The sequence below is a fragment of the Gordonia jacobaea genome (assembly GCF_001186365.1).
Classification (GTDB): domain Bacteria; phylum Actinomycetota; class Actinomycetes; order Mycobacteriales; family Mycobacteriaceae; genus Gordonia; species Gordonia jacobaea.
Genome location: NZ_LDTZ01000020.1, coordinates 1 through 55283, shown reverse-complemented (window position 1 = coordinate 55283; position 55283 = coordinate 1). Strand labels below are relative to the sequence as shown.

The window sequence follows — 55283 nt, the reverse complement described above, 5'->3', positions numbered from 1 at the left end:
TGGGACGGCGACAAACCCGTCGCCGTCTATCGACGGTTCGCCGAGCAGTGCCAGGTGATGTGGGTGATCACCGACAAGGACCGCGACCACGGCTACGTCGCCTACCCCGGCGCCATCGGCTACTGGGTGTTCTCACCCAGCCACTTCACCTCGACGCCGCTCTACCAACAACTTTCGGCCGCCGGACTGCACGTCGTGCGCCAGGTTCCCTTCAACAACACGCAGGTCGTCGAGATGCGCCGCTGACGTCGAGCGTGTCGACTGGGCGCTTGAGCGCGTCGACTGGGCGCCTCATCCCGTCGAGTGGGCGCTCCAGCGCGTCGACCGTGCGTCACGTCGTGCCGACTGGGCGCTCCAGCGTGCCGACTGTGCGTCAGCCGTTCACCTTCGCGATCACGTTCTCGGCGTAGGCGTTCAGATGGTCGATCTTGGTCGCGAGCGGCTCGGTGTCGTCGCCCATCACGTACGGAAGGCGGAAGCCGACGATCACATCGGTGATTCCCTTGTCCTCCAACCTCTTACATCCGTCGACCGTATAGGCGTCGAGTGAGATGACGTGGATCTCGAAGGGGTCGTTGAGTTTTCCCTCCGCTTTGCGGATGTCGGTGATCTTGTCGAGCAGGGCGTCGAGTTCCTCCGCGGGGCCGCCTCCGTGCATCCATCCGTCGCCTCGGATCACGGCTCGACGCAGCGCGGCGTCGGCGTGCCCTCCGACGAGGAGTGGGATCGGCTCTGTGGGTGCGGGGGTCATCTTGATGCGTGGAATGTCGTAGAACTCGCCGTGGAATTCGAAGTATTCACCCGACGTCAGGCCACGGAAGATGTCCATGCATTCGTCCATGCGCTTGCCACGTCGCGCGAAGTCGACGCCCATGAACTCATAGTCCTCCGGCCACGGGCTGGTGCCGACGCCTAGTGCGAGTCGGTTGTTTGTCAGGTACGCAACAGAACTCGCCTGCTTGGCCACCAGCGCCGGCGGTCGCACGGGGAGTTTGAGAACGAACGGCGTGAAGCGGATCGTCGACGTGACGGCACCGAGCGCCGCGGCCTCGATGAACGTCTCGATGAACGCCTTGCCGTCGAGGAACTCACGATTGCCGTCCGGCGTGTACGGATAGGTGGCGTCGGACTCCTCTGGGTACGCGAGCGAGTCGGGAATCGTGAACCCCGCGTACCCGGCCTCCTCGGCCGCCTGGGCGAGTGGTGCGTAGAAGCTGGGATCTGTCATCGCCTCGGCGAAGGTGAACCGCATGTGTCTCCCCTGTGGATCGGTGTCTGATCACAGAGTAGAACACGTTCTAGTTTCGGCGAGGGTGGTCGGCGAATTGCGCCCATTCGGCACGACGAAGCGCCCAGTCGATGAGACGAAGCGCACTGTCGGCAGGCTAGAGCGCCCACTCGGCACGACGAAGCGCCCACTCGACGCGACGAAGCGCCCAATCGACGTCAGTCGGGCCGCACGAACCGTTCGCGGCGGCCGAGTTGCTGCAGCCGGAACCACTCGCGGAAGCCCGCGACGTCGCGCTGCTGCACCAGGAAGTACCAGCCGAATCGTGCGTACTCCTGTGGGAGCAATTTGCGCATGCCGGGCTGGTTCATGAGGAAGCCGCGGTTGCGGTAGGTGAAGAAGCGCTTCACCGAGTTGTCGGGATACTGCGTGTGCATGCGGCCGCCGAGGATCGGGCGGAACTCGTCGGAGCCGTACGGGTGTAGATATGCCGTGGTCAGGCACGTGCCGAAACGTAAACCGGAGCGCACGAGGCGGCGGTGCACCTCGACCTCGTCGCCGCGGAAGAACAGCCGGAGGTCGGGGACGCCGACGACGTCGAGCGCGTGCGCAGAGAACAGTGCGCCGTTGAACAGCGACGCGATGCCCGGCAGCAGGTCGTCGTCGCCGTCGGGCTCGCCGTCGCCCTCGAACAACTCCGACCGCTTGCGCCGCCACGCCACGCCGCGGCGCAACGGGAAGGCGAGGGTGTCGGGGTCGTCGATGTTGACGACGACGGGTGAGACCTCGTCGAGCCGATGACGTGCGGCGCACTCGAGCAGCGTCGACAAAACTTCGCTGTCCTCAGGGCGTCCGTCATCGTCGGCGCACCACACCCAGTCGGCGCCGAGTGACAGCGCGGTCAACATGCCGAGCGCAAACCCGCCCGCGCCCCCGAGGTTGCGCTGCGAACCCACGTAGGTCGTCGGAATGGGTTGTGCGGCAACGAGGTCGGCGACCTGTTGTTCGTTGCCGTTGTCGACGACGACGAGGTGGTCGACAGGTCGGGACTGTGCGGAGACCACGGCAAGCGACTCGGCGAGCAACTCCGCTCGACGATGGGTCACCACAACGGCAATGACACGCGAGGCAATGACGCGCGAGGTCGAGCCCGTGGAGTCGCTCATGCGGGCTTGCCGTCGGTCCGATGCATCTCGTCGAGCACTTCGCGCACGTGCGCTGCGGCGGTCGGACCCTCGTAGGCGCCGACCACCTCCTCGATCCCGCCGTCCATCCGGATCTCGCCGTGGTCGATCCAGAGCGCGCGGTCGCACAGTTGGGCCAAGAACTCGTTGGAGTGACTGGCGAAAACCAGGATTCCCGAGCGCTCGACCAGCGACTGCAGCCGCGTACGCGCCTTCTTCATGAACTCCGCGTCGACGGCTCCGATGCCCTCGTCGAGGATCAGGATCTCGGGATCGATGCTGGTCACCACACCCAGGGCGAGGCGCACGCGCATACCGGTCGAGTAGGTGCGCAGCGGCATGTTGAGGTAGTCGCCGAGCTCGGAGAACTCCGCGATCTCGTCGGTCTTGCGCAGCATCTCCTTACGGCTCACGCCCAGGAACATGCCGCGGATGAGGATGTTCTCGTAGCCGGAGATCTCCGGGTCCATGCCGACGCCGAGGTCGAAGACCGGGGCCACGCGACCCTTCACCCGACATGAGCCGCGCGTCGGTTCGTAGATGCCCGACAGCAAGCGCAGCAGCGTCGACTTACCGGCACCGTTGTGACCGACGAGCCCCACGCGATCGCCGTGTTCGAGGTGCAGGTTGATGTTCTTGAGTGCTTCGACAACCACCACGTTCGACGCATTGGCGCCGATCACGCCGCCCGCGGCACCGAGCACCGACTTTTTCAGCGACCGCGTCTTGGCGTCGAAGATGGGGAAGTCGACGCAGGCGTCCCAGGTGTCGACGCGGACGGCGTCGTTCTTGATCTCAGGTTCTCTGGAGCTGGTCACGACTCACACCCAATACGGAACTCGGGCGCGGTAATTGCGCATGATGAACAGGGCGAGAAGGCATCCCGCGACGGTGCAGCCGATGACGATCGCCCAGTGATAGAAGGCGACCGATTCGCCGAGCAGCGGACCGCGCGTGATCTCGAGATAGTGGAACATCGGGTTGATCTCGAAGATCCGTGCCCGCGACGAGCCCTCTCCGGTGACCTTGTGCAGCGACGACGCGCTCCAGATGATCGGCGTCATGAAGAACACCAGGCGCACGGCGGTGCTGAGTAGCTGTCCGATGTCGCGGAATCGGGTGGTCAGGATGCCGAAGACCATCGCGACCCACACGCTGTTGATGACGAACAGGATCATCGCCGGGATGATCAGCACGACGGTCCAGCTCAGGTGGATGTGCTTCCAGAAGATCGCCAGCAGCACCAGGTAGATGACGATGTTGTGCGCGAAGATGATGAGCTGCCGCCACGCGAGTCGGTAGACATGCACCGACAGCGGTGACGGGATCTGCTTGATCAACCCCTCGTTCTTGGCGAACACCTCCGAGCCGTCGAGAATCGATCCCTCGATGAAGCCCCAGAAGATGAAGCCGAGCGTCACGTACGGCAGGAACGTTGTGATGTCCTCGTCGAACAGCTGCGAATACAGCAGACCCATCGCCACGGCCGTGATGCCGGTCGCGATCGTGATCCACAACGGTCCGAGCACCGAACGCCGATACCGCTGTTTGATGTCCTGCCATCCGAGAAGCGCCCAGAGCTCCCTCGCGCGGAGTCCGTCCGAGAGGTCCTTGAACGCCCGCCGAAACGACCTCGAATCCGACGTCGTGGGTGGTGGCGGAACTTCCCGCTCGTTGACTACCGCTGACACGGGGATTCAGCATACAAGCGAGCAGTTCGACGATCCGGAACGGGCGGTGTCGAGCGAGGAGTCCGCGGCCCGATACTCAGAGGTACTGACCGGTGCTCGGTCCGCCGCCGGGACCACCTGGACCCACGATTCCGGGAGGCAGAGCGCCCTGTCGCATCTGCTCGAGCTGCGCACGCGCTGCCATCTGCTGGGCGAACAGCGCTGTCTGGATCCCGTGGAAGAGTCCTTCGAGCCACCCGACGAGCTGTGCCTGCGCGATACGCAGTTCGGCATCGGAAGGCGTCGAGTCGTCGGAGAAGGGGAGTGCGAGGCGTTCGAGCTCTTCACGCAGCTCGGGGGCGAGGCCGTCTTCCAGTTCGCTGATCGACGTCTGGTGGATCTCGCGGAGCCGGTTGCGCGACGCCTCGTCGAGCGGAGCTGCCCGCACTTCCTCGAGCAACTGCTTGATCATCGTGCCGATCCGCATGACCTTGGCGGGTTGCTCGACCATGTCGGCCACACTGTCTTTGGATTCGGCGTCTTTCCCGGTCTCGTGGTCGTCGGGCCCGACAACCACGATGTTCTCGTCGGCGGTTGCCGGAGAACCGAAACCGCGGGGATCAAACGCTCCGGACGATGTGCCTTCGCTAGCCATGTCCCCATTGTGCCGAAAGCCGCCGACACCCGTCAGCAGTAGTCGGTATTGCTCCCGACGCCAGGGGACGCCGTCGCCGCGCGGCGTTCGGCGACAACCCGTCCGTTCGTCGAGGGCGGGCCGTCTATCGTGGCTGGCATGAGTCTCGACGTCGCCGCCGTGCGAGGACTGTTCCCCTCGCTCGGCGACGGCTGGATTCATTTCGACGCGCAGGCCGGGATGCTCATCCCCGACTCTGTTGCCAGCGCGGTCTCGTCGGGATTCCGCCAGCTCGGCGCGGCGCCGGGCGGGGTCTATCCGGGTGCGGTCCGCACCACCGAAGCCATCGACGGCGCACGTCGAGCGGTCGCCGATCTCGTCGGCGCGCAGGCCGCGGGAGTGGTCCTGGGACCCTCCCGATCGGCGCTCGTGTGGACCCTGGCGGAGTCGATCGCCCCCAACACCTGGCTCGGCGGCGACGTCGTCGTGAGTCATGCCGACGACGAGCCGAACATCGTGCCGTGGCTGCGGGTCGTCGGACGCTATGGCGGTTCTGTGCGGTGGGCCGAACTCGACATCGAGACGGGTGAGCTGCCCGCGTGGCAGTACAAGAATCTCGTCGGTGCGCGAACGGCAGTCGTCGCCGTCACCTTGGCGTCGTCGACTCTCGGTGCCATCACCGATATCCCCGCGATCGCCCGCTTCGCACACGCACGTGGTGCGATGCTCGTCGTCGACGCGACGAATGCTGCTCCCTACATGCCGCTCGACATCGCCGAACTCGGTGCGGATGTGCTCGTGGTGTCCGCCGAGCGGTGGGGCGGTCCGCGGGTCGCGGCAATGGTGTTCCGGGATCCGAAGGTCATCGATCGGCTCGTCCCGATGTCGGTCGACCCGCGTGCGGTCGGCCCCGCACGTCTCGAACTCGAACCGCTACAGGGCGGACTGCTGACCGGGCTGGTCGCGTCGATCGAACATCTCGCCTCGCTCGACGCCGACGCGATCGGCAAGCGGCGCCGACGACTTGTCGCCTCCCTCGACGCGGTCAACGAGTATCTCGACCGGCTGATGGTCTACCTCACGACGACTCTGGAGCAGCTCAGTCAGGTCTCGGTGGTCGGGACGCCTGGTAACCGCGTCCCGACGCTCAGCTTCACCTTCGATCAGGTCTCGGCGGACAAGGTGGTTCGACGCCTCTCCGACAACGGGATCTGTGCGCTCGCCGACCTCCCGTGCCGAGCGCTGACACGCATGGGTGCAAGCGACTTCGGCGGCGCGGTGACCGTCGGTCTCGGACCCTATTCGACGCCGTACGAAGTTGACCATCTGGTCAGAACTCTCGGGTCGCTCGGTTAGGCAACGTCGCAGCGTATTGCGTGTGGGTCGACCGATCCACACGGTTTCGCATTTAGCTACAACGCATACTAAGTTGACCAATGTGAACGACCCCGAACCCCGCCCTCCCGCGCCTGATACACCGGAGCTGACCGCCGATCAGGTCGCGCTCTGGAACTCGTTCGTGGATGGCGGATGGGCGCTGATGGCTCAGGTCAACAGCACGTTCGGCGCAAACGGCTGGACTACAACCGACCTGCGCATCCTCGAAGTTCTCGCGACGCGTGAGCAGTTCGGCATCAGTGAACTCGCGGCGACCGTGCACATGGGCGTCAGCACCATGTCCCGTCAGATCGGCAGACTGATCGACACCGGCGACGTCGTCCGCGTACGTTCGGACCTCGACGGCAGACACCGACTCGTCCGCATCACCGACACCGGCCGCAGCACGTTGGCCCGGATCTCGCGGGTGCGCAACGGCGTGATCCGCGAGTACGTCTTCGACGTCCTGGGCGAGGAAGGCTTCACCACCATCTGCCTCGCCATGCGGAAGGTCCGGGGCTCCTGGTCCTGACGGTTACGCCCGTTCGACGCCACTTTCGGGCAGCATCGATGGCATGCGTGCAATCACCGTCGAGTCCGATACCGCCACATTGTCTGTCGCCGAAGTACCCGATCCGACGCCGGGACCCGGCGAGGTGCTCATCGAGGTCGCGGCAGCCGGCGTGAACCGTGCCGACCTACTCCAGAAACAGGGCCTGTATCCACCGCCGCCTGGGGCGTCGGAGATTCTCGGTCTCGAGGTGTCGGGCCGGATCGTCGAACTTGGTCCAGAGGTGACGGAGTGGTCCGTCGGCGACGAGGTGTGTGCCCTGCTCGCGGGCGGCGGGTACGCCGAGCTGGTGGTGGTTCCGGCCGTGCAGGTGCTGCCGAAGCCGTCGAATGTGGACCTGATCGAGGCAGCGGGACTGCCGGAGGTTGCGTGCACGGTTGTCTCGAACCTGCTGCTCACGGCGCACCTGCAGCTTGACGAGCTGGTGCTCATTCATGGAGGCTCCAGCGGGATCGGCACCCATGCGACGCAGCTGTGTCGCGCGCTGGGAGCCAGGGTCGCGGTGACGGCGCGGACGAAGGAGAAGCTGGCGCGCTCGGCGGAGTACGGGGCCGAGATCCTCATCGACTACTCGTCGGAGGACTTCGTCGAGGTGATCTCCGGGCACGGTGGCGCCAACGTGATCCTCGACATCATCGGCGCGGCCTATCTGCCGCGCAACGTCAAGGCTCTCGCCACGGGAGGGCGCCTGGTCATCATCGGCATGCAGGGCGGCGTCAAGGGTGAGTTACCCATCGGCGCAATGATTTCCAAGCGGCTCTCGGTGTACGGCACCGCGCTGCGCTCGAGGCCGGTGACCGGGGCCGACGGCAAGGCGTCGATCGTCGAGAAGACCTACACGCGAACCTGGCCGTTGATCGAGGCCGGCTCTGTGGTGCCGGTGACCGACTCGGTCTTCGAGCTCGCCGACGCCCAGGCCGCCCACGAGCGACTCAACAGCGGCGACGCGATCGGCAAGGTGCTGCTGCGCGTTGGTTGATGAGGGAACGGGCTGATGGTGGTCTCGCGCTGCGGGTCACGTACCCTTTTCGGCAGGGAAGCGTGGCAGAGCGGCCGAATGCACTCGCCTTGAAAGCGAGCGTGGGTAAAACCACCGGGGGTTCAAATCCCTCCGCTTCCGCAGAAGAGGCCGAGTTGCGTGGGATCCAGAGGGGCATTTTTGTACCCCTGCGTCCCACGCAACTGAACCTCATTTCGGCGAACGACGGGTCCAAGTAATCGCTGAGACCTTATGGCACAATTCCGGCCTGTGAAGAAGCTGATAGCAAGTGTAATGATCGGCGGCGCCGCTGCCGCAGGAGTTCTCGTGGGTGGCGGAGCGGCGCACGCCGACGTCTCGCCTGGCAACTATCGATACTGCAACACCGAGTTCCAGGGTTTCCACGTTCCGGTGCCGTGGTGTTCGGACATGACGGTTCGCAATCACCGGTTAGGGGTCACCCCAAGCTTCCGTGGCTACCCCATCACAACCGTTGGCAAGTACGAGTACGTCAACATGGGCCAGGGCAACGGACTCAAGATGTACAAGACGCGCAACGGATATGCGGGCTCGCAGTATCAGGGCAACAAGGTCATCGCCAAGTTCGTTCTGACGCGCAAGCGCTGAGCGCGCGGTCAACCTGCCAGGAACTGATCGATCTGGTTGAGCGACTGCGTCGCGCCCTCGGCCATGCCCATGTCGAGGACCTTCTGCAGTCCCTCAACCGTTTCGTACGTACTCACGTAGGTGGCGATGGTTCGGCCATCGTTGTCGGCGAACGAGTATGTGCTGTGCGACAACGGAAGTGAATCGATCGGCGTGAAGTTTTCGTCGGCGAAGCCGTCGCGGAAGCTGAAGTTCGACGGCTTGTCGACGGAGTCGACGAGCCAGTAGCCCGCGTACTTTTCGCCGTCGGGTCCGGTCATGTAGTACGTGACACGCCCGCCCGGCGCCAGGTTGTGGTCGACGAACGTTGCGGGGTATTCCGGTGGGCCCCAGACCTTCTCGAGCTGACGCGGATCGGCGTAGATCTGCCAGACGCGTTCAACCGGAGCTGCGAACTCGGCTGTGATGGTGAGGGATCGGTCGTCGAGATTCTTGGTGACGTCGATGACGGGCATTGTCTTACTCCTCTTTGTCGGCAGCTGTCGACGGAGTGTCGTCGACAGCAAGTAGTGCGTCGATTCGGTCGATCCGGCCGCGCCAGACCTGCTCGAGCTCGTCGAGTAGGTCCGACACGGCGCGCACGGCCTCGACGTCGCCGGAGGCAAGTTGTTCACGCCCTCGGCGACGTTTTGTCAGCAGTCCGGAGCGTTCGAGCACGGCGACGTGTTTCTGTACCGCGGCGAAGCTCATGTCGTAGTCGGCGGCGAGTGTCGACACCGACTGCTCCTGCGCGAGCACGCGCCGCATGATGTCGCGGCGGGTTCGATCGGCAAGTGCGTGGAACAGTGCGTCTGCCTGGTCCTCTGCCGTTGTGCTCACGATGCAAACGTACAACTGATTGGTTGTACGTGTCTACCCTTTCGTGAAATTGGCCTGTATTGCGCACCCCGGGTCCTGCGCCCCGAGCGCTAGCGGAGGACACTGGTGGGATGCGCGACGACGGGAGAGGTGTAGACCGCGACGAACTGGACCCTCGGCTCGCGGACTCCCTTCGTGGAATCGAACGCAGGGTCATGGCAGAGGTCCCGCTCCGCGGGCGTGCGGTCGCCGCCATCTGGGTGGCCGTCGTGGTACTCGCGGGCATGAGCGTCGTGACTGCCCTGACCGGAACGTCGACGCCGCTCTCGGAACTCGCCGTCATCTTCGGCGCCGCCGCCGTGGTGCTGTCCATGGTCGCGGTGATTGTTCGACGTTTCGCACCCTGCTGGATCGCAGCAGCGGTCAGCGCCGTCGCGGTGCCGATCTCGATTCTGGGCTACTGGGCGGATCAGACTGCGCGCCAACAGACTTCGCTTGGGCTGTTGGTGGCCGCGCTGTGCCACATCGCGCTCGTGGTCAACTGGGTGCAGTGCGTGCGCCCGCCGGCGGGGCACAACGGAGGTCACGCCTCGTAGCTGTGGCCGTGGGTGATCTCGACAGGCTCGATCAGCGGGGTGGGCTCGGTCGGCGAGGCGGGTTGATCTCGACAAGCTCGATCAGCGAAGGGGCGCTCGATCAGCGAAGGGGCGCTCGATCAGCGGGGTGATCTCGACAGGCTCGATCAGCGAACGGGCGCTCGATCAGCGGGATGGGCTCGATCAGCAAAGAGGGGCGCTCGATCGGCGAAAAGGGCGCTCGTTCAGCGAAGAGGCTCTCGGTCAGCGCGAGGCGCCTACACAACTCGGTCGTGAGCGCGGCGCCATCACAATAATCTCCTCGGCGGTCCGCTCAGGTACGAGTTGTGTACGTACCGGCGGTCGTCAGGACGGGGCCATGGCGCGCTGAGCCTTCTCGAGCGCGGCGAGGGTGCGTAGTACGTATTCGCGACGCGAGGTCAGGTCGGCGATGCGGGCCTTGGCGGAGAGTCCCGATTCCTGCTCGGCGGCGGCCAGGCGCCCGTCGATGTCGGTGAGTTCGTTCAGCAGACCCTCGGCGCGGCTGAGAAGCTCCGCGCGGTCGGGCCGCGAAACGTCGTTGCGTCGTGTCGGGCTCGTGGTTGCCGTGCTCGCCTTGTCGCCCGCGCTCTTCACGGCGCCCGACTTCACAGCGCTCGACTTCACCGCGGCCGCAGACGTTCGCGACGCGGATCGCTTGGGTCGAGGAGCAGGGGTGCTCGTGCGGATCCGGTTCAACTCGGTGTACGCGTCGCGAGCGCCGACACGGTGCTCGCGCTCCTCCTCGTCGTCGCATTCCACGGAGCCGCCGAGCGGGCGCAGACCGTAGAAACCCAAGAACTTGCGCGCCTCGGTGATCGTCACCTCGAGCTCGCGGCACTTGCCGCAGCGCACTTCGTCACGGAAGTCCGCGACGTCATCGGTGGAGGAGCACCACTCACACGGGGTGGCAGTGTTTTCGGTCACGACAGCTTCGGCAGTTCTGGAGAGCACGTTCGAAAACAATACGGGACAAGAGGTTTCAGATTCCAATTCGAGCGTGTCGCACACCGACACCCCGCGTGACTACAGCCAATCCCGCTTGCGGAAGTTGATGTAGAGCACGATGACAGACCCGACGATCAGGATCGCACTGACCCAGACACCCCACGACGTGCTGTATCCGGGGAACAGCACGTTCTGTCCGTAGTAGCCGGTGATGAGGGTCGGCACAGCGATGATCGCGGCCCACGCGGTCAACTTCTTCATCACGGTGTTGAGCCGCGCGTCCATCAACGAGAGGTTCGTCTCGAAGACGCTGCTGAGCATGTCGCGCAGTGACTCGGTCCACTCGGCGGCGCGCAGCACGTGGTCGTAGAGGTCGGAGTAGTTGGGGTCGAGCTCGGCCGCGTGTTCTCCGCGATCCTGGTAGCGGTGTCGCTGGATGGTGCCGACCACCTCGCGCATCGGGAGCACCACCCGCCGCAGCACCACGAGATCCTTGCGCAGGTCATACGTCCGACGTTGCAGACTCACGTTGGGAACGGACTCGTCGAACAAATAGTCCTCGAGCTCCTCGATCTGGTCGTCGAGTACCTGGACCGCGTCGAAGTGGCCGTCGACCACGACGTCGAGCACCACGTAGAGCAACCCGCCGACCCCGAGCGACGCGGCGTTCGTGTCCTCGCAGCGTTCCACCACGGTCTTGATCCCGTCGCCCGGATGCATACGCACCGTGATGACGGCGTTGTCCTTGATGAAGATCGAGATGCGGTGCAATGTAAAGGATTTGGCGCGCTGATTCTGCCCGTTGTTGGCGACCACCCCCGACCTCGGAGGTGGTGGATCGTCGGAGTCGTCGTCAGCGTCGTCGTCGGAATCGCTGTCGGAGCGTCGAACATTCTGTGTCGCAGACGTTTTCATCTCGATGCCGTACACCATGATGAAGGTGTGGTCGCTGTAGGTGACGGTCTTGACGCGCTCGGCGGCCGAGATCGTGTCTTCGATGGCGAACTTGTTCAACCCGAGTTCGTCTGCGAGCGAAGAGAGCGTCTCATGGGTCGGGCACTGCAGGTCGGCCCACACGACGGTGTCGGACTCGCCGATGAGGTCGGAGACCGATTCGAGGGAGAATCCGTCGACCTTCTTGCCATCGCGCCAGATCTGGCCCTGGATGCGCTCGTCTCCCATGACGTCATCCTGCCACGCGACGAGAGGTCCTCGACGCTGCCGCGCTCGCTCGACCTGGCAGGATCGGCCCATGGCCCACCGCATCCCGTCTCTCACCGGAGTGCGTGCGCTGGCTGCGGCCGCGGTCTGCCTGACACATGCGGCCTTCTGGACCGGCAACTACACCGACGACTACGTCGGACGCCTCTTCTCTCGGTTCGAGGTCGGCGTCGCCATCTTCTTCGTGCTCTCGGGGTTTCTGCTGTTCTCGGAGTGGATTCGGCCGCTGCAGAAGGGCTCGGCCCCACCGTCGACTCGACGCTACTTCTGGCATCGCGCACGGCGAATCCTGCCCGCGTACTGGATCACGGTGATCGCGGTCTACCTCATCTACGGCTGGTATTCGCCGGGTGGCGAGGCCGCGGTGACAGGCGTTGGCTGGTCGGGTTTCTGGCGAAACATGACCCTGACGCAGGTCTACGGCATCGGCCACCTGCATGCCGGCCTGACCCAGATGTGGAGTCTCGCAGCAGAAGTCGTGTTCTACCTGCTCCTGCCGGTGATCGCCTGGCTGCTGATCGTCGTCGTGTGCCGACGTCGCTGGCGACCCGATCTGCTCATCGGTGGGCTGCTCGTGATCGGGCTGGTCAGTCCGGTGTGGTCGGTGCTCGTCGACGGCAATCCCGACGCCGATCCGACAGCCCGACTCTGGGCGCCTGCTTTCCTCGGATGGTTCGTCGCCGGCATGGTCCTGGCGGTCTGTGCGCCGCTCGTCGCCAAGTGGAACACCTGGTTCTGGCTCACGGCCGCGGGTGTCGCGTTCCTCGTGTCGGGTCTGCCGCTGGCAGGAGAGCCGACGATCACGCCGAGCACGGCGTCGGCCACCATCGTCAAGCATCTGCTCTACCTCGTCATCGCCGTCGGAATGGTTGGTCCGCTCACCGCCACCGACCAGTCGTCGCCGTGGGCTCGGCTGTGCGGCAGCCGTCCCGTCGTGTGGCTCGGCGAGATCTCCTACGAGTTCTTCCTCGTGCACGTACTCGTACTCGAAGTGGTCATGGACCTGCTGAACTATCGCGTGTTCAGCGGCAACGTCGTGGTGGCGTTCGTGGTGACAACCGCGATCAGCATCCCCGTCGCGTGGGCGCTGCACCGCGCGACCCGACCGCTGTGGCGTGCGCCGACGCCTCGGGCACCCGAATTGCGCAGGTAGAATCTGGGAACGCGGCGGGGTGAACTGACTACTCTCGCCCGCAAGACGGTCCCGAACCAAAGGCGTTACGACGATGATCGACAAGAGCGCGGCCCAGCGGGGTGGCGACAGCAGTGCTCAGATCCGCAGCTGGTGTGAGCGATCGGCCGTCGCCGGTGAACGCCCCGAACTCTCCGATGCCGCCGCACTGCTCGTGGCGTCGGGGTATCTCACCCCGGCAGGCCGGGCGATCCTGGTCCGCCGAATCTCTTCCGGATTGCCTGTACCGACGCTGCCCACGGGTTTCGGTGAGTTGCGTCGACTCCAGCGGGCGATCGTCCAGCTCGAAAGCCAACTCGACGCCCCGATGGTGCCCGGAATGGTCGTGACGCTGATGCGCGGGCGTCTCAACGGGCTGCTGCGTCGGCGCGACGACTCGCGCAAGCTGATCGTGACCGCGAAGGGTGTTTTCGCAGGTAGTACGCGCGCCATCCGTAGGGAACGTCGAGAGAACGTGTACCTCGAGATCGAAGAGCGGGAGCGCCTGTTCGCCGGACTGCTCTGCACACCGACCCCGAACGTGAACACGTCGAACCCGATGCGTCGTGCGGGAACGGCGGCTGTCGAACGGATCGCGGGCGTCGTCGGACAGGTCGCCGCCCGCTCGGGATATCCGCAGGCCGGGGAGTGGGCTAACCGCGTCGCCGCCGTCGACGGAACTCCCGCTTCGCCGAGAAACCCCGCCTCACCGCTGTCCGGTGTGGCGAACTTCGTCGACGGCTACGAGACGCTGATGTTCCTCGCCGCCCACTACTACGACCGCATCATGCGCAATCCGGCGTGGCGGTCCGACCACTTCGCCGTGCAGCGCACGCAGGTCAATCTGCACGCCGAACTCGCCGAGATCGTCGCCGACGTCATCGCGCTGCGCTCGGTGCGGATCGACCTCGACCGCGCCAAGCGAAACGGCGGATTCGACGCCTCGTTCGCCGCCCAGATCGATCGTCGTGAAACGGTATTGCGGCCGGTCTGGACCGAGCTCATCGACCGTGTGCAGGCGCTCGGCGACGTCGCGTACGTCGTCGAGTCGGCCGCCGTCGAACTGCAGATCCTGTCCGAATACAACAGGGCCGCAACCATCGACGACCGGATCGACGCGCTCATCGCCAGGTCGGGCGACCGGGAGATCTCCGTCGACAACGCCAAACGTCTGACCGAGCAGGTGCGCAGCGGCGAGGAGCAGTTGCGTATCTACCGCGACGTCCTCGAGGGCAACATCGCACGCATTTCGCCTGCCGTGCCGCGGGAGCTACCCGCCCGCTACGAGCCGTCCTGACCCGCGTCGCTTCAGGCGCGTGACCAGGACCGCAGGTGATCTTTTTCGACGCCGGTGAGTCGTCGAAGCGAGTGTGCCTCAACGTCGACGACGGCCATCTGGGTGCTCGCGACACAGGCGGGTTTGGAATCGTCCTCGGCGTGCGCGCCGCGGATCTCATAGCCGATGGTGAAGTCGACCGATCGAAAACCCTTGATCCACATGCCAATCCGCAACGGCGAATCGTCGTGCCGTAGTTGGCTCTGGTATCTGATCTCGACGTGGACGATCATCGCGCTCTTGATCAGTTCCGCCTGGGACCCGGTCGGTGTGTCGGCTTCAGCAGCCAGAGTGGTTGCCATGACCAACCATTGGATGCGGGCCTCCTCCATGAGGGTGACCATCCGCGCGTGGTTGATGTGACCAAAGGCATCCATGTCCGACCATCGCACGGGGACCTCGGCGACGAATGCGAAATCTCCGACACCCATACCGCGCTCACCTGCGGACTTCGTCGAACTATCCAGATCCTTTGGTGTCGTCACAATAACAACCTTATGTCGACGTTGCGCGAAGACGGTTCGGGGATGTTGGTTGCCAGGAACGACACGTACCCTGTGGACGACACCGGCCGCAGTGGGAGGGGAACCCACTGATGCGGGCCGTCCTGACATTTCAAGATGTGCGCACGACGATGAGATGCGCACGATCGCGAGTGCCCGACCTGGATGGTCGGTGCACTCCGAAGAGTTCGAGGAGACACTTGCATGGGTGGGCGTTGGAGGATCACGGCTGCGCGTCGGCGCACGGGAGGTAGTGGGTCGGTGATTCGACGATCTGCCGTGCTCGCGACCGCGCTTGTCGGATTCTCCGCGCTACTCACCGGCGTTCCCGCCGTGGCGGACGCAGCACCCGTGCCCGTCGCGAAGATCGCGAAGGTTGAGAAGCTGGGACCGCTCAGGACCGACGTCTGGGTCACGTCGCCGTCGATGAAGACGAAGATCAAGCTGTCGGTGCTGACCCCCGCAAATGCGTCGGGTCCGCGACCAACCGTCTACATGCTCGACGGCGCCGGAGCCGAGGGCGACGTGAGCGACTGGATCACCAAGGGCCACGCGGGCCGCTTCTTCGCGGGCAAGAATGTCAACGTGGTGCTGCCGACCGGCGGTAAGGGCAGCTTCTACACCGACTGGCAAAAGCGCGATCCCAAAGTGGGACAACCCATGTGGGAGACCTTCCTGGCGAAGGAGCTCCCTCCGCTGGTCGACAAGAAATTCGACGGCAATGGGCGCAACGCGATCATCGGCCTGTCGATGGGCGGCCAGGCGGCTTTCGCACTCACCATCCGTCATCCGTCGACCTACAGCGGACTCGCCTCGCTGTCGGGCTGTCCGCCGGTCTCCGGCGCTGCCAATGAGGCATACGTACGCACGACGGTCGGCCGCGACGGCGGCGACGCGACGAACATGTGGGGCCCGTTCGGCTCCGCAGGCTGGGACGCTCACGATCCGGCCAAGCACCTCGACGCACTGCGCGGCAAGGACATATTCTTGGCCGCCGGATCAGGCGCCATCGGCCCGCTCGACCTGCAGCGTCGGATCGAACCCGACGAGGGCCCACCCGAGGCCGTGACGGCGTCGTCGTCGGCGCTCGAGCTGGGGGCCTACCGCTGCTCGCTGGAGTTCGCCGCGACGATGCGCGCCAACAACGTGCGCTACACCGACGGCTTCCGCCTGATCGGCACGCACACCTGGGCCTACTGGGAGCAAGACCTCCCCGCCGCCTGGCGCACCGTCTCGCGCGGCCTGTACTGAGCCGCGCGGCGCCCACTCGGCCGTTTTAGGCGCCCACTCGGCCGTATGGGGCGCCCACTCGACGGTGACCGCACGGTCGACTGGGCGCTCGGGACCGTCGACTGGGCGTCTTATCCCGTCGACTGTGCGCTCGGGACTGTCGACGGTGCGCTCGGGACCGTCGACTGGGCGCTCCAGACCGTCGAATGGGCGTCTTATCCCGTCGACTGTGCGCCTTATCCCGCCGAGTGGTCCTCGGCCCAGCGGGTGGCGAAGGTTAGGAAGGCGTCGTTATCCTCGGCCTCGGTGACGGTCACGCGCACGCCGTCGCCGGCGAAGGGTCGGATGATCACGCCTGCGTCGCGCGCGGCGGCAGCGAAATCGGTTGTCGCGTCGCCGAGTTCGATCCAGACGAAGTTCGCCTGCGTCGCCGGGACGCGATATCCCATGTCGCGCAATTGCTCTGCGACTCTGGTGCGCTCCTCGACGATCGCCTCGGTGCGCGCGAGCAGCTCGTCGTCGGCGTCGAGGCTTGCGATGGCCGCGGCCTGGGCCACCGAGTTCACGGAGAACGGTACGTGAGCCTTGCCGAGCGCGGTGATGACCTCGGGATGCGCGATCGCATATCCGACGCGCAGCCCCGCGAGTCCGTACGCCTTCGAGAATGTCCGCAGCACAACCAGATTGGGATACTCGCGGTGCAGTTCGATGGCGTCGTACGCCTGCGTCTGCGACGGTCGCATGTACTCGAAGTACGCCTCGTCGAGAGCAACGACGACGTCGCTGGGAACCTTCGCCAGGAACGTCCGCAGGCTGTCGGCGTCGACGATGGTCCCCGTCGGGTTGTTCGGGTTGCAGACGAAGATCAGGCGTGTGCGGTCGGTGATCGCGTCGGCCATCGCGGGGAGGTCGTAGCTGAGCTCGTCGGTCAGTGGGATCTGCACGGGCACAGCTCCGACGAGACGGGTCGCCAGGGGATAGGTCTCGAACGACCGCCACCCGAACAAGACCTCGTCGCCCGGCTCGCACGTGATTGTCACGAGGTTCTGGCACAGGCTGACCGAGCCGCAGCCGACCTGGATCTCGTCCTCGGTCACGCCCAGACGCTTGGCGAGCGAGGCCGTCAACTCCACCATGCCGTTGTCGGGGTAGCGGTTGATGGTCTGCAGCGAGTCGGTGATGGCCTGCTCGACGCTGGGCAGCGGCCCGAACGTCACCTCGTTGCTCGCGAGTTTGATCGCGCCGGGAAAAGTGGCACCGGGCACGTAGACGGGCAGTTCTTCGAGGTGAAGGCGAAGGCGGAAACTCACACGTCAAATGTAGGACGCGAGCGTGCCCATGCCGAAACCGGCTCATGCGAGACGCCGTCTGCCCGTGCTCCACGACGCCTTTGCGAGGGTCTGTCCATGCAGGTCGTCGCGCCCCGTAGCTCGCGGTTTGCTTCGGACTGATGACCGTGTGTAATCTTTCCACTCGGCAGTTCGAAAGGACTCCGCCAAGGAGGCGTGCCAGAGCGGCCGAATGGGACTCACTGCTAATGAGTTGTCTCGCTAAAACGGGACCGGAGGTTCAAATCCTCTCGCCTCCGCCACCGCAGTCAGCCTCGACCGCGGAGAACTGAATAACGCTACGCGCCCGTAGCTCAACGGATAGAGCATCTGACTACGGATCAGAAGGTTTGGGGTTCGAATCCCTACGGGCGCACCACACACTCCCCGTCACCGGTACTCGGTGGCGGGGAGTTTGTCGTCGACGGATCGCGTCCGGCGTCGACCGGAGCGCAGGTCTGCACATGGTCTCGCCGAGGTCACTGTTGTGAATCGGACACTGAGAATCTGCAATCATCGGTGATGTACTGAAGTGGCAGAAGTGCTTGATGTGACATCCGGTCCCGAGTCGTACGACGAGAGGAACTCTATGCCTTCGCCCATTGCAAAAATCACTGCCGAGTTGTTCGGCACGTTCTGGCTGGTCTTCGGCGGTTGCGGTACCGCGATCTTTGCCGCGAAAGAGGTGGCCGTCGGTGACGACACCGGCACCCGAATCCAGGTGGGTGTCGGCTACCTCGGCGTCGCCCTCGCCTTCGGTCTCACCGTGGTCACAATGGCGTACGCCCTCGGTCACATCTCCGGAGGCCACTTCAATCCCGCCATCACGCTCGGTGCATGCGTCGGCGGACGTACTCCGTGGCGCGACCTGCCGGGCTACTGGGTCGCGCAGATCGTCGGCGGTCTGCTTGCGGGCCTCGCCCTCTGGGGTATCGCCTCGGGCAAACCGGGGTGGTCGCGTGAGGGGAATATGGCTGCCAATGGCTACGCCGAGCACAGCCCCGGCAACTACACGCTTGTCGCGGTCATCGTGGCCGAGATCCTGCTGACCGCGTTCTTCCTGATCGTCGTGCTCGGCGCGACGGACGTCCGTGCACCAAAGGGTATGGGCGCCTTGGCAATCGGCTTGGCGCTGACCCTCATCCACCTCATCTCGATCCCGATCTCCAACACGTCGGTCAACCCCGCACGCTCGACGGGCGTCGCCTTCTTCAACGGCAACGGCGCACCGGGACAGTTGTGGGTGTTCTGGGTTGCCCCGCTCGTCGGTGGCATCATCGGCGGCTTGCTCTACCCGCTCCTGTTCGAGGACGGACGCTTCAAGTTCGCGCCCGTGCAGAACACCGTCTAACCGAACACACACGACGGCCGGCCCGGGCGCGATGCCCGTGGCCGGCCGTCGCGTCGTCGTGGCGGTCCGTATCGTCGGGATCAGGGATTGCGGCGTCAGGGATGTCGGCAGGCAGTGGAGACGGGAGCGTCAGCATGGGACAGCAGGAGGCGGGGCCGCGGCCCGAGGACCTCTATCGCGCGCCGCTGATGCCTGGCCTCTACCCGCCGCTCGGATTCGCCCCCGACGGCACGCCGCGGTTCGTGCCCGGCCAGCAGCCCTCGCAGACTGCCGCCGGACCCCAGACCTCCGCGCCCGGAGGCGCGACACCCCCACACGGTGGACCCCCACCCGACGAAACAGGACCCGACCCAACGGACTTCGACGACGAGCGGCGTCAGCCGAAGTCGCCGGGAAAGTTCGGCACGGGAGTGGTGTTCGCGCTGGTCGCAGCCGTCGTTCTCGGTTTGGTCTTCTACGGATTCTCGCTGATACGGCAATCCGGCGCACAGTCGCAGGACGCGCCCGCGACCCTGACGATCGTCGACCCCACCGTTCCCGACGTCCCGACCCAGCAACAGCAGCCGGGCAACCCGATGCTCCCGCCCGGCGCGACGCCTGCACCGCGCGACAGCGACACCGCGGGCCGATCCGTCACCTACGACGCGACCATCGAGGGCAGCGGGACCATCCTCTACGTCGACGACGTCGGCCTGCGCAGCGAGTTCACCCCACCGCCCACGTGGCACCTCGAGTTCACCGCGGGATCGGCGCCGCTACGACTGCTGGTCCTCGCCGGACAGAACAGCTCGGCGTCGTGTGAGATCAAGGTCGACGGCCAGAGCGTCTCGATTGATCGGGTCGACGCAGGGTCTGCCCGACGGACCGCTTCGTGCCGCGCGTGACCGTAACGAAGTGATGGAGACCGGCATCCGATGTGTGTAGCGGCCTCTCGCTCGCTACCGTAGACGCGTGAGTACAACCCCAGCCCCTGATCACGACACCGCAGCGAGCGGCGGATCGGTCGACACCGCTCCGGTTCGGGAGTACAAGACGATGATCACCTGGCGTGGTGTCGGAGTCGACAGACTCGAGCAGGTACGCCTGCACGTGTCCGGGCTGCGCATCAAGGCATACGGTCGGATCATCTCGGCGGCTACCGCCGACTCGGAGGCGTTTTCCGCCTCGTACGAGCTGATCACCAACGACGCGGGCGTGACGAAGCGACTCTCCATCCACCTCCTCCGGGAGAGCGGCGAGAGCCAACTCGGACTCTCCCACGACGACGAGAACCTCTGGCTCGTGCGCACCAACGGAGACACCATCCGCAGTGACTTCGACGGCGCGCAGGACGTCGACCTGGCCATGTCGCCGATGTTCAACGCGCTGCCCATCCGTCGATTCGGCCTGAACACAGCACCGACCGACGTCGAGATCCCGGTGGCGTACGTCTACCTGCCGACCGGCGAGGTCAAGCCGGCGCAGATGCACTACACCTCGGGACCCGACGGCATCGACGTCGTCTCGCCGATCGCGACGGCCAAGATCACCGTCGACGACAACGGCTTCGTCGTGAACTACTCGGGACTGGCCGAGCGCGTCTGAGGGGTCACCCCAGCCAGACTCGCCCCTCGTGGGCCTGTTTACGCATGTCCGACGCCCAGCCGGGCGCGCCGACGCTGACCCCGACAATCGGCTCCCGACCCCGCGCCGCCATCTCCTCGTAAGCCATGCGCGCGCGATGTCCGTCGTCGATCAGAGCGGCAACGCTGCCGGAGTCGCGCAGTTCGTCGCGTGCCTGGACGAGACGGTCGATCGCCTCGCTGAGTGCGTTGAGTACGGCGATGTCGTTGGCCTCGATCATGGCGCGCTGCAGCGTGGGTTCGGTCGCGGCAACGCGCGTCCCGTCCCGGAAACTGCCTGCTGCCAGGCGTAACGCAAGGTTGCTCTCGCCCGCGCCGACGGCGGCGGTGTCCGCGGCAAGCAGGTGTGGAACGTGCGAGATCGCCGCGACGGCCCGGTCGTGTGCGTCCGGCGCCGCGGGGACGACAACCGCTGACACCTCCAACGCGAGCTCTGCCACCGCGGTCCAATCGTCGGCGTCCGTGTCGTCGGACGTGGTGACCATCCACATCGCATCGGTGAACAGCGTCGGATCGCATGCGTCCCATCCGGACCGGCTCGTCCCGGCCATCGGGTGCCCTCCGACGTAGCGCGCGTGTGGATGAAGCCTCGAAACCTTTTCCGCCACAGCCTGTTTGACGCTGATGACGTCGGTGAGCAGGCATCGCGGTGCCGTTTCGGCGATTGCACTCAGCAGCGGCTCGATCGTCGTGACCGGGGTGGCCAGCACGATGATCGCGTCGTCGGCTGCCGCGCGTTGCAGCGTCGCAACCAGATCCGACGAGGCGTCGTATCCAGAATTCGACGCCGCGTCGACGGTTGCCTCGGAGCGGTTGTAGCCGAACACGTCACGACCGGCCGCCGCCAGGGCCTGCATGAACGACCCGCCGATCAGTCCGAGGCCGAGGATGCAGACCGGTCGTCGAGTCGTCGCCGTCGTCTGTGATTCCTGCGCGGTCTGCGGTTGGCTGCCCTGCTTGTCTTCGGTCACAAGGTCCAGATTCGCACATCGGTCTCGGGTCTCGGAGCGCGTGGCGACGGAGTGTAGGCGACCTGAGTCGGAAGGGGATTGGGGCGGGCGTCGATTCTCGACTACCGTGAGCGTCATGGCAGGTGCCGGCGCTGGGGTTTCGGACTCCAACAAGCAGCAAGCGATCGACGATATCGAGGGTTTCGCGGTAGCCGTGGTCCGCGAGGATGCCGCTTGGAAGGTCAAGGCGCTCGACGAGTCTGCCCTGACCGACCTGTCCGCCGCCGAGACGCAATTGCGTGAACTGCGGGCAGCGGGTGCCGTGTTCGGGCTCCTCGACATCGACGACGAATTCTTCATCGTCGTCCGCCCGGCCCCCGGCGGTGCGCGACTGCTGATCTCCGACGCGACCGCCGCGATCGACTACGACATCGCCGCCGACGTCCTCGACGCCATCAACGTCGACGTCCCCGATCTCGACGACGACGAGCTCGACGACATCGACCCGTGGGAGGAAGGCGACCTCGGCGTGCTCTCCGACCTCGGACTTCCCGACGCGGTGATGGGCGTGATCGTCGGCGATACCGACCTCTACGCCGACGAGCAGATCGGCATGATCGCCGCGCGACTCGGATTCGCCGACGAACTGTCGAAGGTGCTCGACTCGCTCGGACACTGAAGGCTCCGCAGGTGAACGGCGGGCGTGACGCGTCGCGCGTTCGGGATCAGATGAGCCTGTGGGATCAGATGATCGGTGAGGCGCTGTCTGCTGCCGTCGACTCCTCCGGACCCGACGACGTCCCCATCGGAGCCGTGGTCTTCGACCCGGCGGGCGTCGAACTCGCGCGTGCCGGGAATCGCCGTGAACTCGACGCCGACCCGACCGCCCACGCCGAGATCCTCGTGCTACGTGCCGCCGCGCGCGCCTTCGGTGACGGGTGGCGGCTGCCCGGATGCACAATCGCGGTCACCGTCGAGCCATGCACCATGTGCGCCGGAGCGATCACGCTCTCACGCGTCGACTCACTGGTCTTCGGCGCTTGGGAACCCAAGACCGGCGCCGTCGGGTCGCTGTGGGACGTCGTCCGCGACCCTCGCCTCGCCCACCGCCCGCAGGTCCGCGGCGGGGTGCGGGAGGCGGAGTGTCGAGAGCTGATGGTCGGCTTCTTCGACACGCGTCGCGAGGGCTGAGCCGTCGACTGGGCGCTCGAGACCGCCGACTGGGCGCTCGAGACCGTCGAGTGGGCGCTCGAGACCGTCGACTGGGCGCTCGAGACCGTCGACTGGGCGCTCGAGACCGCCGACGGTGCGCCCCTGGCCGCTCCCGTCCCGGCGTGACGACGGCGCGCTCCGGTCCGTCGTAGCTCCACGCCTTCTCGACGTCGTCGATCCCGAACGCTGCGTAGGGCACCTGCAGGGCGCCGGACGCGATCGCATCGATGACCGCTGGTATCGAGCGCATCTGCTGCTCGGCCGACACCGAACCCGCCCCGCTGCCCGAGATGGTGATGTTCCGCGATCGCAGGAGCGTCGACGGTACGGCTGCATGCGCCCCGGCGAGCGACCCGATCTGGACGTACGAGATGTGAGCGTCGTCTTCGTGCAATCCCTGCCGTCCGAGTGCCGCGAACGTGGCCTCGGCGATCGGGCCCCAGACGTAGTCGAGGACGAGGTCGGGCGTCGACGCGGCAACGGCCTCAGCTAGCGCGCCTGCCGGATCGTCGACATCGAGTTCGACGACGTCGACGTCGGGCGCGCGCAGGCTGCGCAGCACCGCCTGGTTCCGGCCGGCGGCGATGATGTGCTCGGCACCCAGGGCCCGAGCGCTCTGAACCGCCAGGCGACCCGACATCCCCGTCGCGCCCAGGATCAGCACGGTCCCTAAACTGCCGCGCGCGTCGCGGTGGGCGTGCAGCGGAAGCCATCCGGAGCCCGCAGGATTGACCCCTGCGGCCACTGCGAGCGGGTCGGCGTCGTCGGGAACAGGAAATCCGTCCTGTGCCGCCATGCGCTCGGCCATCGTGCCCCACGGAGGTGCGATGCGTCCGGTGTAGCGCAGAGAACCGTCCGCTGCGCGCACCACGGCGTCGATGCCGGGTACCTGGGGATATATGCCGGAACTTCCGTAGTGGCGGCCCGCCGCCAATGACCTGACGATCTGGTGCAGGCCTGCGCCCACGAGCTCGAAGAGCTCGGTTCCCGCGACGACCTGCGGTTCGTCGAATGTTCCGGGCACCGGGGTCCGTCCGGCGTCGGTGATGATTGCTGCCTTCATGACGAGTCTCCTTAACTTTGTTAAATCGGGTCTGCATCCAGACTCCCTTAACTTTGTTAAGCTGTCAACCGTGCCAACAGGAAGACCCAAGGGGCTGAACCGCGCCGACATCGTGCAAGCGGCGTTGGACCTCCTCGACGAGAAGGGCATCGACGCCGTCACGGTCCGCGCCGTGGCGACCCGACTCGGAGTCAAGGCGCCCGCGCTCTACTGGCACGTCGAGAACAAGCAGGCGCTGCTCGACGAGATGGGCACCGAGATTCAACGTCGGGTGATCGCCGAACTCCGTGCGCAACCGATGGGGGTTTGGCCCGAATCGGTGGCGACCTACGCGCGCGTACTTCGTCGCGAGTACCTCGCGCATCGCGACGGAGCGCGCACGTTCAGCGGAACGCGATTGACCGACCCGGAGGTGCTGCGCGCGCAGGAACCGTGGCTCGAGCAACTCGTCGCGTCGGGCGTCGATCTGGAAAGGGCTGTGAGCGCGGTCGAATTCGTGACAGCTTTTGTCGTCGGATTCGTCATCGAAGAGCAGGAGCGCGCTCAATCGGGGGAGCCGCGCTATTCACTGTCGGATCGGACCGAGATGCTCGGGGACGACGTCCCGCTGGTCGTGGAGGCCGGTCGAGTTCTCTTTGGCGATCGTGAGCAGCGATTCGAGCGCAACCTCGATGGCATCGTCGACGCGCTGCGGCGGGCTACCACCTGATCGCTGGGGGTGTCGAGACGTGCACAAACCAGGGTTCTCACCGAAAGACACAGTCGCCGCGGTGTGGCAGGTTGGTAACCGAGCGTGGAGCATCGGGCTCTGCATGGCGAGGAGTCGACATCATGAGTGAATCAAGCGACAAGATCAACGAGGCCGTGGAGTCGGTCAAGGGCAAGATCACCGAGTTCACGGAGAACGAGAAGGTTCAGGATGCGGTGGGCACAGCGAAGGAGAAGTTGACCGAGTTCACCGAGAACGAGAAGGTTCAGGATGCGGTGGGCACAGCGAAGGAGAAGTTGACCGAGTTCACCGAGAACGAAAAAGTTCAGGGCGCTGTGGGCACGGCGAAGGAGAAGTTCGGCGAGATCAAGGACAAGCTCCTCGGCAAGTGAGACCTGCCCTCGATCGAGAACGTCATCGGAGTTCAGGTGTGTGCGAGGGTGATTCGGACAGGCTTCGACGCGGACAGATTTCGATCTAACAGGCGTACTTCGACGGTGTGTACGGTGGGTTTCAGGAGACGCGAAAACCGCGCTCTGGTTCGCACACGCGAAGGAGAGTTCTATGGCAACCACTGATGATGCACAGAACAAGGCAGAAGAGCTCAAGGGTCGGGGCAAGGAAGCTGTCGGAAGCCTGACAAACAACGACGACCTCAAGAATGAGGGCAAGGGCGACCAGGCTGTAGCCGAAGGCAAGCAGAAGGTGTCTGAGGTTGCCGACAAGGTCAAAGAAGGCGTCGACGGCCTGAAGAACAAGCTCACCGGCCACTGAGCCGTTTGGCGCGGTGAGTGACATGCGCTTCGCTGACCTGCTGATTTAGTGTCAGACGCCAGCTGCGGTACAGTCTTCCGCGGTGGCGTGTCCGAGCGGCCGAAGGTGCAGCACTCGAAATGCTGTGTGCGGTAACCCCGTACCGAGGGTTCAAATCCCTCCGCCACCGCCAGAAATGGCCTCCTATCTTCCCAGGTAGGGGGCCATTTTGGTGTCTACGGGGAGGTGTCGGTGGTTCCCTCTGCCCACACTTTGCCCACACTCTGCGGCGAGTAGCGCTGATTCAGGGTGACCGCGACAGCATCAAGATCGTCGTCAAACAGGTCTGCGTAGACGTCGAGCGTCACCTTCGCGGAGGTGTGCCCGAGCATCCGTGCGAGCGCCAGGACGTTGACGCCGGCCGACACCGCGAGGCTCGCTGTCGTGTGTCGCAGATCGTGCGGCGTGATCGTCTGAACTCCTGCCCGCTGCACCGCTCCGGCGAACCACCCTCGAGTGGACTTCGGCCGCGGCAGGTACCGACCGTTCGGACCCGGGAACACCAGCTCGTCGAGATCCTTCCCCTGACATTGCACCGAGAGCTCATCAAGGATGAACTGGGGGACAGGTACCGATCGAGTCTTGCGTGACTTCGTGCGCCCAACCGCGTGCTCTACACCAAGCTGCACCGCATTGTCATGCACAGTGAGCCGCTTCCGCAGGAACTCGACATCGCGGACCCGCAGGGCAACCAGCTCGCCCCAGCGCAGACCGCAGTAGGCCAGGGTGAGCACTAGGGCGCGGTGCTCACCCGACTCGACGGCGAGACGTTCGACGTCGGATGCTGACAGGTAGACGTGCCGCTTGCGGCCCTTCTTCGGCAAGTTCTCGACCCCACGGGCTGGGTTCACTGCGAGTCGCCGAGACTTCACCGCGTCGTCGAGGATGCCGGCGAGTACGCCGTAGGCGCGGATGATCGTCGTCGCGCCGGCGCCCTTCTTCACCACTTCGCCCTTGGCGTCGGTGATGGTGCGCCCAAGATCCGCGATCCACCGCTCGACCTCGCCCAGTTCGATGTCGGCGATGCGACGCCGACCCCACTTCGGTTCAACGTGTGTGCGCCACGCACTCTCGAGTGTCCGGTAGTTCGACGGCGCAACGTCAGATTCCTTGCGCGACAACCAGTCGGGTGCGAGCTCGCTCACGGTGATGCGCCCCAGGGTCGGAGCGACGTAGGAGCCGGTCAGCTTCTCGAGCTCGACGGTGGCAGCGAACGCCTCGGCGTCACGCTTGGTTCGGAAGCCACGCTTGTCTGTCTGGCGATGGTCCGGCGTGCGGTAGCGGACGCGATATCGCTTGCCGCTCTTGGTCGTATAGCTCTCAATCGTCGCCATCTCAGCCCCTGATCGCTTGCCTCAACTCGGACTTCAACGCCCGCATGATATGGCCGCGCCTCTGTGGAGTGGCGTGTTCGCCGGCACGTGAATTGCGCTCGTCCTCGACTGACCAGCCCCAGAGACTTGCGCTGGCTGCGTTGATCATTTGGACGGAGGTCTCTAGGTCGGCAGCAAGTCGTGAGGTCGCCAGTCCAGAGTGTTCTTCCACACTCTTGAGTGTGCGCACGTCGACATCGGGAAATCTAGCGGCAGCCTCCCGAAAAGCGTTGACTGAGCCCGCGAAAACCTCACGGATCTCATCAGGGCTCTTCGTGTCGCCGGCCAATGGCGTCGGGTTGCCGCCAGACAGAATCTCCTTTAGCCGATCGGCAGTGAGTCTGAGCTCTGAGGTGAGGTCAAGACGGTGCTCTGTAGTGAGGACGGCAGAGACGGTCAACGGGTCGCCGGTCGCTTCGCTGTACGCCATGCATGCGGCAACTACGGTGCCGATCGTTGAACTGACTCGGCCGGACTCAAAGTCTCCGGTACGCGAACTAGTCCACCGCAACCCGTAGGACCGAGCCACCTTTGCAACCTCGTCGAGCGTCACGCCGTGACGTTTGCGATGCGCTCGTGCGTTCGCCCCGATCGCCTCCGATAGCTCCATAGCTCGCAACGATACGTGATTACCAGTTACTTGACATCAGTCCTGTTCTTTGTGTATCTGTTGAAGTGACGCAAAAACGCGTTCCTTCAACCAAGAGGAGAAGACCGAATGTCGAATACGAAGTCAGTGGCAACTCCACCGTTACTTGGAACACCGGGCGAGGTAGCGGAGGTCTTGCACACCACAGTCGAGGCACTCAGCCAGGATCGCTATCTCGGTCAAGGGATTCCGTACGTGAAGCACGGTCGCCGGGTTCTCTACCGATGGGCAGACGTTCACGCGTACATCGAGAGCAACACAGTGAATCCGGGCGCCGCCTGATGGGCATCACCCAACACGACCGAGACCGCATCGAGGATCTCGGCCTGGACCCGGAGGCCGATCACACGGAAGACCTCCGACAGAACAATGCCGCCGACACCGCAGATCTTGGCGGAACGGGTGTCGACGGCCGGATCAACTCTCACTAAGGAGAACCGATGACAACCATAGTACCCACCGTCGCTGACGTGCTGGAAGAGCGACGTCGCCACGTATATGACTTGCTGTTGGCAATCTGCACTGTCTGCGCGCAGCCTCGCCAGGCCAAGCGGCCCCGCAACCGCGACTACCGCACCGAGACAGGCGACCTCAAGTGCGAAGGCTGCGGCAAAGTCACGCGGCACGCACTGATCAAAGGACTTAGCCACGATGAGCGTACGTGGGCGTTTGCCTACGGAATGCCGGACGACTACGGCAACGTCCACACCGACGAGTTCATGGATCGTATGCGCGCCGGGATGCAGCGAAACCCGCGGCTGAGCCACATCTGGTACTCGTCCGTCGAAGCGAAGGCCATTGCCGCGGGGGCGCCAATGATGCGCACATTGTGCGGGGAACTGGTACCCACCCCTGCGAGTGCAGACGACACGAACCATGTCCCGAAGGCTTCGCTGGACCCGATCGCGTATGGCGAGTCTCGGCACCACCGAGAGTTCGATTCGAGCGGGTGGCGAATCATGGATTGCGTCAACTGCCTTCGCGTGCACAACCACGGCGAGGCTGTACGTCGTCGCAAGCACCTGGCGGAGTTGATGACGACTGCGCTCACTGAACTCCTCGATCCGCCGCGTGCCGGAATCTACGACGACCACTCGGAGGCGCTGATCGCTGCGTTGAGGGCCGTTCACGGGGAGGTGTCCCGATGACCGTCATCGTCGCATTCGCCTTCATCGTCGGGTTCGTCCTCGCTTACCTGATCGGTCGGGAAGACGGCGCAGAAGCAGAGCTCGAATTGTGGGCGAGCGACAGCAATTCGCCCGTATGTTGCACGTCTCGGAGTATTCGAGATACGCGCCGGACGATAGGGCCGGATTGTGATGCCTGATTCCACACAACCACCGCAACAAATCCTGGTCACTGGAAGTGACGGCAACGTCGACTCATTCATCGACGCGGACCAACTGCAATCGGACGCTACCCGGTTGATGTACCAACTCGCAGCCACCGCAGGTGATGACGAGGCCACCGACAAAGTTTCCAAGCGATGGGTGACGGAACACGATCCCGACTATTTCGGGTTCCTCGCCGCCGCAGCCCTCTCGTTAATGACGCGCTGCATTCTTGGTCCCATTCTTGAAGTCACTGACGAAATGGGTGTGAACCTGCGCGACGGTCTCAATAATGCGGCCAACAATGCCGAAAGCACTCTCGGCGACAACTGAATACAAGAAACCCCGGCATGGGGTGGGCGGAAGTCTCGCACTTCAACCGCACTCGTTCACCCCAGCCGGGGAATCCCAACCAGAAAAGGAGCACCACCACTGATGTCCACCACCAGTATCCCAAAGGTCGGGGCTGATCCCGGTCGAATTTCGGCGAGGTGCGGCGCCGACCCCATGGGCAACCGCATCGTTGCGCTGACGCCCAGCAGCCGCGAAGTCTCTTGGTCACTGACGCACGAAGCGCTGTGGCCCGTCGTCGAGCGCGCTCTACGAGTTGGGCCGCTCCCATTGATCGGCACCCACGACTGGATCGACCTCGGCGCTAGTGATCCGCGACGCGTCGGCGCGATCTACCTCGCCGCCGACCAATGGGCACTGCACTTGGAAAACCACGCCACAGCAATGATCGACGCAGCCGCCGAAGTTTCAGCCGCTCTCGACTGGTCCGCGCAAGCGCAACGCCAACTCGAGCACGAACGCTGGATCGAAGCGAATCCGTGGGCTGTTAGGAGGTCGGCATGAGCGACAGCGAAGTGTCGATGCCGAAGGTGTGGAAGGCGACCGATCTGAAACCAGCGGAACAGCCGAGGCATCTAGCCAGAGGTCATCTGATTCGCGCGGCGATCAATCTCCTGGTCGGTGACGAAGGAATCGGGAAGAGCCTTTTTTGGGTGCTGATCATCGCGGCAATCACCAAAGGCCGTGCTGTTCCGGAACTCGGTATACCCGCCCGCGCCCCGCAGCACGTCCTACTGGTGATCACCGAGGATGCGTGGACCGACACTGTGCTGCCACGCTGCGAGGTTGCGGGGGTGGACCTGGACTACGTGTCGGTGATCTGCGCCGAGGACGACGGTAGCGGTGCGCCAGTGTTCCCCCGAGACATGGACCTTGTGCGCAACGCCGACCCCCAGCCGGTGCTGATCGTCGTCGATGCCTGGCTGGATACCGTCGCAGCGAACCTGTCGGTCAAAGACCCGCAGCAGGCACGTCGTGCACTGCACCCGTGGAAAGAGGTGGCGACTCACACCAGCGCCGCGGTGCTGCTGTTGACCCACACCAATCGCCTCGACACAGGCAATGCTCGCGACAAGTACGGCTCTACCGGCGAGCTGCGCAAGAAGGCGCGCCTAACACTGTTCGCTCAGCAGGATGACGACGGCAACCTTGTTGTTGGTGTGGAGAAGGCCAACACCACCAAGGCATTGCCGGCCTCTATGTTCACCATTGACCCGATCCAGCATTTCGATGCGACCGACGAACACGACGGCTCGGTGCCTCGACTGCGCTACATCGGCCAGTCGGATCGGACCGCACGCGACCATATCGCCGATCAATTCGACGGCGAACACGGTGACGACCGCCAAGAGCGTCAGGACGCCGCGACGTGGCTTCGCGGGTATCTGGAAGTTGAAGGCCCCGATGCGCACTCAGCAGAGGCGAAGAGAGAGGCCAAGAAGGCGGGGATCTCTGAGCGCACCCTTCAGCGGGCCCGGAAGAAGTTGGGCGTGGTGATCGGATACACGGGGCAACCGCCGGTGTCGACGTGGTCGTTACCCGACCAAAGTGACCGTGTCGTCGATGGGGAAGTGGTCGACTCGACCGTTGTGCCACCCGAGGCCACTACCTCTACGGGTGGCACAGCTGGCACAACTGGCATATCCACTGGTCACAACGCTATGCCAAAGGGCGAAAACCCTAGTTGTGCCACACCCACCGACACGGGGCACGAGGTGGCACAACGGGGTACCGCGCGCCCGACGATCTGCTCGGTGTGCGGTTTCGCCATGACGTTCCCCGCCGATGTCGACGCAGGCCACCACGACGCGTGCGTTCCGCAACCCGCCGTGATGAACATCTGCTCGGTGTGTGGACGCCCCTGCAAACCCACCATTGCGGCTCACGTCGAGTGCCTGACGGGGAAGGCGTCGTGATGCGAACCGATTACAACTCGGGTGCCCTTGGTCTCCTCGCCGCGATCCTCGCCGACAGCCCTGATCTGAGTGGAGCAAACTGTATCGGCTCGCCAGAGCTATTCGATCCGCGTGACCCCCGCGAGAGCGCCGACGAGGTGCGCTACCGCCACGATGCGGCCGAAGCGCTATGTCACCAGTGCCCTGCGCTCGAACGGTGTCGGTCATGGACGTCGAGCCGCCGCGATGACGGATCAGTGGTTGCTGCGCAGGCGCCTCGACTTCCCGGTCGACCACGGAGCGGTGCCGCGTGAGGCGCTACGGCAGAGGCGGTTCGGCGTCGGTCTACGTCACCCGCGACTATGCGCGGCCAGTCGTCGTGACGCTGGTCGGTGACCGCTACGGCCTCGACATCGACGAAGCAACTCAACTCGCAATCGATCTCGCCGCAGCCATTGAGGAGGTACGCCATGTCTCGGCGCCGTGAACAAGCCTGGCCCACACATCGACGGAAAGCCCGAGCGCGCCGCAAAAGCCAACACATCTACCCGACGAGGAAACCGAGACCATGAATCCGAGTGATGACATTCGTGCCCGCCGTCTGTTCATTGCCGCAGCAGATGGAGACAACGCCGCACTCAACGAAGTTCTTACCGATGCACTCGAGGCGGGTCGATGTACTGAACTGCTGGTCGGCATCGCAACATTGGCCGCTGAACATGCCCGACCGGGCACGGTTGGCATTGTGCGACAGGAAGTCCTGAATTTGACGATGGAGCAGCTGCCGTGAGCGAGATTATCGTCGTTGACGGGGTGGTGATCTCCGCCGATGACGCCCTCTACATTGAGGCCGCGCTACGACTTCTGGACAAGGTGATGAGGCAACGTGGTCTTGGAGTCAAACGCCGTGTCCTCATCCTCGCTGAACAACTCGCCGCTGCTGGCGAACGTTCCGATACCCCAACAGCGGCACACGACACGGAACTCGTTGGGGCACAGTCGAACGTAGATGACCTGATCGGCACAGAACAAGCCGCACAGCGACTCGGATGCTCACCGGAGAATGTTCGAGCCTTGTGTCGACGAGGATCACTACCCGCAGTGCGCCACGCAGGACGGTGGATGATTCCCGACACGGTTGTCGCAGAACGGATTACGGAAAGGACATCACAACAATGCCGAACCTCAGTATCGACGTCTACGGCCCGGGCCACGACGTCACTGGCCGTGCCTCAGCGACCGTCGCTGCGTCTCAGTTCGTGAAGATCAGCGGCAACGCCGACGAGGGAGTCATCGCGGTAGCACCTGCAGACGCCGGTGGTCGCGTCGCTGGTGTCGCCAAATACGCTGCCGCACAAGGTGAACTAGTCGGACTCGCCCGAGGTGCCTCACGCGTCGTGCGGGTCACCGCTGACGGCGCTGTCGCCGCATTCTCCGAGATCGAAGTCGGAGCCAACGGCAAGGCCAAAACCAAAACCTCCGGCGTCGCAGTCGGATACGCCGTCACCGCAGCAGCCGCAGGCTCGCTGGCCCTCGTCTCCCTCTACCACTGAACGGAACACACCATGTCCATCCTGATCCCCAGCATCGACGGCCCCAACGTCACAGTCGCAGCAGTCATGGCCCAGCCCACCTGGCTGCGCGCGAAAATCGCCGACCTCACCGAAGGCAACGAACTACTGTCGACCTTCTTTAGTCCTGCCGGCGCAACCGTCACAGGTGGCGGCATCCTGCACCCACGACTGACTGGCGCCGATCGCTACACGGCCGACGACGTCGTCGAGCGCGGTCCCGGCGACGAATACCAGCGAGTCCGCGCCATCGACCCCGACTACCGTCTCGCGCTCGTCAAAGACTACGGCGCGACCGTCGAGATCACCGACGAGGAAATCGACCGCGGCGACATCTCAGCACTCAACAACAAGGTGAGCCAACTCAGCAACACCCTCACCCGCAAACTCAACGTCAAGGCTCTCGAAGCGATCGACGATGCCCAACCTGACGAGATCCCCGCATCAGCCGCGTGGACCTCGTTCATCACAGTCGGACCCGCCGACCAGATCACGCCGCACGTGCTGCGCCCCCTCTCCGACCTGCTGCGAGCTCGCAACGCATTCGTCGAGGACCGCTTGGGCTTCCTGCCCGATACGTTGCTCCTCTCAAGCGACGACGCCCTCGCACTGTCCATCGGGTACGCAGAAGACCTATCCAACGTGCTCACCGCTGCAGGGCTGACAATGGTCACCAACCCGTACGTGCCGGCCGGACGCGCCTACGTCGTGCAGAAGGGCAAACCCGGCATCGTCGGATACGAACGACCGCTGACCGTCGACGTCATCGACCAACGCGAAAAACGGCAGAAGCTCATCCAGGTCTACGCCGTACCCGGATTCGCAATCGACCGACCACAGGCCACCAAGGTTGTGACCGCAACGGTGCAGCCATGACATTCATCGACTCCGACTTCGCCCAACGGCACGGCCTGACCGGCGCCCTCGCAGTAGCAGCCGCACACGAGACCGCACGCACCCACGCGCAACTCGTCGACGCCGCAATCGCAGACGGACGCGTATCAAGCAACCGCCGCGCGTTCTGGCTCGACCACCTGCGCAAAGCACCCGAGGACGTCGACATCCTGGCAGCGATGGCAGCACCCACACAACTGTCACAAGGAGCCTGGCCAGACCACTAAAGTCTTCGGCGCGTCAAACTCACCCAAGGCCGTAACGCTCCAGTTCCAGCCGACCGGGAATGCATGGCCGCGAGAGCCCCGTCCCGCCAGTGGACTTTCCAACTCGAAGACCGACCAGCGCGCCGACACCAGACCCCCGCAAACCCACCACGGGCGAGCGGGGGTCTACCCATCCCGGCACCCCCACCAAAAATCCAGACACCCCCCACACCATGACTGCCGAGGTAAGTCAGGCTTTTATTTTTTCGCAGGTCGTGGGGTGTTTTCGCCGAAGGACGTCCGCGAGCTTCGAGCCACCGCCCTGGCTCCGTTCCACCACTTTCGTGGCGTCACGAAAGTGGTGGGAGCGTAGGCATAAGGTCGCACGAGTTCAGGGCCGTCGCGCTTGAGTCGGGCGGTGATGGTGGCACCAGACCCACTGTGCCGATTTTTCGCTCCAACCCCGTTCGCCGCTGGGATTTCCGCCCGCCGCACCCGCGCAATCTGCTCCGGCAACCGTGGTCACGATGACCATGCATGGATCAATCCCCACGAACGGGGCGCATCGAAAACTTCCGAAGATTCCGATCTCCTACCGACGTTCAGTCCCTCACGTACGGGGCGCATGATGGTCTGCTTGTCAAGCAGGCCATCGCGGCTCGTTCAGTCCCTCACTCGCGGACTTCGAAGAGTTCGGAAGGGTCGCGTTTGAAATGCGACCCTGGGCGCATTTTTCGGTGACGCCACCGAAAAGTCGGTCAGGGGTTCAGTCCCTCACGTACGGGGCGCATGGTGGGGCAAATGCCACACCTGCACCTGCCCCCTGTGTGTGAAAATGGCGACTCACCGCGGAGTCGCAGACACGGGCATGTTTTGTGGCACTGACCCCCTTCCCCGGTATGGGCGTTTCAGCCGTGAGTCCCGCCCGATTCTGCGTGCGCCGTTTCCTCTGTTTTGCCGGTGAGTGGACGCCACTCCGGGCCATTCGACAGCTTGTCTGAAGTCGCTGCGTGTATGCTTCGCGGCATGGCTGTAACATCGCGCAAAACCCCCGCTACGAGCGATGTAACGCGGGTCCGTCGTGGACAGATCCAGCAGATGCGCACGACTCAGGCGAAGCCCGCCCAGTCGCTGCGAAGCGCCGTCGAGCGCAGGAAGAACGCGGGCAAGTAGGCCAAGAGTGGCCGAAGGTTTCGCTGCCACTCCCCTGCATTCGGAACACAGGACCGGTTACCTGGACTGTGGAGTCGGATCGTTGGATCGTTGGCTTGATAAGCAGGCGCTAAAGGATCAAGAACTCGGACGCTCTCGGACGCACGTATGGGCTGACGAGGAAGACATTGTCGTCGCATACTTCACGCTTCTCCAAACAGTGGTGTCCGAGACCGACGACGATCAGCCGTTCTTCAAAAAACTCCGTCCGCGTCACTATCCGGATATGTCTGCTCCTGGTGTGTTGCTGGGCAAACTGGCGCTGAATCAACAGCTGCGGGGCTCGGGCGTGGACCTCCTTGCGGACGCATACATGACGGCATATGAGGCGGTGAGATTGATCGGAGGCGTGTTCTTCGTCGTCGATCCTGCCGACCACCCTAAGGTCCATGACTTCTATGTGAGGTCGGGGTTCAAGCAGATTCCCGGTACTAAACGCATGTTTCTGAACTTCGACGAGTTCAACGAGGGCGCGCCACTATGAGCCCACTACTTCTGCCCACATTCTGCCCACACTTGCCCACGAAACCGGGTGATCTGGGGTGACGTCGAGAGACCTCAAACCGCAGGTGAGGGCGCATATCCGACCCTGACCACGAGGGTCAATTAGGGTTCAAATCCCTCCGCCACCGCCAGAAATACCCCCTCACCTACACAGGTGAGGGGGTATTTCGCTGTCTGGAACCGAGCGGCGCCGCCTCGGCTCTCCCGTTTTCAGTCATTTCTGAACGGTCCCGACGAGCCGACCTGGGCTTTTGTCGCCGGGCGCCTCTCAAAATGACTGAAAACGGGAGAGGTCCGGAACGTCTTCGGATAGAACAGGTCCACACGCCCTGTCAGGCGGGAAACGACGGCCTCAGTGCTCCGTCGAGAACCCCGCGCGCCGACGGTGTGCTTCCAGCGCGAGCGTGACGAGGCGGTCGATGAGGTCGGGGTAGGCGATCCCGGTGGCCTGCCACAGCTTCGGGTACATCGAGCCCGGGGTGAATCCGGGAATCGTATTGACCTCGTTGAGCAGCCAACCGCGGCCGTCCTCCTCGTAGAAGAAGTCGACCCGCGCCATGCCCGCGCACCGCATGGCGAGGAACGTCTTCGCTGCGAGCTCACGGACCTCGCGCACCGCCTCGTCGCTCAGCGGCGCCGGGATCACCAGCTTGGCCGCGCCGGTGATGTATTTGTCCTCGTAGTCGTAGAACTCGCTGCCGGAGATGATCTCGCCCGGCACCGACGTCTCGGGGCTCTCGTTGCCGAGCACAGCAACCTCGACCTCACGCCCGGACACGAACTCCTCGATCACCACGACGTCGTCGTAGCGCAGCGCCAGGTTGATCGCGTCGTCGAGTTCTGTTGCGTTGTGCGCCTTGGTGATTCCCACGGACGATCCGAGGTTGGCAGGCTTGACGAACAGCGGCAGGCCCAGCTCCTCGATGGCGCGGAACGCCACGGTGCGCGGGTCGTCGACGCCGTCGCGGTATTCGATCCACCGGCACTGCGGGATTCCCGCCTGCGCGGCAACGACCTTGGCCATGCCCTTGTCCATGCACGCCGCCGAGCTGAGCACACCGGCGCCGACGTAGGGGAGTTTGAACAGCTCGAGCATCCCCTGGATGGTGCCGTCCTCGCCGTGTGGCCCGTGCAGTAGCGGCAGCACGACGGTGATCGCGCCCTCGGCGTCGGCCTGCAGTTCGCGTAGCGGGTCGATGACGGTGCCCGCGATGTCGAGTGCATCGGGCAGCGGCGTGTTGTCGGCCAGCGAGGCGATCACCTTGTCGTTGCGTACCCAGGTGCCGTTCTTCGCGATACCGATCGGGACGACGCTGTACTTGGCCGGGTCGGCTGCTGCCAGCACGTGCGCCGCGGTCACGCGGGACACATCGTGCTCGGCGGAGACACCGCCGTAGAGAACAACCAGGCGAAGCAGGGGAGTCGACATGGGTCACACGATACGTCGACGCTCCCCCGCGCTCTCCCCGGCGTGCGGGGTGTTTCGCGCGTTCCTCTAGCGTTGAGGCGTGCACATGCAGGCAACTGAGCTGGCGGACGCGGTTGGCGGTCAACTCGTCGGAAACGACGTGACGGTCGACGGCGCGACGATCGACTCGCGCGCGGTGCGGTCCGGGCAACTGTTTGTCCCGATCGTCGCTGCTCGCGACGGACACGACTTCATCAAGGGCGCGGTGTCGGCGGGCGCGGGCGCCTACCTCACCGCGACCGGTCCTGTCGATGGCGTCGACGCTCCGGCCATCACCGTCGACGACACCGCGCTCGCACTCGCCGACCTCGGCCGCGCAGCTCGGCGTCGACTTCCCGAGCGAGTGGTCGGGATCACGGGGTCGGTGGGCAAGACGTCGACCAAGGATCTGCTGGCCGGACTGCTCTCCACCACGTTCCGCACAGCCGCGAGCGAGAAGTCGTTCAACAACGAACTCGGCCTCCCGCTGACGCTCTTCAACGCCCCAGACGACACCGAGGCAGCAGTCGTCGAGATGGGTGCGCGCGGGGTCGGGCACATCGAGCTGCTGTGCTCGATCGCGCGCCCGACCGTCGGCATCATCACCCGGGTCGAGGGTGTACACCTCGAACTCTTCGGCAGCATCGAGGCCGTCGCACGTGCGAAAGGCGAACTGGTCGAAGCACTTCCGGCCGACGGCATCGCCGTGCTCAACGCCGACCACGAGCGCGTCGCGGCAATGGCATCCCGCACGTCCGCCCAGGTGCTGACCTACGGACTCACTCCCTCGGCCGACGTCGTGGCCACCGACATCGTCGTCGACGATCAGCTCCGTGCATCGTTCCGCCTGCACACGCCGTGGGGCAGCACGCAGGTGTCGCTCGCGGCGCGCGGCGAGCATCAGGTGTCCAACGCGCTCGCCGCCGCGGCGGCCGCGGGCGGACTCGGCGTACCCGTCGAGTCGATGCCCGCCGGGTTCCTCGGGGCCGCGCTGTCGGGCCTGCGCATGGAACTCTCCACCACGGCAGACGGCGTCGTCGTGCTCAACGACGCCTACAACGCCAACCCGACGTCGATGTCGGCCGCGCTGCGCTCCCTGGCGGCCCTTGATGCTCGACGACGCTTCGCCGTGCTGGGAACGATGGCAGAACTCGGACACGACTCAGCTGCCGAGCACGAGGCGATCGCGCTCCAGGCAGAGTCGCTCGGCATCGCGGTGATAGCCGTCGACGAGCCCTTCTACGGCTCGACAGCCACCCATGTCGCCGACATCGACGCCGCCGTCGCGGCACTCGCCGGACTCGGCAACGGCGACGCGGTGCTGGTCAAGGGCAGCCGCGTCGCCGCGCTCGAGCGGGTAGCCGAGAAACTGGGCTGAGCTACTTACCGTCGGCGTTCGCGCGGATCACGTCGCGCAAAAACACCGCGAGACCAGGCGCGACGTCGTCGTAGTGCTTGGCGAACCGCGGATCGGCGACGTACATGTCGCCGAGACAGACCTGCATCTCATAGCTGCAGTCGTAGAACTTCTCGATACTCGCCCGATGTTGCTCGGCGAGGTCGTCGGCCTCGGCAGAACCGGGTTCGACGCCGCGCCCCAACGCGTCGGCGAGGCGTGCCTCGAAGGCGTCGGCGTCGGCTTTGATCTGGCGCCAGTCGTCCTTGCTGAACTGCGCCGTTCGCTGCTGGCTCTGCGTCCACTGCTCGGTCTCACCCCAGCGCTGCTGCGCCTCGGCTGAGTACTCCTCGGGTAGCCAATCGTCGCCGAAGATCTCGCTCTGTTCGGCGGCTGACAATTGAATCCCTGACTTCTTCGCGTCCATCATGTCCTCCACTGCTGCAACCATCCGGTGCAAGCGAGCGATCCGCTCATTGAGCAGATCGCGCTGGGTGGTCAAGTGGCCCAGCGCATCTGCGTGCGGATCGTCGAGCAGGGTCGCGATCTGCTCGAGTGGAAAGCCCAACTCCCGGTAGGTCAGCACCTGGTGCAGGCGCTCGACGTCACCGTCGTCGTACACGCGATATCCCGCGGGCGTGCGGCCCGTCGGGGTGACCAGACCGATCTGGTCGTAATGGTGCAACGTCCGCACACTGACACCGACGAGACCGGCGACCACACCGACGGTGAGGTCGCCCGACGACGGGGCATTTCCTTCGCTCACGCCGATGACTCTGCTGCCTGACGTCGCGTGAGGGTCAAGTCGGCGGGGGCCCTACGGCGCGAAGCCAACTCTGTCCGAGCCCTTCTCGCACGCGGCGAGCAGGCCGTTTCCGGTAGCCGGGGCACACGACCAGCCGTCGACGTCCTGCGGCTCACCACTGGAAATCTTGGGTCCGTACGACTTGGCGAGCGTCATGGCGTCGGCACAACTCACGTCGCCGGCGAGAATCTGTACGGTCAGCGCGCCGTCGGGTCCGGAGATCTTGTCGCACTCCTTGGTGCCTGCGGCGGTCTCGGGGGGTAGGGAGGTGGTCGGTGTTCCGGGGCGGGGGCCGCCGACCACGACGGGGCTCGTCGAACTGCTCGCCTGCGTCGCCGCTGTGCTCGACGTGTCGGCTTGTTGTTCGGTGCCACAGCCGGTCAGCACCAGAGACGCAGCTCCGAGGGCGCCGCAGCAGGCCAGCACGATACGGGTGGGTACCTTGAGGTTCGTTCCGCGCGTCATGGACTCACCGTAGCGAATCCGCGCTTCGCGTCAGCACGCCTCGTCGGAAGCTGGTTTGAGCTCAGGCCGCTCGACCTGCGAAGATCGGTCGGTGACCCCGCCCGACATCGACGCTCCCGACACCAACCCGACCGGTCTGCACCTGCGTCCCGACCATTCCTACGCGGTGGGCACGCGACTCGACGGTTCGCTCGGCCGCACCGGAGTCATCACGACGCCGCACGGCGAGATCCACACACCCGCATTCGTGCCGGTCGGAACCAAGGCGACGGTCAAGACGGTCCTACCCGAGGCGGTCGCCGCGCTCGGCGCGCAGGCCGTGCTCGCAAACGCCTATCACCTCTATCTGCAGCCGGGACCCGAGATCGTCGACGCCGCGGGCGGCCTCGGCGCCTTCATGAACTGGTCGGGTCCCACCTATACCGACAGCGGCGGGTTCCAGGTCATGTCGCTCGGCACAGGTTTCAAGAAGGTCATCTCGATGGACGTGACCGGCGAGCAGGACGACGAGAAGATCGCCGAAGGGCGCGAACGACTTTCCCGCGTCGACGACGACGGCGTCACCTTCAAATCGCATCTCGACGGGTCGTCGCATCGGTTCACGCCCGAACTGTCGATGCAGATCCAGCACCAACTCGGTGCCGACATCATCTTCGCGTTCGACGAGCTGACCACGCTGATGAACACCCGTGGCTACCAGGAAAATTCGCTGGAACGCACTCGGCAGTGGGCGATTCGCTGTCTGGCAGAACACAATCGGCTTTCCGTCGAGCGTGGCCATCGACCTCAGCAGTCGCTGTGGGGTGTGCTGCAGGGCGCTCAGTACGAGGACCTGCGACGTAAGGCGGCCCGCGACCTGACCGAACTCTCGCGGCGCGACCAGGATTCCGGCGGAAAGGGCTTCGGCGGCTTCGGAATCGGTGGCGCTTTGGAGAAGGCCAATCTCGGCACGATCGTCGGCTGGGTGAATTCCGAACTGCCAGAAGACAAGCCGAAGCATCTACTGGGCATCAGTGAACCCGACGACATCTTCACCGCGATCGAGAACGGCGCCGATACGTTCGATTGCGTCTCGCCGACGCGGGTCGCGCGCAACGGCGCCATCTACTCGCTCGACGGCCGCTACAACATCACCAACGCGCGATACCGCAGCGACTTCCGATCGCTCGATCCCGAGGTCACCAACTACACCTCGCAGTACTCGCGCGCCTACCTGCACCACCTGTTCAAGGCGAAGGAGGGGCTCGGCGCGACGCTGGCGACACTGCACAACGTCGCCTTCGTCGTGCAGATGGTCGACGGCGCGCGCAGAGCCATCGAGTCCGGCGACTACTACGCCTACCGCGACGAATTCCTCGGCCGGTACTACGCGGGGAATCGCAACGACTGAGCTGCGCGATGGCTAGGTGATCAGGCCGTTTGCGACTCGAGGACCGTGTGTTCCGGCGTGATGCGTTCCCAGAAGACTGCACCGACGCATGCGATGACCACCCATCCGACACCGATCACCCCGCACCACAGGATCAGCGTCATGGCGACCCCGATCGGGCCGAATCCGTTCCAGCCGGAAAGCAGTGCCGGAAACGCTACTCGCGAGGCGAGTGGCAGGACGACACCATCGACGGCAACCCCGGCTAACCCGGCCAGGAGAAGATAGCGCAGACCTCGACCCCCGTCGCGGACCAAGAGCGGTGGGGTCAGCGACCAGAAGATCCACACCGGTAGCAGCCCGACGACGAACATCAGCGCGTGCGTGGTCGTGCCGGTGCCGACGGTGTAGGTCAGCCATTCGCGCGTAGCGAGCATCACGAGGTACAGCAGGAACCAGATGGCGCCGCGGAGGAGACGTTGGCCGATTCCGAATTGTTCCCGACGCCACGCCTTTCCGAAGATGGCGGCGATGGTGATCGACATGGGGATTCCCCAGACCAGGAAACCCGCGACGCCGAATATGGTCCAACTCGATCGCAATCCTGCGGAGTTACCGAAGGCCTCGCGCACCTGGTCGTCGAGCGGGTGATGTAGCCCGGTTTCCCGGATGAACACCGTTCCCGGGCTGGCGTTGGAGGCGAACCCGGAAAAGTATCCGAATCCGAGGATGATCAACGGGATCACCGTGGTGAACAGCTCGACCGACACGAGGGTGCCCGCGGTACCGCCGTCGATCTCGGTGAATCGATCAGCGATCGCGGTCGTGATCCGACCCGACCGGGCCTCATGAAGTCGACGACGGCGCTCCGCGAATCGACTCTGTGGATCGATCCGCTCGCGATCCGTCCGCTCGCGCTGCTCACTCACTGGTGCATATCGATATCACTCCGTACGCAGTCGGTGCTTCCCGTCGGTCGCTACTTCTCGTCCAGCTGTGTCTCTTCGTCCAGTTTTGTCTTGTCGTCCCACTGTGCTTTTTTGTCAGCGGCCAATCGGGCGATCACTGCCGCCCGCGACACCGGGTCGAGTCCGCTCATCGCGTCCTGGATCTCCATGGTGGTCGCATCGACCGTGCGCCGCTTGCTGTTGAAGATCACCGCGCCGACCACGAGTGCGATACCCACGGCAGCGATGACAATTCTATTCATACTCATGATGTCCTTCCAGGAATCCTCAGGCGTCCTTGCCCACCGGGGTGGCTGATGGGTCCGTGAGATCTTTGGCATAGAGCGCGGCGTCGATGGCGTCGAGTACGGCCACCCATGCGTTCTGAATCGCGATCCGTGCAACGCTCACCGAGTCGTCGGCAATGCGTTCGGCTTTATCCGCAGCCTCCTGCGCACGGCGGACGTCACGCTCCTGAGCGCGCTCGGTGATCTGCGCGTCAACCTCAGCCTTCTTGGCCGACAATGCATCTGTGAATGACTGCCAATGCGAGGTCACCGCGGCGGTGGCCGCATCACTCTTCACCTTCAGGTCCCCGGCTACCCTCTCGGTTGCTTCGGCGGCCTCGGCAATGCGGGCTTGCACCTGCTCATGATTCTCCCTCTCGGCTGAGGCCACGGAGTCGAGAAATCTGTTGATGAAATTTCGCAGGTCGTCCAGGCGTACATCAACCAACGTGTCACTGTTGACCTCGCTGGCAGTTGTAGATTCTGAATTCGTTGACATGTCTTACCTTTCGACTTCGCAGGTTGGTCAAAACTCGATCGAACCCCGATCCGGGTTCTCGATCGTCGGTTGCTGTCGTCGGTGAGTGCGTAACTCCCATGCACTAGTGAAACTACGCTCGTCGGACTTTGTCGCGGTAGGTCAAAGGTCCTAAAGATCATCAGATTCCCTTGTCCGCCAATACAAATCACATGCCGACGATCGGCTCATATCACCCATTGCCGACCAAGCGGGTATCTTGCTTGGGGCCGAGTCGGCCGACAAGTATCTGCTCCTACTGCGGTGACTTCGCGGGCCGGTCGTCGACAGGGAAGTGGTACGCCGCCTGAAGCCGGTTTATCTGAGCGCGCACGTTGAACAGCTCGGTGAGCAGTGCCCGCCTCTCGCTCGCCGGCACATCGACGGCGTCGAGTTGCTTGATCAACGCTGCGGCAAGCATTTCGAACTCGCCCAGGAACACTCTCGCTTGCAGGGTGGACGGATTCTCCGACTGTGCATCCATGATCGACAGCCTTTCCGTAGTGCAGATCGCACTTCTTGAATCGATCGTGTCGAGGGTTTCCCCTACGACGGTTCGGTGGTACCAGTCAAGAGCGAATGGCAAGATCATCACCGCCAGCGGAGCCAATACCACTGCAGCAGCAGTCACTTTCAATCGTGCCTTCCGCGGGTCGTGAAAATGTTCGTAGCGCAAGACCGAAACAGAGTTCTCGATTTGTCAGCGCGGCGGCTTTGTCTCAGCAGCCAAGTGCACGCACGCGGAGCGTCGGCTGCCACAGAATGCTAACGACCGCCATCCAGCGTCGTATACGTCCGCGAATCCGAAATCCCTGGATCTATATTGTCTTCAGCCACAACGGAAGATGCAGCTGTCCGCGCCGCGTGGGCACGCCTCGATCGTGCCCGCGACTTCTCGACACGACCGCTCGTATCAGAGTCGGTCCGCAATTTCGAATGCCAGACACAACTCCGTCAATTCCTTTGGCACGCGAAGAGATCTCTGCGTCACCTGCTCGATCCGGCGCAGACGATAACGGACCGTGTTCGGATGACACGAGAGCGCTTCCGCCGCGTCATCAACAGAGCCGTTGGCGAGCATCCATGCGCGGAACGTGGCTGCCAACAACTCCTTGTCGGCGTCCTGAAGCGAGTCGTACTTGCCCAGGACCACCTCGGCGATCTTGCGCGTCACATCCGGTGCGCTGACCGCAGCAACACCGAGCACCGAGTCGTCGAACTCCTTGACCAGCATTCCCGAGGGAACTGACTGCATGGCCAGCCGTGCGTAGCGCATGCTGACGGCGGTGTCGGTGAGATCGTCGAACTGTGGGCTCACCCCCACCGGGGTGTTCGCCACCCGACCGAGTAGTTCGACAACCTTGCGATATGCGTTCCGCGAGCCGACGTGCACCAGCCCGATGTGTACGTCCGGCAGCAGCCTCCACGCCGAGTAGACGTCGACCGTTCGCAGACGTCCGGCAATATCGGGTAGCGGCATCCGGCCCGGCATCGGCGGTTGCGCCGCGACGACGACATACGGTCCCTGCGCCGGGATCGCCAGCATGCGCGCGATGTCCCAGCGTGTGTAATCCGCGAGGTGGTGTCCCTCGAGCAGCGCCTCGACCAGCGCAGCGCGTTCTGCTTCGTCGTCGATCGCACGGGCTGTTGCGTGATCGCGATATGCCCCCGACATCGCTTCCGTGTAGGAGTCCTGGGCAGACCAGATCTTCTCGGTCGCAGCAAGTGCCAAGGCTGCGTCGGCTGACATACCTGCGATCGCTCCACTCAGGGATTGCCAAATCTGGTGAGCGGCAATTCGGAAACTGTCCATCACGGACGCCAACGGCACCCCCTGCTCCGCCCGGAGCCGACCGATCTCGACGGCCGACGACAGATCGGGCCCCGTGGTGCCTTCCAGCGAGCGGAAAACGTGACTCAAATTGTCGCGGGCGGAAGCAAACAGCGAGTCGCCGGAAACGGCGTTGTCTGCGTGATAGAACTCGACCTCAGCGTGGATCGCGGCAACGATGAGTAGGGCAAGGTCATCCACCTGAGCCTGTAGAAGTCCACCGAGTTCGGCGATCTGGTTGTCGATTTCACGCGACGCCACGACACAAACGTTAACGCTGCAGCGCCGCGACTGTAGGAGACCGAAGTGGGATTGGGGCTCGGCCTCGAGGACGGTCCTGCAGACCGGGAACCATCGCGATGTCCGTTTCGTTGACATTGACGTATCCTGAACTCTGACGTTCCAGCTTCGAATCCTCCCGACAGAAAGACACGATGAACCGCGCTCGGCGCAAAAAACGGAAACCTCGACGATCCAGCCCCCACTCGGGGGCATTCACAACTCCTGACACGTCGGTTCATGTTCCGACGGTCCGCGACGAGGTGATCGCATGATGATCCTCCTCGGAATCGTGATCGGAATTCTCGTCGTCTTCGCCATCACCGCGTTGACCGGCTACTTCGTGGCGCAGGAGTTCGCGTACATGGCCGTCGACCGGTCGCGACTCAAGGCCCGCGCCGCAGACGGCGACGCCGCGGCAGCCCGCGCACTCTCGGTGACACGCAGAACCTCGTTCATGCTCTCGGGTGCACAGCTCGGCATCACCGTGACCGGACTACTCGTCGGCTACGTCGCCGAGCCGCTGATCGGCAGTGGCGTCGGCGAACTGTTGGGCGACGTCGGCATCCCGGTAGCCGTTGGCGTGGCCATCGGCACCGTGCTCGCCGTGCTGTTCTCGACGGTCGTGCAGATGGTGTTCGGCGAACTGTTCCCCAAGAACCTCTCGATCGCGCGCCCCGAGCCGGTTGCGCGTCGACTCGCACTCTCGACGTCGATCTACCTGAAGGTGTTCGGTCCGGTCATCTCGCTGTTCGACGCCGCGTCGAACCTTCTGCTCAAAGCGCTGCGCATCGAGCCGGTGCACGACGTCGAGCACTCCGCGTCGCCGCGCGACCTCGAGCACATCGTCGCCGAGTCGCGCGAGGTCGGGGAGTTGCCTGCCGAACTGTCGACGCTCCTCGATCGTGTCCTCGACTTTCCCACTCGCACAGCGGAGCACGCGATGGTGCCCCGGCCCCTCGTCGACTTCGTCGCAGCAGATACCTCGCTGTCGGAGGTTCGCGACCTGATGGCGGTGGGGCACACGCGATATCCCGTCGTGGGAACGAACCCCGACGACGTCGTCGGGATCGTGCACCTGCACGATCTGCTCGAACGACTCGACGAAACGAGCCTTACCGCAGCCGATCTCGCGCGTCCCGCCGCGATCGTGCCCACCACGCTGCCGCTTCCGGCGGTGCTCGAACGCCTCGACACCAGCTCAGATGACGAGATGGCTGTCGTGATCGACGAATACGGCGGAATCGCGGGCATCATCACCGTCGAAGACATCGCCGAGGAGATCACCGGCGAGATCGACGACGAGCACGATACGACGTCGTCGGAACCGATCGAGCTGACGGACGACGGCTGGCTCGCACGTGGCGACACGCACCTCGACGAGGTGTCGCGAGTGATCGGACACGAGGTGGCCGAAGGCGACTACGAGACCCTGAGCGGACTCGTGATCTCGACGTCGGGCGGACTGCCGCAGGTCGGTGACAGCGTCGAATTGCCGCTTGCCGACGCCACTTTCGCTGTCGCTGCTCCGACGGTGACCGCAACGGTGACGCAGGTCAGGCGCCGCGTGCCCGCGACCGTCCACCTCGTCATCACCGAGTCCGGAGACGCCGATGAGTAACCCCTGGGTCGTACTCGCGGTCACGGTCGCGTTGATCGCGGCGAGCGCGTTCTTCGTCGCTGTCGAGTTCGCGCTGATCGCCGCTCGTCGGCACCGTATCGAAGATGCCGCGCAGACCAGTCGTGCCGCGCGAGCCGCGCTACGCAGCTCGTCGGAACTGTCTGTGCTGCTGGCCGGTTCGCAGTTGGGTATCACCGTCTGCACGCTTGCGCTCGGCGCGGTGACCAAACCCGCTGTGCATCACTGGATCACGCCGGGGATCGAAGCACTCGGCGCGCCGCTGTGGATCGCCGACGTCGCGGGATTCATACTCGCGCTGATCATCGTGACCTTCCTTCACCTGGTCGTCGGCGAGATGGCACCCAAGTCGTGGGCCATCGCACACCCGGAGAAATCGGCTGTGCTGCTGGCGATTCCGATGCGCGCCTTCATGTGGGTGGTGCGCCCGGTGCTCGTCGTGCTCAACCAACTCGCCAACTGGTGCCTGCGTCGCGTTGGCGTGCAGCCAGTCGACCAGGTGTCGTCCGGACAGGATTCGGCCACGTTGCGACAGCTGGTCGACCACTCCGCCGAGACCGGGATGCTCGACGACGAGTATCACAACAGGCTCAGTGCGGCGTTGGCCACGGAGGCGCTCGCGGTGGGCGACGTCGTAGGCGACGGCGCACTCGACGGTGTTCCCGCGGATGCTTCTCCTGCTGGGATTCAAGAGGTTTCGCGTCAGACGGGGCACTCTCGACTGCTCGTCGTGCGCGCAGGGGCAGAAGAGAACCTGACCCGCGACTCGGTGATCGGTGTGGTGCACGTCCGAGACAGTCTCAATGCGGCTGCCGATGTCACGGCAGCCAACCTTGCCCGAGACGTGTTGATCCTGCCTGCCGAGCTGCCGGCCTACGAGGGTATGGCGCGCATGCGCGACAAGCGCGCACATATCGCGCTGGTATCTGCGGGCGACGAGGTTCTCGGCGTGCTGACTCTCGACGATCTGCTCGACAGGCTGTTGACGACCGCGTCCTGAGCGCGGATGTGAGTGCCTCTCAGGTCCATTCGTCTTCGGTGAGGATCCACGGCTGCGTCGGGAGCTTCGTCGGATCGAAGCGTTGAGCGAGGTCGTCGAGGGTGACATGTTCGCCGGGCTCGGCCAGCTGTAGCGATGCCGCAATGTGGTCGAGAACCGTTGCGGTGCCGACGCCGCGCGCGGCGAGGTCGGCTAGCGTGACAGCCCCGTCGCGCTTCGACAAGCGAATCTGCTTGTCGTTGAGCACCATCGGGACATGCGCGTAGACGGGAGGGGTATGCCCGAGCAGCGTCGTGAGGTACGACTGGCGTGGGGCGGACGACAGGAGGTCGTCGCCGCGGACCACCTGGTCGACACCCTGCTCGGCGTCGTCGACGACCACCGCGAGGTTGTATGCGGGCGTGCCGTCGCCACGTTGGATGACGAAATCGTCGACGGCGCCGGTGTATTCGCCGTGCAGGATGTCGACGACGCTGAACTCGTCGACGTCGGAGACGATCCGGATAGCGGGCGGACGCCCGGCCGCGCGCTTGCTCTCGCGCTGCTCTGCGGTGAGGTGTCGGCAGGTTCCGGGATAAGCGCCCGGTGGGGAGTGCGGCGCCGACGGGGCTTCGAGGATCTCACGTCTGGTGCAGAAGCATTCGAAGGTGCGGCCACGCATGGTCAGGTCGTCGATCACCGCGCGGTACCGATCGAGCCGGTCGGTCTGGTACACGACCGGCGGCTCCCAGTCGATCCCGAGGGCGTGCAGGTCGTCGATCTGTCGCTGATCGGATCCCACCGCGGTGCGGTCGAGGTTCTCCATCCGCAGCAGAAACCGGCGGCCCGAGGTGTGGGCGAAGAGCCACGCCAGCACGGCCGTGCGCAGGTTGCCGACGTGCAGGTCGCCCGACGGCGACGGCGCGTACCGCCCGGCAGCAAGCGCCGGCTGCGCAGCGGGTTCGTGTGCGGACATCGGAGACGACACTACCGCCGCGGGTGGGTGGTCCTCTCCGCTGATTGAGCGGCCGCGAGCGCAGCGAGCAGCCGAGTCGAAATCACCAGCGGCGACGCTCGGCCGGCGGTGGTCTCGACAAGCTCGACCAGCGGGAGGACGCTCGACCAGCGGGAGGACGCTCGACCAGCGGGGGACGCTCGACCAGCGGGTGGGACTCGCGGAGGGGTGGGCCCTTTCCGCTGATTGAGCGGCCGCGAGCGCAGCGAGCTGCCGAGTCGAAATCACGAGCGGCGACGCTCGACCGGCGGTGGTCTCGACAAGCTCGACCAGCGGGGGACGCTCGGACAGCGGGACCAGCGCGGCACGCGCGGCTCATTGCGGGATCGTCGTGCAATGGGGAGTATGGGGTGGTGGACCTACCGGTCATGCCTCCCGTCGCGCCGATGCTCGCCAAGGCTGTCTCAGCGGTGCCGGAACAACCCGACGGTGAGCCGTCGTGGTCCTACGAACCCAAGTGGGATGGCTTTCGTGCGTTGGTCTTTCGCGACGGCGACGAGGTCTACATCGGTTCCCGCGGAGGCAAAGACCTCGCGCGCTACTTCCCCGAGATCGTCGACGCCGCGCGCGCCGAACTTCCCGACAAGGTGGTCCTCGACGGCGAGATCGGCGTCCCGTCCGTCATCGATGGCGTGCACCGCCTCGATTGGGACTCGCTCGCGCAGCGTATTCATCCCGCCGACTCACGCGTACGGATGCTCGCCGAGAAGACACCCGCGATCTTCATCGGATTCGACGCGCTCGCACTCGGCGACCGCAGCGTCGTCGACGAGCCCTTCGCCGTACGCCGCGACACGCTCGTGGAGGCGGTGGGTGCGCACAAGCCGGGCAGGCGGTTCAACGTCAGCCGCGTCACCGCCGACGCCGACACCGCGCGCACCTGGTTCTCGGCATTCGAGGGCGCGGGCCTCGACGGCGTGGTCGCCAAGCGGCTCGGCTCGCCATACGTCGAGGGCAAGCGCGAGATGCTGAAGGTCAAACACAAGCGCACGGCCGACTGTGTGGTCATCGGCTACCGGGTGCACAAGAGCGGAACCGGCCTGGGCTCGATGTTGTTGGGCCTCTTCACCGATTCGGGAGACCTTCACATGGTCGGCGGCGCTGGTGCGTTCACCGACAAGAAGCGAATCGAACTCGAAGAGATGTTTGCGCCGATGCGTACCGATCCCGACAAGCCCGCACCGGGCGAGCCGACGCGCTGGCGATCAGAGAAGTCGGGGGAGTGGATACCCATCAGGCCCGAGCTCGTCGCCGAGGTCGCCTACGACCAGATGGAGAACCACCGATTCCGGCACACCGTGAAGTTCCTGCGGTGGCGTCCCGACCGTGATCCCGAGAGCTGCGGCTACGACCAACTCGACGTCCCGCTGACCTACGACCTTCACGATGTGCTCGAAGGAGACGGCTGATATGGCATCCCGCTCGCCCGCCGAGGAACTCGACGTGGACGGTGTTGCCGTCCGGATGAGCAACCCCGACAAGATCTACTTTCCCGAGCTCGGCGAAAACGGTGGCCGCAAAAGAGATCTCGTCGGCTACTACCAGCGCATGGCGCAGGCGCGCGACGACGGTGCCGACGGCCCGTTCCTGGTCGCCCTACGCGATCGCCCGACATTCCTGCAGCGCTTCCCCGACGGCATCGACGGCGACGAGATCTACCAGAAGCACCTACCGAAGAAGCGGCCCGACTTCATCGACTCGACGCGAATCACGTTCCCCTCTGGCCGAACCGGGGATGCACTCCGTCCGACGAGCCCGGCGTCGATCGTCTGGGCGGCCAACCTCGGGACCGTCACCTTCCATACCTGGCCGACGGTCGCGGCCGACAACGACCATCCCGACCAACTGCGCATCGATCTGGACCCGCAGCCCGGCACCGACTTCGACGACGTTCGACGCGTCGCCGTCGACCTCCTTGCTCCGCTACTCGACGAGCTCGGCTACGTCGGATACCCAAAGACGTCTGGTGGCAGGGGAATTCACGTGTTCATCCCCATCGAGCCGCGCTGGGACTTCATCGCGACCCGACGCTGTGGCATCGCGCTCGCACGCGAACTGGAGCGTCGAGACCCTGACGCCGTGACCACCTCGTGGTGGAAAGAGGATCGCGGCGAGCGGATCTTCGTCGACTTCAACCAGAATGCGCGTGACCGGTCCATGGCCGCGCCGTATTCGGTGCGACGCAACGCAATCGCGCGGGTATCGACCCCCGTGACCTGGGCCGAGCTCGCCGACGTCGATCCCGACGACTGCACCATGCGCAGCGTCCCGGAACTCGTTGCCCGACGGGGTGATCCGATGGCCGACATCTCCGCGCATCGTCGTGGTCTCGAGCCACTGCTGGAGATGGTCGAACGCGACGACGCTCAGGGTCTCGGCGACATGCCCTACCCGCCGAGCTACCCGAAGATGCCGGGTGAGCCTCCGCGCGTGCAGCCAAGCAAGAAGGTGGGTGCCCACTGGGACGAGGAAGGAAACAGGATCGGTCCGAACTGAGCGTCGAATCCGGCGTCGTGCAGTCGAAACGCGGCGTCGCACAAGGGAATGAGTAGCGAATGACCACAACCGCAACGTTCGAATCATGGCCGGAGCTTCGTGTGTCCGACTGGGAGCAGACCCGCGACACAGTGCACATGTGGAGTCAGATCGTCGGAAAGACCCGAATGGCGCTGGCCCCGAATGAGAATCATTGGTGGCAGGTCGCGCTGTATGTGAACTCGGTGGGTCTCACGACGTCGTTGATGCCCTACGACGGCTACGGCCTCGAGATCGTCTTCGACTTCGTCGACCACGTCCTGGATATCACCACGACGAAAGGCGAACGGCGACAAGTACGTCTCGAGCCGCGCACCACCGCCGACTTCTACGCTGACTATCTGGCACAACTGGAGTCGCTCGGCATCAGCGTTCCCATCTACGACCACCCCGTCGAAGTGGCCGAGTCGATCCCGTTTCCGCAAGATACGACGCACGCCTCGTACGACGCCGACGCCGTGAAGCTCTTCTGGCACCAATTGGTCAGCGCGCAGCGCGTTTTCGCGGAGTTCCGTGGGAAGTGGCGCGGTAAGTGCAGCCCGGTCCACTTCTTCTGGGGCTCATTCGATCTCGCGGTCACCCGATTCTCCGGCCGTCCCGCTCCGCTGTTCTCCGGCGTCGTGCCCAACTGTCCGGAGCGAGTGATGGTCGAATCGTATTGCGAGGAGGTCTCCAGCGCCGGGTTCTGGCCCGGTGGGGCCGACGAGGGGGCCTTCTACTCCTACTCGTATCCCGTGTACGAGGGCTACCCGGACGCGAAGGTGCACCCCGCCGCGGCGTCGTACGACACGACACTCGGCGAATTCCTGTTGCCGTACACCGCCGTTCGGACCGCCGACGACTCCGATGCAAGCCTCCGGGAGTTCCTGCAGTCGACGTTCGACGTCGAATCCAGCCTGGGGGAGTGGCCCTAGCAGGTGAATGTGTGTCGTATCGAAGGATGTGTGTGCTGCAGCGCCCACATCCTTCGATACGACACACATTCTCCGGTCAGCCGAGGGTGTGCTGCGCCCAGTCAGCGAACGACTCCCACCCGATCTGCGGATAGGCCGCGTGCAGTGCTGCGACGTCGACGCTGTACCCCTTGGTTGCCAAGAACGTGAACATCGCCCGCATGTCCGGCGACGAAATACGTTCGGGGTCATACGATTCCGCGTGAACCTGCTGGCCGGTCGCGGCAGTCACGGCGGCGGCCATCGCATTCGGAGTGATTTCGTCGGAGGCCAGGTCGATGCGTCGGCCTGCGAAACCGGACGGGGCGTCGAACAGCATCGCGACGAATCGGCCGAAGTCCTGGCGCGAGAGTTGTTGCAGTGGTTTCTCCGCGGGGAGGGCGAGCGGCATCACGCCGGCTTTGAGTGCGTCGAGGCTGCCGAGCAGGTTGTCGTAGAAGTACGTCGGGCCGACGATCGTGTGCGGGATGCTCGACGCAGCGAGCTTCGTCTCCACCTCGTACTTCGAGTCGAAGTGCGGAATACCGGTGTTGTGATCGGCATCGGCGACCGACGAGAACACCAGGTACGGCACGGCTGCGGCTTCAGCTGCCGCGATGATGTTCTCGCCCTGACCGACCTCGGCGTCGGCTCCCGCCTCGAACGGCGTCGTCAGGGCGAAGACCCCGGCGGCGCCGGCGAAGGCGTCGTCGAGCCCCCTTCCGGTCGCGATGTCGGCGACGGCGAGCGGGATGCCGCGGTCCGCGAGCTCCAGCGACCTGTCCGAATCCAGAAACCGTACGACGCCGCGCACGGATTTGCCTGCGTCGCGCAGCGCGTGCAACACCGCGCCGCCCTGATTGCCGGTCGCGCCGAGAACGACGTAAGGATATTCGGATGTGGGCATGGCGTCGACCTTTCCGTGGCGAGGAGCACCTCCGACGCTACCGATCGACGCCCGGTGACGACCGCACGAATTTGGGTCTGGGGTGGATTGGCCGTTATTATCGCCAAGCCTGGAGGATTCGCCTAGTGGCCTATGGCGCTCGCCTGGAACGCGGGTTGGGTTAATAGCCCTCAGGAGTTCGAATCTCCTATCCTCCGCAGCAGAAGCGAGCCCGGCGCGTACGTGAGCGTCGGGCTCGTTTCGTTTCCGCAGGTCACTGCTCCGAATCCGGTTGTCGTTCACTCCGCGGACACCTGCGCCTGGGATGGTTACGCGCGTTCAGCCGGAACGCTGCTCGCGGCGGCGGTCGAACGTACCCACCCCGTCCATGGCAGGAGCGACACGATGGCAGCGTTCAGAGCGACCAACCGCCCGCATCCGCATCGCCCGCGGCCGGCACGTCCACTGCAACCGAGTCGTCGGTTGGCTCTGGCGGCGTCGACGATCGCCCTGGCCGTGATGGCGTCGTTGGTCGCTTTCGCCCCGGCGCACGCATCGCCACAGCGTGGGGTTGACCCCGTGCACACCCCGACGCGCGCAGCGGGCGACTTCAGCCTGCTCATCGCGTACAGCTTCGGCAACCGCATCGCGCCGGGCGTCGACCCGACGCGCACGGTCGGCGAACCCGGCCCCGTCAACGAAGCGTTAGCCGAAACCGCGATCCGCACGCGCGGCAACCGCGCCATCCCGATCTACGCGCAGACCGAGATCGCCCGCGTACTGCATGCGAAGTTCCATGCCGCAGGCGTCGTCGAGATCCCGCCGAATCGCAAGCCCGACGGCACGCTCGTCTACCTCTCCACCGACGGTGTCGCCGCCAAGGTCGCACAACTCCGCGGACCGTCGGCGCGCGTCGACGTCGCCGGGATCGTCGCGTTCTCCGACCATCTGTGGCGCGCCGTCTACACGACGCGAGCCAACGGACTCGACGCCTATGCGCCCGCAGGCATCGCGATGCCCTCGACCTATGACGGACTGTCCGGGCAGGACTGGACCCGCAGCCGCACCGCCTACCTGCCGCGCGACTACGCGGCCCGCCTCGCTCTGCTCCCGCGACTCCTGCGCTGATCGGCTTCCGGGCGACAGCCTCGCCGACCCCCTGACACATCACGGCGAAGGCTCGCTACAATTGACGACGGATCCCGCGCGGCGTGCATCCTGTGAACTCCCCCAGGGCCGGAAGGCAGCAAGGGTCAACGGGCTCTCTCGGGTGCGCGGGGTCCTCTAACTTTGTTCAGATCCGCAAGCGTGCCGAAAGCCGCCATCGAGCCTGGCGCCGGTTCGGCGAGAGGTCTCCGTTGAACTACCACTCGATGAGTGCAGACGAACTTCGCGCCACCCAGGACGACCTGCAAAAACTGTACGAGGGTTTACTCTCCGCAGGGCTGAAGCTGGATCTCACCCGTGGTAAGCCTGCGCCGGAACAACTCGACCTCTCCAACGAGCTGCTGTCGTTGCCCGGCCTCGGCGACTACCGCGACGCCTCCGGCACGGACTGCCGCAACTACGGCGGCGTCAGCGGACTGCCGGAACTCCGCGCGATCTTCGCCGAACTGCTCGCCGTCGACGCCGACAACCTGATCGCCTTCGGTAACGCGAGCCTCGACCTGATGCACCAGGTAGTGGTGTCCTCGCTGCTCAAGGGCACTCCCGACTCACCGGCGTCCTGGTCGTCGACCGGCGAGACCGTCAAGTTCCTGTGCCCGTCGCCCGGCTACGACCGCCACTTCGCGATCACCGAGCACTACGGCATCGAGATGATCCCGGTGCCTATGCTCCCCAACGGCCCCGACGTCGACGTCTGCGCGCAGCTGGTTGCGGACGATCCGTCGATCAAGGGTCTGTGGGCCGTGCCCACCTACTCCAACCCCACCGGCGCCACCTACAGCGAAGACGTCGCACGCGCCCTGATGGCGATGCCCGCGGCGCCGGACTTCCGTGTCTTCTGGGACAACGCCTACGCCGTCCACACGCTCGTCGACGCCCCGCCCACCCCGCTGCCGATCGTCGACATCGCCGCGCAGGAGGGCCACCCCAACCGGGTCTACGTGTTCGGCTCGACGTCGAAGATCACCTTCGCGGGAGCGGGCGTTGCGTTCTTCGGGTCGTCGGCGGCCAACGTGAAGTGGCTGACCGACAATCTCGCGTTCACGACGATCGGCCCGGACAAGATCAACCAGCTTCGCCACCTGAGGTTCTTCGGTGATGCCGACGGCGTGCGCGCGCACATGGCCAAGCACCGAGAGATCCTCGCCCCCAAGTTCCGTCTGGTGCTCGAGATTCTCCAAGACCGGCTCTCCGACTCCAAGGTCGCGGCATGGTCGGAGCCCGAGGGCGGCTACTTCATCAGCCTCGACGTCCTCGACGGCGCCGCCATGCGCACCATCGAGCTTGCGAAGGAAGCCGGGATCGCTCTGACGGCCGCCGGCTCGACCTACCCGTACAAGCACGATCCGTACGACCGCAACATCCGGCTCGCACCGACCTTCCCCAGCACCGACGACCTGCGCGTCGCGATGGACGGCGTTGCGACCTGTGCACTTCTTGCCGCGACGGAGAAGCTCCTCGCCGACGTCGAATCCTGACGAGACGGCGCGCGTGTGACAGTCCGGCAATGGTGAGGGCCTCACGACGTTGGGTCGTGGCTGTCGGCTTCCTGCTCGTCGCCGCCGTGGCCGTGTGGTTGCAAGATGTGATCGTTCCCTTCACGACGCCGTTCTGGGGACTCTT

At 64.7% G+C, this 55283-nt stretch carries 65 protein-coding genes, 5 tRNA genes, 1 other RNA gene and 1 pseudogene (1 of these 72 running past the window's edge); 46 read left to right on the top strand and 26 right to left on the bottom strand.

Annotated features, from left to right (window positions below):
* A protein-coding gene (locus ABW18_RS16990; RefSeq protein WP_082938008.1) for a glycosyltransferase family 39 protein crosses the window boundary here: on the top strand, positions 1–246 show its 3' end. The gene continues 1311 nt to the left of window position 1, outside the view; 246 of the gene's 1557 nt are visible here — the last part of the coding sequence; its start codon lies off the left edge, out of view; its stop codon occupies positions 244–246.
* 127 nt (positions 247–373) lie between these two features.
* Here ABW18_RS16990 and ABW18_RS16985 read toward each other — a convergent pair whose 3' ends face one another.
* The 5 genes from ABW18_RS16985 to ABW18_RS16965 all read right to left on the bottom strand — a co-directional run bounded on the left by ABW18_RS16985 (position 374) and on the right by ABW18_RS16965 (position 4737).
* Positions 374–1252 carry a TIGR03619 family F420-dependent LLM class oxidoreductase gene (locus ABW18_RS16985; RefSeq protein WP_049700172.1) on the bottom strand — a complete coding sequence of 293 codons (879 nt, stop codon included), beginning with the start codon at positions 1250–1252 and terminating at the stop codon, positions 374–376.
* Between the two features lie 194 nt (positions 1253–1446).
* Positions 1447–2394 (bottom strand): galactofuranosyltransferase GlfT1, encoded by a 948-nt coding sequence (glfT1, locus tag ABW18_RS16980; RefSeq protein WP_049700171.1) that lies wholly within the window; start codon positions 2392–2394, stop codon positions 1447–1449.
* A complete protein-coding gene (wzt, locus tag ABW18_RS16975; protein WP_049700170.1) occupies positions 2391–3230 on the bottom strand; it encodes a galactan export ABC transporter ATP-binding subunit Wzt/RfbE in 840 nt (279 codons plus the stop codon). Before wzt ends, glfT1 begins: the two co-directional genes overlap by 4 nt.
* A 3-nt stretch (positions 3231–3233) precedes the next feature.
* Entirely contained in the window at positions 3234–4103 is an 870-nt protein-coding gene (gene wzm, locus ABW18_RS16970) for a galactan export ABC transporter permease subunit Wzm/RfbD (protein ID WP_049700169.1), read from the bottom strand.
* 76 nt (positions 4104–4179) lie between these two features.
* A complete protein-coding gene (locus tag ABW18_RS16965) occupies positions 4180–4737 on the bottom strand; it encodes a bacterial proteasome activator family protein (RefSeq protein WP_049700168.1) in 558 nt (185 codons plus the stop codon).
* A gap of 138 nt (positions 4738–4875) precedes the next feature.
* Between ABW18_RS16965 and ABW18_RS16960 the strand changes: the two genes are divergently transcribed.
* The 5 genes from ABW18_RS16960 (at position 4876) to ABW18_RS16940 (ending at position 8270) form a co-directional block, all read left to right on the top strand.
* On the top strand, positions 4876–6072 hold the full coding sequence (locus ABW18_RS16960; protein WP_049700167.1) for a cysteine desulfurase-like protein: 1197 nt from the start codon (positions 4876–4878) through the stop codon (positions 6070–6072).
* Positions 6073–6154: 82 nt separating this feature from the next.
* A complete protein-coding gene (locus ABW18_RS16955; protein WP_049700166.1) occupies positions 6155–6625 on the top strand; it encodes a MarR family winged helix-turn-helix transcriptional regulator in 471 nt (156 codons plus the stop codon).
* Positions 6626–6668: 43 nt separating this feature from the next.
* Positions 6669–7643, top strand: a complete 975-nt coding sequence (locus tag ABW18_RS16950; protein ID WP_049700165.1) for an NAD(P)H-quinone oxidoreductase — start codon at positions 6669–6671, stop codon at positions 7641–7643.
* Between the two features lie 56 nt (positions 7644–7699).
* A tRNA-Ser gene (locus tag ABW18_RS16945) sits at positions 7700–7784 on the top strand.
* A gap of 129 nt (positions 7785–7913) precedes the next feature.
* Positions 7914–8270, top strand: a complete 357-nt coding sequence (locus tag ABW18_RS16940; protein WP_231895423.1) for a hypothetical protein — start codon at positions 7914–7916, stop codon at positions 8268–8270.
* Between the two features lie 8 nt (positions 8271–8278).
* Here the strand turns inward: ABW18_RS16940 and ABW18_RS16935 are convergent, their stop codons facing one another.
* Both ABW18_RS16935 and ABW18_RS16930 read right to left on the bottom strand, forming a co-directional pair.
* The gene (locus ABW18_RS16935) at positions 8279–8764 is read right to left on the bottom strand and encodes an SRPBCC family protein (RefSeq protein ID WP_049700164.1); all 486 of its coding nucleotides are present in this window, start codon (positions 8762–8764) and stop codon (positions 8279–8281) included.
* Between the two features lie 4 nt (positions 8765–8768).
* Complete coding sequence (locus ABW18_RS16930; protein WP_197494539.1) at positions 8769–9128, bottom strand: ArsR/SmtB family transcription factor; 360 nt, start codon at positions 9126–9128, stop codon at positions 8769–8771.
* A gap of 110 nt (positions 9129–9238) precedes the next feature.
* On the opposite strand from ABW18_RS16930, the gene ABW18_RS16925 reads away from it, so the two are divergent.
* Entirely contained in the window at positions 9239–9703 is a 465-nt protein-coding gene (locus ABW18_RS16925; RefSeq protein WP_049700163.1) for an Rv2732c family membrane protein, read from the top strand.
* A gap of 345 nt (positions 9704–10048) precedes the next feature.
* Here the strand turns inward: ABW18_RS16925 and ABW18_RS16920 are convergent, their stop codons facing one another.
* On the bottom strand, positions 10049–10648 hold the full coding sequence (locus ABW18_RS16920; RefSeq protein WP_049700162.1) for a hypothetical protein: 600 nt from the start codon (positions 10646–10648) through the stop codon (positions 10049–10051).
* A gap of 99 nt (positions 10649–10747) precedes the next feature.
* Positions 10748–11851, bottom strand: coding sequence for a magnesium transporter CorA family protein (locus ABW18_RS16915; protein ID WP_049700161.1), 1104 nt, complete (start codon positions 11849–11851; stop codon positions 10748–10750).
* A gap of 70 nt (positions 11852–11921) precedes the next feature.
* Here ABW18_RS16915 and ABW18_RS16910 point away from each other — a divergent pair, with 70 nt between their 5' ends.
* Together ABW18_RS16910 and ABW18_RS16905 are read left to right on the top strand one after the other, a co-directional pair.
* Entirely contained in the window at positions 11922–13043 is a 1122-nt protein-coding gene (locus tag ABW18_RS16910) for an acyltransferase family protein (protein ID WP_049700160.1), read from the top strand.
* A gap of 73 nt (positions 13044–13116) precedes the next feature.
* Complete coding sequence (locus ABW18_RS16905) at positions 13117–14358, top strand: hypothetical protein (protein WP_049700159.1); 1242 nt, start codon at positions 13117–13119, stop codon at positions 14356–14358.
* 11 nt (positions 14359–14369) lie between these two features.
* Here the strand turns inward: ABW18_RS16905 and ABW18_RS16900 are convergent, their stop codons facing one another.
* Positions 14370–14828, bottom strand: coding sequence for an acyl-CoA thioesterase (locus tag ABW18_RS16900; RefSeq protein ID WP_049700158.1), 459 nt, complete (start codon positions 14826–14828; stop codon positions 14370–14372).
* A gap of 276 nt (positions 14829–15104) precedes the next feature.
* Between ABW18_RS16900 and ABW18_RS16895 the strand changes: the two genes are divergently transcribed.
* Positions 15105–16151, top strand: coding sequence for an alpha/beta hydrolase (locus ABW18_RS16895; protein WP_231894224.1), 1047 nt, complete (start codon positions 15105–15107; stop codon positions 16149–16151).
* 215 nt (positions 16152–16366) lie between these two features.
* Here ABW18_RS16895 and hisC read toward each other — a convergent pair whose 3' ends face one another.
* Positions 16367–17440 (bottom strand): histidinol-phosphate transaminase, encoded by a 1074-nt coding sequence (gene hisC, locus ABW18_RS16890; RefSeq protein WP_049700156.1) that lies wholly within the window; start codon positions 17438–17440, stop codon positions 16367–16369.
* 189 nt (positions 17441–17629) lie between these two features.
* On the opposite strand from hisC, the gene ABW18_RS16885 reads away from it, so the two are divergent.
* From ABW18_RS16885 to ABW18_RS16865, 5 genes are all read left to right on the top strand, one after another.
* Positions 17630–17721, top strand: a tRNA-Ser gene (locus ABW18_RS16885).
* Between the two features lie 40 nt (positions 17722–17761).
* Positions 17762–17837 (top strand) — tRNA-Arg (locus ABW18_RS16880).
* 210 nt (positions 17838–18047) lie between these two features.
* Positions 18048–18809, top strand: a complete 762-nt coding sequence (aqpZ, locus tag ABW18_RS16875) for an aquaporin Z (protein WP_049700155.1) — start codon at positions 18048–18050, stop codon at positions 18807–18809.
* 134 nt (positions 18810–18943) lie between these two features.
* Complete coding sequence (locus ABW18_RS16870) at positions 18944–19693, top strand: hypothetical protein (RefSeq protein ID WP_049700293.1); 750 nt, start codon at positions 18944–18946, stop codon at positions 19691–19693.
* 151 nt (positions 19694–19844) lie between these two features.
* Positions 19845–20393, top strand: coding sequence for a putative glycolipid-binding domain-containing protein (locus ABW18_RS16865; RefSeq protein WP_049700292.1), 549 nt, complete (start codon positions 19845–19847; stop codon positions 20391–20393).
* Between the two features lie 4 nt (positions 20394–20397).
* Here ABW18_RS16865 and ABW18_RS16860 read toward each other — a convergent pair whose 3' ends face one another.
* Complete coding sequence (locus ABW18_RS16860; protein WP_082938005.1) at positions 20398–21402, bottom strand: prephenate dehydrogenase; 1005 nt, start codon at positions 21400–21402, stop codon at positions 20398–20400.
* A 115-nt stretch (positions 21403–21517) separates the two neighbouring features.
* On the opposite strand from ABW18_RS16860, the gene ABW18_RS16855 reads away from it, so the two are divergent.
* Both ABW18_RS16855 and ABW18_RS22535 read left to right on the top strand, forming a co-directional pair.
* Positions 21518–22060, top strand: coding sequence for a tRNA adenosine deaminase-associated protein (locus tag ABW18_RS16855; protein WP_005208124.1), 543 nt, complete (start codon positions 21518–21520; stop codon positions 22058–22060).
* A gap of 50 nt (positions 22061–22110) precedes the next feature.
* A complete protein-coding gene (locus ABW18_RS22535; protein ID WP_082938012.1) occupies positions 22111–22572 on the top strand; it encodes a nucleoside deaminase in 462 nt (153 codons plus the stop codon).
* Between the two features lie 481 nt (positions 22573–23053).
* On the opposite strand, the pseudogene ABW18_RS23365 reads toward ABW18_RS22535, so the two are convergent.
* Positions 23054–23389: pseudogene (locus tag ABW18_RS23365) on the bottom strand (NAD-dependent epimerase/dehydratase family protein); the annotation flags it as partial.
* 337 nt (positions 23390–23726) lie between these two features.
* On the opposite strand from ABW18_RS23365, the gene ABW18_RS16840 reads away from it, so the two are divergent.
* From ABW18_RS16840 to ABW18_RS16825, 4 genes are all read left to right on the top strand, one after another.
* Positions 23727–24365 (top strand): TetR/AcrR family transcriptional regulator C-terminal domain-containing protein, encoded by a 639-nt coding sequence (locus ABW18_RS16840; RefSeq protein ID WP_049700153.1) that lies wholly within the window; start codon positions 23727–23729, stop codon positions 24363–24365.
* 122 nt (positions 24366–24487) lie between these two features.
* Positions 24488–24757: a hypothetical protein gene (locus ABW18_RS16835; protein ID WP_049700152.1), complete on the top strand. Its 270-nt coding sequence runs from the start codon at positions 24488–24490 to the stop codon at positions 24755–24757.
* 172 nt (positions 24758–24929) lie between these two features.
* A complete protein-coding gene (locus tag ABW18_RS16830) occupies positions 24930–25139 on the top strand; it encodes a CsbD family protein (RefSeq protein ID WP_049700151.1) in 210 nt (69 codons plus the stop codon).
* Positions 25140–25220: 81 nt separating this feature from the next.
* Positions 25221–25311, top strand: a tRNA-Ser gene (locus ABW18_RS16825).
* Positions 25312–25354: 43 nt separating this feature from the next.
* Here ABW18_RS16825 and ABW18_RS16820 read toward each other — a convergent pair.
* Together ABW18_RS16820 and ABW18_RS16815 are read right to left on the bottom strand one after the other, a co-directional pair.
* On the bottom strand, positions 25355–26512 hold the full coding sequence (locus ABW18_RS16820) for a tyrosine-type recombinase/integrase (RefSeq protein ID WP_005178604.1): 1158 nt from the start codon (positions 26510–26512) through the stop codon (positions 25355–25357).
* A gap of 1 nt (position 26513) precedes the next feature.
* Positions 26514–27104 carry an XRE family transcriptional regulator gene (locus ABW18_RS16815; protein WP_235434428.1) on the bottom strand — a complete coding sequence of 197 codons (591 nt, stop codon included), beginning with the start codon at positions 27102–27104 and terminating at the stop codon, positions 26514–26516.
* A gap of 165 nt (positions 27105–27269) precedes the next feature.
* Between ABW18_RS16815 and ABW18_RS23220 the strand changes: the two genes are divergently transcribed.
* A complete protein-coding gene (locus tag ABW18_RS23220; RefSeq protein ID WP_005178608.1) occupies positions 27270–27482 on the top strand; it encodes a helix-turn-helix domain-containing protein in 213 nt (70 codons plus the stop codon).
* Here the strand turns inward: ABW18_RS23220 and ABW18_RS22925 are convergent.
* Entirely contained in the window at positions 27437–27628 is a 192-nt protein-coding gene (locus ABW18_RS22925; protein WP_040519178.1) for a hypothetical protein, read from the bottom strand. The genes ABW18_RS23220 and ABW18_RS22925 overlap by 46 nt on opposite strands.
* Positions 27629–27640: 12 nt before the next feature.
* Here ABW18_RS22925 and ABW18_RS16805 point away from each other — a divergent pair, with 12 nt between their 5' ends.
* The 13 genes from ABW18_RS16805 (at position 27641) to ABW18_RS16765 (ending at position 35144) form a co-directional block, all read left to right on the top strand.
* Complete coding sequence (locus tag ABW18_RS16805; RefSeq protein WP_005178610.1) at positions 27641–28348, top strand: hypothetical protein; 708 nt, start codon at positions 27641–27643, stop codon at positions 28346–28348.
* Positions 28345–28527, top strand: a complete 183-nt coding sequence (locus ABW18_RS22775) for a hypothetical protein (RefSeq protein ID WP_152930122.1) — start codon at positions 28345–28347, stop codon at positions 28525–28527. The genes ABW18_RS16805 and ABW18_RS22775 overlap by 4 nt, the downstream gene beginning before the upstream one ends.
* Entirely contained in the window at positions 28520–28864 is a 345-nt protein-coding gene (locus ABW18_RS16800; protein WP_005178614.1) for a hypothetical protein, read from the top strand. The genes ABW18_RS22775 and ABW18_RS16800 overlap by 8 nt, the downstream gene beginning before the upstream one ends.
* A 102-nt stretch (positions 28865–28966) precedes the next feature.
* Entirely contained in the window at positions 28967–29386 is a 420-nt protein-coding gene (locus ABW18_RS16795) for a DUF2742 domain-containing protein (RefSeq protein ID WP_005178616.1), read from the top strand.
* A 17-nt stretch (positions 29387–29403) separates the two neighbouring features.
* Entirely contained in the window at positions 29404–30798 is a 1395-nt protein-coding gene (locus ABW18_RS16790; RefSeq protein ID WP_420841311.1) for an AAA family ATPase, read from the top strand.
* A 289-nt stretch (positions 30799–31087) separates the two neighbouring features.
* Complete coding sequence (locus ABW18_RS22920; protein WP_160318055.1) at positions 31088–31264, top strand: hypothetical protein; 177 nt, start codon at positions 31088–31090, stop codon at positions 31262–31264.
* Positions 31265–31345: 81 nt separating this feature from the next.
* A complete protein-coding gene (locus ABW18_RS16785) occupies positions 31346–31567 on the top strand; it encodes a hypothetical protein (protein WP_049700150.1) in 222 nt (73 codons plus the stop codon).
* 86 nt (positions 31568–31653) lie between these two features.
* Positions 31654–32040 carry a helix-turn-helix domain-containing protein gene (locus tag ABW18_RS23505; protein ID WP_373279123.1) on the top strand — a complete coding sequence of 129 codons (387 nt, stop codon included), beginning with the start codon at positions 31654–31656 and terminating at the stop codon, positions 32038–32040.
* Positions 31953–32330, top strand: coding sequence for a capsid cement protein (locus ABW18_RS16780; protein WP_005180389.1), 378 nt, complete (start codon positions 31953–31955; stop codon positions 32328–32330). Before ABW18_RS23505 ends, ABW18_RS16780 begins: the two co-directional genes overlap by 88 nt.
* A 12-nt stretch (positions 32331–32342) precedes the next feature.
* Positions 32343–33224 (top strand): major capsid protein, encoded by an 882-nt coding sequence (locus ABW18_RS16775; protein ID WP_049700149.1) that lies wholly within the window; start codon positions 32343–32345, stop codon positions 33222–33224.
* Positions 33221–33469 carry a hypothetical protein gene (locus ABW18_RS16770; protein ID WP_049700148.1) on the top strand — a complete coding sequence of 83 codons (249 nt, stop codon included), beginning with the start codon at positions 33221–33223 and terminating at the stop codon, positions 33467–33469. Before ABW18_RS16775 ends, ABW18_RS16770 begins: the two co-directional genes overlap by 4 nt.
* Positions 33470–34474: 1005 nt before the next feature.
* The gene (locus ABW18_RS22915; protein ID WP_157227548.1) at positions 34475–34621 is read left to right on the top strand and encodes a hypothetical protein; all 147 of its coding nucleotides are present in this window, start codon (positions 34475–34477) and stop codon (positions 34619–34621) included.
* Between the two features lie 7 nt (positions 34622–34628).
* On the top strand, positions 34629–35144 hold the full coding sequence (locus tag ABW18_RS16765) for a hypothetical protein (protein WP_005171335.1): 516 nt from the start codon (positions 34629–34631) through the stop codon (positions 35142–35144).
* Positions 35145–35516: 372 nt separating this feature from the next.
* On the opposite strand, the gene ABW18_RS16760 is transcribed toward ABW18_RS16765, so the two are convergent.
* Positions 35517–36593, bottom strand: coding sequence for a D-alanine--D-alanine ligase family protein (locus ABW18_RS16760; protein WP_049700147.1), 1077 nt, complete (start codon positions 36591–36593; stop codon positions 35517–35519).
* Positions 36594–36678: 85 nt separating this feature from the next.
* On the opposite strand from ABW18_RS16760, the gene ABW18_RS16755 reads away from it, so the two are divergent.
* Positions 36679–37989 carry a UDP-N-acetylmuramoyl-tripeptide--D-alanyl-D-alanine ligase gene (locus ABW18_RS16755; RefSeq protein WP_049700146.1) on the top strand — a complete coding sequence of 437 codons (1311 nt, stop codon included), beginning with the start codon at positions 36679–36681 and terminating at the stop codon, positions 37987–37989.
* 1 nt (position 37990) lies between these two features.
* Here ABW18_RS16755 and ABW18_RS16750 read toward each other — a convergent pair whose 3' ends face one another.
* Complete coding sequence (locus tag ABW18_RS16750) at positions 37991–38773, bottom strand: MerR family transcriptional regulator (protein WP_049700145.1); 783 nt, start codon at positions 38771–38773, stop codon at positions 37991–37993.
* 51 nt (positions 38774–38824) lie between these two features.
* Complete coding sequence (locus ABW18_RS16745) at positions 38825–39277, bottom strand: hypothetical protein (RefSeq protein ID WP_049700144.1); 453 nt, start codon at positions 39275–39277, stop codon at positions 38825–38827.
* A 91-nt stretch (positions 39278–39368) separates the two neighbouring features.
* On the opposite strand from ABW18_RS16745, the gene tgt reads away from it, so the two are divergent.
* The gene (gene tgt / locus ABW18_RS16740) at positions 39369–40667 is read left to right on the top strand and encodes a tRNA guanosine(34) transglycosylase Tgt (protein WP_420841306.1); all 1299 of its coding nucleotides are present in this window, start codon (positions 39369–39371) and stop codon (positions 40665–40667) included.
* A gap of 20 nt (positions 40668–40687) precedes the next feature.
* Here tgt and ABW18_RS16735 read toward each other — a convergent pair whose 3' ends face one another.
* From ABW18_RS16735 to ABW18_RS16715, 5 genes are all read right to left on the bottom strand, one after another.
* Positions 40688–41575: a hypothetical protein gene (locus ABW18_RS16735; protein ID WP_049700143.1), complete on the bottom strand. Its 888-nt coding sequence runs from the start codon at positions 41573–41575 to the stop codon at positions 40688–40690.
* A 50-nt stretch (positions 41576–41625) separates the two neighbouring features.
* The gene (locus ABW18_RS16730) at positions 41626–41862 is read right to left on the bottom strand and encodes a hypothetical protein (RefSeq protein WP_152930121.1); all 237 of its coding nucleotides are present in this window, start codon (positions 41860–41862) and stop codon (positions 41626–41628) included.
* Between the two features lie 19 nt (positions 41863–41881).
* A complete protein-coding gene (locus tag ABW18_RS22770) occupies positions 41882–42178 on the bottom strand; it encodes a hypothetical protein (RefSeq protein WP_152930120.1) in 297 nt (98 codons plus the stop codon).
* Between the two features lie 475 nt (positions 42179–42653).
* Positions 42654–43073 (bottom strand): hypothetical protein, encoded by a 420-nt coding sequence (locus ABW18_RS16720; RefSeq protein ID WP_152930119.1) that lies wholly within the window; start codon positions 43071–43073, stop codon positions 42654–42656.
* A 237-nt stretch (positions 43074–43310) separates the two neighbouring features.
* Positions 43311–44489 (bottom strand): PucR family transcriptional regulator, encoded by a 1179-nt coding sequence (locus ABW18_RS16715; protein ID WP_064865093.1) that lies wholly within the window; start codon positions 44487–44489, stop codon positions 43311–43313.
* A gap of 289 nt (positions 44490–44778) precedes the next feature.
* Between ABW18_RS16715 and ABW18_RS16710 the strand changes: the two genes are divergently transcribed.
* Together ABW18_RS16710 and ABW18_RS16705 are read left to right on the top strand one after the other, a co-directional pair.
* Entirely contained in the window at positions 44779–46128 is a 1350-nt protein-coding gene (locus tag ABW18_RS16710) for a hemolysin family protein (protein ID WP_049700139.1), read from the top strand.
* Positions 46121–47146: a hemolysin family protein gene (locus ABW18_RS16705; RefSeq protein WP_049700138.1), complete on the top strand. Its 1026-nt coding sequence runs from the start codon at positions 46121–46123 to the stop codon at positions 47144–47146. Before ABW18_RS16710 ends, ABW18_RS16705 begins: the two co-directional genes overlap by 8 nt.
* A 19-nt stretch (positions 47147–47165) precedes the next feature.
* On the opposite strand, the gene gluQRS is transcribed toward ABW18_RS16705, so the two are convergent.
* Positions 47166–48101, bottom strand: coding sequence for a tRNA glutamyl-Q(34) synthetase GluQRS (gluQRS, locus tag ABW18_RS16700; protein ID WP_049700137.1), 936 nt, complete (start codon positions 48099–48101; stop codon positions 47166–47168).
* A 392-nt stretch (positions 48102–48493) separates the two neighbouring features.
* Between gluQRS and ABW18_RS16695 the strand changes: the two genes are divergently transcribed.
* Genes ABW18_RS16695 through ABW18_RS16685 form a run of 3 tightly spaced genes read left to right on the top strand, consistent with a single transcriptional unit; the run spans position 48494 to position 51589 of the window.
* Positions 48494–49549, top strand: coding sequence for an ATP-dependent DNA ligase (locus ABW18_RS16695; RefSeq protein ID WP_049700136.1), 1056 nt, complete (start codon positions 48494–48496; stop codon positions 49547–49549).
* Position 49550: 1 nt separating this feature from the next.
* Positions 49551–50636 carry a DNA polymerase domain-containing protein gene (locus tag ABW18_RS16690; protein ID WP_049700135.1) on the top strand — a complete coding sequence of 362 codons (1086 nt, stop codon included), beginning with the start codon at positions 49551–49553 and terminating at the stop codon, positions 50634–50636.
* A gap of 59 nt (positions 50637–50695) precedes the next feature.
* Positions 50696–51589: a DUF5996 family protein gene (locus tag ABW18_RS16685; protein WP_049700134.1), complete on the top strand. Its 894-nt coding sequence runs from the start codon at positions 50696–50698 to the stop codon at positions 51587–51589.
* 76 nt (positions 51590–51665) lie between these two features.
* Here the strand turns inward: ABW18_RS16685 and ABW18_RS16680 are convergent, their stop codons facing one another.
* Entirely contained in the window at positions 51666–52514 is an 849-nt protein-coding gene (locus ABW18_RS16680) for an NmrA family NAD(P)-binding protein (protein ID WP_049700133.1), read from the bottom strand.
* Positions 52515–52625: 111 nt separating this feature from the next.
* Here ABW18_RS16680 and ABW18_RS16675 point away from each other — a divergent pair.
* The 4 genes from ABW18_RS16675 to ABW18_RS16665 all read left to right on the top strand — a co-directional run bounded on the left by ABW18_RS16675 (position 52626) and on the right by ABW18_RS16665 (position 55138).
* A tRNA-Ser gene (locus tag ABW18_RS16675) sits at positions 52626–52711 on the top strand.
* 187 nt (positions 52712–52898) lie between these two features.
* The gene (locus ABW18_RS16670) at positions 52899–53621 is read left to right on the top strand and encodes a hypothetical protein (protein ID WP_235434426.1); all 723 of its coding nucleotides are present in this window, start codon (positions 52899–52901) and stop codon (positions 53619–53621) included.
* 66 nt (positions 53622–53687) lie between these two features.
* An RNA gene (gene ffs, locus ABW18_RS22515) (signal recognition particle sRNA small type) lies at positions 53688–53782 on the top strand.
* A gap of 69 nt (positions 53783–53851) precedes the next feature.
* On the top strand, positions 53852–55138 hold the full coding sequence (locus ABW18_RS16665; protein WP_049700132.1) for an aspartate aminotransferase type Ic: 1287 nt from the start codon (positions 53852–53854) through the stop codon (positions 55136–55138).
* Positions 55139–55283 lie beyond the last annotated feature (145 nt).

Coding starts and splice junctions, on each gene's coding strand:
- ABW18_RS16985 (WP_049700172.1), bottom strand. CDS start 1,252: ATGCGGTTCACCTTCGCCGAGGCGATGACAGATCCCAGCTTCTACGCA.
- glfT1 (WP_049700171.1), bottom strand. CDS start 2,394: ATGAGCGACTCCACGGGCTCGACCTCGCGCGTCATTGCCTCGCGTGTC.
- ABW18_RS16965 (WP_049700168.1), bottom strand. CDS start 4,737: ATGGCTAGCGAAGGCACATCGTCCGGAGCGTTTGATCCCCGCGGTTTC.
- ABW18_RS16960 (WP_049700167.1), top strand. CDS start 4,876: ATGAGTCTCGACGTCGCCGCCGTGCGAGGACTGTTCCCCTCGCTCGGC.
- ABW18_RS16950 (WP_049700165.1), top strand. CDS start 6,669: ATGCGTGCAATCACCGTCGAGTCCGATACCGCCACATTGTCTGTCGCC.
- ABW18_RS16935 (WP_049700164.1), bottom strand. CDS start 8,764: ATGCCCGTCATCGACGTCACCAAGAATCTCGACGACCGATCCCTCACC.
- ABW18_RS16925 (WP_049700163.1), top strand. CDS start 9,239: ATGCGCGACGACGGGAGAGGTGTAGACCGCGACGAACTGGACCCTCGG.
- ABW18_RS16915 (WP_049700161.1), bottom strand. CDS start 11,851: ATGGGAGACGAGCGCATCCAGGGCCAGATCTGGCGCGATGGCAAGAAG.
- ABW18_RS16910 (WP_049700160.1), top strand. CDS start 11,922: ATGGCCCACCGCATCCCGTCTCTCACCGGAGTGCGTGCGCTGGCTGCG.
- ABW18_RS16905 (WP_049700159.1), top strand. CDS start 13,117: ATGATCGACAAGAGCGCGGCCCAGCGGGGTGGCGACAGCAGTGCTCAG.
- ABW18_RS16900 (WP_049700158.1), bottom strand. CDS start 14,828: ATGGGTGTCGGAGATTTCGCATTCGTCGCCGAGGTCCCCGTGCGATGG.
- ABW18_RS16895 (WP_231894224.1), top strand. CDS start 15,105: ATGGGTGGGCGTTGGAGGATCACGGCTGCGCGTCGGCGCACGGGAGGT.
- aqpZ (WP_049700155.1), top strand. CDS start 18,048: ATGCCTTCGCCCATTGCAAAAATCACTGCCGAGTTGTTCGGCACGTTC.
- ABW18_RS16870 (WP_049700293.1), top strand. CDS start 18,944: ATGGGACAGCAGGAGGCGGGGCCGCGGCCCGAGGACCTCTATCGCGCG.
- ABW18_RS16865 (WP_049700292.1), top strand. CDS start 19,845: ATGATCACCTGGCGTGGTGTCGGAGTCGACAGACTCGAGCAGGTACGC.
- ABW18_RS16855 (WP_005208124.1), top strand. CDS start 21,518: ATGGCAGGTGCCGGCGCTGGGGTTTCGGACTCCAACAAGCAGCAAGCG.
- ABW18_RS22535 (WP_082938012.1), top strand. CDS start 22,111: ATGAGCCTGTGGGATCAGATGATCGGTGAGGCGCTGTCTGCTGCCGTC.
- ABW18_RS16835 (WP_049700152.1), top strand. CDS start 24,488: ATGAGTGAATCAAGCGACAAGATCAACGAGGCCGTGGAGTCGGTCAAG.
- ABW18_RS16830 (WP_049700151.1), top strand. CDS start 24,930: ATGGCAACCACTGATGATGCACAGAACAAGGCAGAAGAGCTCAAGGGT.
- ABW18_RS16820 (WP_005178604.1), bottom strand. CDS start 26,512: ATGGCGACGATTGAGAGCTATACGACCAAGAGCGGCAAGCGATATCGC.
- ABW18_RS23220 (WP_005178608.1), top strand. CDS start 27,270: ATGTCGAATACGAAGTCAGTGGCAACTCCACCGTTACTTGGAACACCG.
- ABW18_RS16805 (WP_005178610.1), top strand. CDS start 27,641: ATGACAACCATAGTACCCACCGTCGCTGACGTGCTGGAAGAGCGACGT.
- ABW18_RS22775 (WP_152930122.1), top strand. CDS start 28,345: ATGACCGTCATCGTCGCATTCGCCTTCATCGTCGGGTTCGTCCTCGCT.
- ABW18_RS16800 (WP_005178614.1), top strand. CDS start 28,520: ATGCCTGATTCCACACAACCACCGCAACAAATCCTGGTCACTGGAAGT.
- ABW18_RS16795 (WP_005178616.1), top strand. CDS start 28,967: ATGTCCACCACCAGTATCCCAAAGGTCGGGGCTGATCCCGGTCGAATT.
- ABW18_RS16790 (WP_420841311.1), top strand. CDS start 29,404: ATGCCGAAGGTGTGGAAGGCGACCGATCTGAAACCAGCGGAACAGCCG.
- ABW18_RS16785 (WP_049700150.1), top strand. CDS start 31,346: ATGAATCCGAGTGATGACATTCGTGCCCGCCGTCTGTTCATTGCCGCA.
- ABW18_RS23505 (WP_373279123.1), top strand. CDS start 31,654: ATGAGGCAACGTGGTCTTGGAGTCAAACGCCGTGTCCTCATCCTCGCT.
- ABW18_RS16780 (WP_005180389.1), top strand. CDS start 31,953: ATGCCGAACCTCAGTATCGACGTCTACGGCCCGGGCCACGACGTCACT.
- ABW18_RS16775 (WP_049700149.1), top strand. CDS start 32,343: ATGTCCATCCTGATCCCCAGCATCGACGGCCCCAACGTCACAGTCGCA.
- ABW18_RS16770 (WP_049700148.1), top strand. CDS start 33,221: ATGACATTCATCGACTCCGACTTCGCCCAACGGCACGGCCTGACCGGC.
- ABW18_RS22915 (WP_157227548.1), top strand. CDS start 34,475: ATGGCTGTAACATCGCGCAAAACCCCCGCTACGAGCGATGTAACGCGG.
- ABW18_RS16760 (WP_049700147.1), bottom strand. CDS start 36,593: ATGTCGACTCCCCTGCTTCGCCTGGTTGTTCTCTACGGCGGTGTCTCC.
- ABW18_RS16755 (WP_049700146.1), top strand. CDS start 36,679: ATGCAGGCAACTGAGCTGGCGGACGCGGTTGGCGGTCAACTCGTCGGA.
- ABW18_RS16745 (WP_049700144.1), bottom strand. CDS start 39,277: ATGACGCGCGGAACGAACCTCAAGGTACCCACCCGTATCGTGCTGGCC.
- ABW18_RS16730 (WP_152930121.1), bottom strand. CDS start 41,862: ATGAGTATGAATAGAATTGTCATCGCTGCCGTGGGTATCGCACTCGTG.
- ABW18_RS16710 (WP_049700139.1), top strand. CDS start 44,779: ATGATGATCCTCCTCGGAATCGTGATCGGAATTCTCGTCGTCTTCGCC.
- ABW18_RS16705 (WP_049700138.1), top strand. CDS start 46,121: ATGAGTAACCCCTGGGTCGTACTCGCGGTCACGGTCGCGTTGATCGCG.
- gluQRS (WP_049700137.1), bottom strand. CDS start 48,101: ATGTCCGCACACGAACCCGCTGCGCAGCCGGCGCTTGCTGCCGGGCGG.
- ABW18_RS16690 (WP_049700135.1), top strand. CDS start 49,551: ATGGCATCCCGCTCGCCCGCCGAGGAACTCGACGTGGACGGTGTTGCC.
- ABW18_RS16685 (WP_049700134.1), top strand. CDS start 50,696: ATGACCACAACCGCAACGTTCGAATCATGGCCGGAGCTTCGTGTGTCC.
- ABW18_RS16680 (WP_049700133.1), bottom strand. CDS start 52,514: ATGCCCACATCCGAATATCCTTACGTCGTTCTCGGCGCGACCGGCAAT.
- ABW18_RS16670 (WP_235434426.1), top strand. CDS start 52,899: ATGGCAGCGTTCAGAGCGACCAACCGCCCGCATCCGCATCGCCCGCGG.